This window comes from Alcanivorax sp. HI0007, assembly GCF_001635525.1.
Taxonomy (GTDB): domain Bacteria; phylum Pseudomonadota; class Gammaproteobacteria; order Pseudomonadales; family Alcanivoracaceae; genus Alcanivorax.
The window spans coordinates 1-55,532 of record NZ_LWEJ01000002.1 but is presented as its reverse complement, the minus strand read 5'-3'; the positions used below and the strand labels follow the sequence as shown (position 1 = coordinate 55,532).

Annotated in this window: 57 protein-coding genes; 21 read left to right on the top strand and 36 right to left on the bottom strand. The window is 59.7% G+C overall.

What is annotated here, in order from left to right; translation table 11 throughout:
* Positions 1-14 precede the first annotated feature (14 nt).
* A complete protein-coding gene (locus A3714_RS00415; protein WP_062815574.1) occupies positions 15-434 on the bottom strand; it encodes a secondary thiamine-phosphate synthase enzyme YjbQ in 420 nt (139 codons plus the stop codon).
* A gap of 89 nt (positions 435-523) precedes the next feature.
* On the opposite strand from A3714_RS00415, the gene A3714_RS00410 reads away from it, so the two are divergent.
* Positions 524-1,330, top strand: coding sequence for an SDR family NAD(P)-dependent oxidoreductase (locus tag A3714_RS00410; RefSeq protein ID WP_063509789.1), 807 nt, complete (start codon positions 524-526; stop codon positions 1,328-1,330).
* 147 nt (positions 1,331-1,477) lie between these two features.
* Here the strand turns inward: A3714_RS00410 and A3714_RS00405 are convergent, their stop codons facing one another.
* A complete protein-coding gene (locus A3714_RS00405; protein WP_063509790.1) occupies positions 1,478-2,440 on the bottom strand; it encodes a 2-hydroxyacid dehydrogenase in 963 nt (320 codons plus the stop codon).
* Between the two features lie 38 nt (positions 2,441-2,478).
* Between A3714_RS00405 and A3714_RS00400 the strand changes: the two genes are divergently transcribed.
* On the top strand, positions 2,479-3,147 hold the full coding sequence (locus tag A3714_RS00400; protein WP_063509791.1) for a DUF523 domain-containing protein: 669 nt from the start codon (positions 2,479-2,481) through the stop codon (positions 3,145-3,147).
* 120 nt (positions 3,148-3,267) lie between these two features.
* On the opposite strand, the gene A3714_RS00395 is transcribed toward A3714_RS00400, so the two are convergent.
* The 3 genes from A3714_RS00395 to speA form a co-directional block, all read right to left on the bottom strand.
* The gene (locus A3714_RS00395) at positions 3,268-3,723 is read right to left on the bottom strand and encodes a DUF4112 domain-containing protein (RefSeq protein WP_062815567.1); all 456 of its coding nucleotides are present in this window, start codon (positions 3,721-3,723) and stop codon (positions 3,268-3,270) included.
* Complete coding sequence (locus A3714_RS00390) at positions 3,723-4,067, bottom strand: Rieske 2Fe-2S domain-containing protein (protein ID WP_063509792.1); 345 nt, start codon at positions 4,065-4,067, stop codon at positions 3,723-3,725. Before A3714_RS00390 ends, A3714_RS00395 begins: the two co-directional genes overlap by 1 nt.
* Positions 4,068-4,304: 237 nt before the next feature.
* Positions 4,305-6,185, bottom strand: coding sequence for a biosynthetic arginine decarboxylase (gene speA, locus A3714_RS00385; protein ID WP_062815565.1), 1,881 nt, complete (start codon positions 6,183-6,185; stop codon positions 4,305-4,307).
* Between the two features lie 160 nt (positions 6,186-6,345).
* Here speA and speE point away from each other — a divergent pair, with 160 nt between their 5' ends.
* The gene (gene speE / locus A3714_RS00380) at positions 6,346-7,206 is read left to right on the top strand and encodes a polyamine aminopropyltransferase (RefSeq protein WP_062815564.1); all 861 of its coding nucleotides are present in this window, start codon (positions 6,346-6,348) and stop codon (positions 7,204-7,206) included.
* Between the two features lie 165 nt (positions 7,207-7,371).
* Here the strand turns inward: speE and A3714_RS00375 are convergent, their stop codons facing one another.
* The 6 genes from A3714_RS00375 to A3714_RS00345 form a co-directional block, all read right to left on the bottom strand.
* Entirely contained in the window at positions 7,372-7,731 is a 360-nt protein-coding gene (locus A3714_RS00375; protein ID WP_063509793.1) for a hypothetical protein, read from the bottom strand.
* A gap of 164 nt (positions 7,732-7,895) precedes the next feature.
* Positions 7,896-8,348, bottom strand: a complete 453-nt coding sequence (locus A3714_RS00370; protein WP_063509794.1) for a hypothetical protein — start codon at positions 8,346-8,348, stop codon at positions 7,896-7,898.
* A 79-nt stretch (positions 8,349-8,427) separates the two neighbouring features.
* On the bottom strand, positions 8,428-10,596 hold the full coding sequence (locus A3714_RS00365) for an AAA family ATPase (protein ID WP_063509821.1): 2,169 nt from the start codon (positions 10,594-10,596) through the stop codon (positions 8,428-8,430).
* A gap of 427 nt (positions 10,597-11,023) precedes the next feature.
* Positions 11,024-12,049 carry a hypothetical protein gene (locus tag A3714_RS00360; protein WP_063509795.1) on the bottom strand — a complete coding sequence of 342 codons (1,026 nt, stop codon included), beginning with the start codon at positions 12,047-12,049 and terminating at the stop codon, positions 11,024-11,026.
* Between the two features lie 265 nt (positions 12,050-12,314).
* Positions 12,315-12,905 carry a 2-hydroxychromene-2-carboxylate isomerase gene (locus A3714_RS00350; protein ID WP_063509797.1) on the bottom strand — a complete coding sequence of 197 codons (591 nt, stop codon included), beginning with the start codon at positions 12,903-12,905 and terminating at the stop codon, positions 12,315-12,317.
* Positions 12,906-13,134: 229 nt separating this feature from the next.
* On the bottom strand, positions 13,135-13,860 hold the full coding sequence (locus A3714_RS00345; protein ID WP_063509798.1) for an SDR family oxidoreductase: 726 nt from the start codon (positions 13,858-13,860) through the stop codon (positions 13,135-13,137).
* Between the two features lie 115 nt (positions 13,861-13,975).
* Here A3714_RS00345 and A3714_RS00340 point away from each other — a divergent pair, with 115 nt between their 5' ends.
* Positions 13,976-14,449: a helix-turn-helix domain-containing protein gene (locus tag A3714_RS00340; RefSeq protein ID WP_063509799.1), complete on the top strand. Its 474-nt coding sequence runs from the start codon at positions 13,976-13,978 to the stop codon at positions 14,447-14,449.
* Between the two features lie 123 nt (positions 14,450-14,572).
* On the opposite strand, the gene A3714_RS00335 is transcribed toward A3714_RS00340, so the two are convergent.
* Entirely contained in the window at positions 14,573-15,499 is a 927-nt protein-coding gene (locus tag A3714_RS00335) for a LysR family transcriptional regulator (protein ID WP_063509800.1), read from the bottom strand.
* 67 nt (positions 15,500-15,566) lie between these two features.
* Between A3714_RS00335 and A3714_RS00330 the strand changes: the two genes are divergently transcribed.
* The 3 genes from A3714_RS00330 to A3714_RS00320 all read left to right on the top strand — a co-directional run bounded on the left by A3714_RS00330 (position 15,567) and on the right by A3714_RS00320 (position 18,116).
* Positions 15,567-16,478 (top strand): SDR family oxidoreductase, encoded by a 912-nt coding sequence (locus tag A3714_RS00330; RefSeq protein ID WP_231866151.1) that lies wholly within the window; start codon positions 15,567-15,569, stop codon positions 16,476-16,478.
* Positions 16,478-17,155 carry a histidine phosphatase family protein gene (locus A3714_RS00325; protein WP_063509801.1) on the top strand — a complete coding sequence of 226 codons (678 nt, stop codon included), beginning with the start codon at positions 16,478-16,480 and terminating at the stop codon, positions 17,153-17,155. Before A3714_RS00330 ends, A3714_RS00325 begins: the two co-directional genes overlap by 1 nt.
* 208 nt (positions 17,156-17,363) lie before the next feature.
* Complete coding sequence (locus A3714_RS00320) at positions 17,364-18,116, top strand: SDR family oxidoreductase (RefSeq protein WP_063509802.1); 753 nt, start codon at positions 17,364-17,366, stop codon at positions 18,114-18,116.
* A gap of 186 nt (positions 18,117-18,302) precedes the next feature.
* Here A3714_RS00320 and A3714_RS00315 read toward each other — a convergent pair whose 3' ends face one another.
* The 6 genes from A3714_RS00315 to A3714_RS00290 form a co-directional block, all read right to left on the bottom strand.
* Positions 18,303-19,145: an intermembrane transport protein PqiB gene (locus A3714_RS00315; RefSeq protein ID WP_063509803.1), complete on the bottom strand. Its 843-nt coding sequence runs from the start codon at positions 19,143-19,145 to the stop codon at positions 18,303-18,305.
* The gene (locus A3714_RS00310; RefSeq protein WP_063509804.1) at positions 19,132-19,656 is read right to left on the bottom strand and encodes a paraquat-inducible protein A; all 525 of its coding nucleotides are present in this window, start codon (positions 19,654-19,656) and stop codon (positions 19,132-19,134) included. Before A3714_RS00310 ends, A3714_RS00315 begins: the two co-directional genes overlap by 14 nt.
* Positions 19,646-20,287 carry a paraquat-inducible protein A gene (locus tag A3714_RS00305; RefSeq protein ID WP_231866150.1) on the bottom strand — a complete coding sequence of 214 codons (642 nt, stop codon included), beginning with the start codon at positions 20,285-20,287 and terminating at the stop codon, positions 19,646-19,648. The genes A3714_RS00310 and A3714_RS00305 overlap by 11 nt, the downstream gene beginning before the upstream one ends.
* Before the next feature lie 176 nt (positions 20,288-20,463).
* Complete coding sequence (locus A3714_RS00300; RefSeq protein WP_063509805.1) at positions 20,464-21,813, bottom strand: DEAD/DEAH box helicase; 1,350 nt, start codon at positions 21,811-21,813, stop codon at positions 20,464-20,466.
* Between the two features lie 172 nt (positions 21,814-21,985).
* Entirely contained in the window at positions 21,986-22,201 is a 216-nt protein-coding gene (locus A3714_RS00295) for a DUF1653 domain-containing protein (protein WP_063509806.1), read from the bottom strand.
* Positions 22,194-23,003: a triacylglycerol lipase gene (locus A3714_RS00290; protein ID WP_082810751.1), complete on the bottom strand. Its 810-nt coding sequence runs from the start codon at positions 23,001-23,003 to the stop codon at positions 22,194-22,196. The genes A3714_RS00295 and A3714_RS00290 overlap by 8 nt, the downstream gene beginning before the upstream one ends.
* 101 nt (positions 23,004-23,104) lie before the next feature.
* Here A3714_RS00290 and A3714_RS00285 point away from each other — a divergent pair, with 101 nt between their 5' ends.
* Both A3714_RS00285 and A3714_RS00280 read left to right on the top strand, forming a co-directional pair.
* Complete coding sequence (locus tag A3714_RS00285) at positions 23,105-24,598, top strand: NAD(P)/FAD-dependent oxidoreductase (RefSeq protein ID WP_063509807.1); 1,494 nt, start codon at positions 23,105-23,107, stop codon at positions 24,596-24,598.
* A gap of 71 nt (positions 24,599-24,669) precedes the next feature.
* Positions 24,670-25,224, top strand: a complete 555-nt coding sequence (locus tag A3714_RS00280; RefSeq protein ID WP_063509808.1) for an ATP-dependent zinc protease — start codon at positions 24,670-24,672, stop codon at positions 25,222-25,224.
* A gap of 100 nt (positions 25,225-25,324) precedes the next feature.
* On the opposite strand, the gene A3714_RS00275 is transcribed toward A3714_RS00280, so the two are convergent.
* The gene (locus A3714_RS00275) at positions 25,325-26,230 is read right to left on the bottom strand and encodes a recombination-associated protein RdgC (protein WP_062815546.1); all 906 of its coding nucleotides are present in this window, start codon (positions 26,228-26,230) and stop codon (positions 25,325-25,327) included.
* Between the two features lie 235 nt (positions 26,231-26,465).
* Between A3714_RS00275 and A3714_RS00270 the strand changes: the two genes are divergently transcribed.
* On the top strand, positions 26,466-27,419 hold the full coding sequence (locus A3714_RS00270) for an aldo/keto reductase (protein ID WP_063509809.1): 954 nt from the start codon (positions 26,466-26,468) through the stop codon (positions 27,417-27,419).
* A 214-nt stretch (positions 27,420-27,633) separates the two neighbouring features.
* The gene (locus A3714_RS00265; protein ID WP_063509810.1) at positions 27,634-28,527 is read left to right on the top strand and encodes a haloalkane dehalogenase; all 894 of its coding nucleotides are present in this window, start codon (positions 27,634-27,636) and stop codon (positions 28,525-28,527) included.
* A 56-nt stretch (positions 28,528-28,583) separates the two neighbouring features.
* On the opposite strand, the gene A3714_RS00260 is transcribed toward A3714_RS00265, so the two are convergent.
* Positions 28,584-29,114, bottom strand: a complete 531-nt coding sequence (locus A3714_RS00260) for a GNAT family N-acetyltransferase (protein WP_063509811.1) — start codon at positions 29,112-29,114, stop codon at positions 28,584-28,586.
* 191 nt (positions 29,115-29,305) lie between these two features.
* Here A3714_RS00260 and A3714_RS00255 point away from each other — a divergent pair, with 191 nt between their 5' ends.
* Positions 29,306-30,127, top strand: coding sequence for an arylamine N-acetyltransferase (locus A3714_RS00255; RefSeq protein WP_063509823.1), 822 nt, complete (start codon positions 29,306-29,308; stop codon positions 30,125-30,127).
* A 99-nt stretch (positions 30,128-30,226) separates the two neighbouring features.
* Here A3714_RS00255 and A3714_RS00250 read toward each other — a convergent pair whose 3' ends face one another.
* Entirely contained in the window at positions 30,227-31,228 is a 1,002-nt protein-coding gene (locus A3714_RS00250; RefSeq protein ID WP_231866149.1) for a cytochrome d ubiquinol oxidase subunit II, read from the bottom strand.
* Positions 31,225-32,607 (bottom strand): cytochrome ubiquinol oxidase subunit I, encoded by a 1,383-nt coding sequence (locus A3714_RS00245; RefSeq protein WP_231866148.1) that lies wholly within the window; start codon positions 32,605-32,607, stop codon positions 31,225-31,227. Before A3714_RS00245 ends, A3714_RS00250 begins: the two co-directional genes overlap by 4 nt.
* A gap of 361 nt (positions 32,608-32,968) precedes the next feature.
* On the opposite strand from A3714_RS00245, the gene A3714_RS00240 reads away from it, so the two are divergent.
* From A3714_RS00240 to A3714_RS00230, 3 genes are all read left to right on the top strand, one after another.
* Positions 32,969-34,162 (top strand): integrase arm-type DNA-binding domain-containing protein, encoded by a 1,194-nt coding sequence (locus tag A3714_RS00240; protein WP_062815539.1) that lies wholly within the window; start codon positions 32,969-32,971, stop codon positions 34,160-34,162.
* A 35-nt stretch (positions 34,163-34,197) separates the two neighbouring features.
* On the top strand, positions 34,198-34,680 hold the full coding sequence (locus A3714_RS00235) for a nucleoside deaminase (RefSeq protein WP_063509812.1): 483 nt from the start codon (positions 34,198-34,200) through the stop codon (positions 34,678-34,680).
* Between the two features lie 73 nt (positions 34,681-34,753).
* Entirely contained in the window at positions 34,754-36,211 is a 1,458-nt protein-coding gene (locus A3714_RS00230; protein ID WP_063509813.1) for a YdiU family protein, read from the top strand.
* A 68-nt stretch (positions 36,212-36,279) separates the two neighbouring features.
* Here A3714_RS00230 and A3714_RS00225 read toward each other — a convergent pair whose 3' ends face one another.
* The 5 genes from A3714_RS00225 to A3714_RS00205 all read right to left on the bottom strand — a co-directional run bounded on the left by A3714_RS00225 (position 36,280) and on the right by A3714_RS00205 (position 42,374).
* Positions 36,280-36,951 carry a hypothetical protein gene (locus tag A3714_RS00225; RefSeq protein ID WP_063509814.1) on the bottom strand — a complete coding sequence of 224 codons (672 nt, stop codon included), beginning with the start codon at positions 36,949-36,951 and terminating at the stop codon, positions 36,280-36,282.
* A gap of 200 nt (positions 36,952-37,151) precedes the next feature.
* Positions 37,152-38,024, bottom strand: coding sequence for a glutathione-dependent disulfide-bond oxidoreductase (gene yghU / locus A3714_RS00220; protein WP_063509815.1), 873 nt, complete (start codon positions 38,022-38,024; stop codon positions 37,152-37,154).
* 104 nt (positions 38,025-38,128) lie between these two features.
* Entirely contained in the window at positions 38,129-39,928 is a 1,800-nt protein-coding gene (locus A3714_RS00215) for an ABC transporter ATP-binding protein/permease (RefSeq protein ID WP_063509816.1), read from the bottom strand.
* A gap of 238 nt (positions 39,929-40,166) precedes the next feature.
* A complete protein-coding gene (locus A3714_RS00210) occupies positions 40,167-41,126 on the bottom strand; it encodes an MBL fold metallo-hydrolase (RefSeq protein ID WP_063510123.1) in 960 nt (319 codons plus the stop codon).
* A gap of 129 nt (positions 41,127-41,255) precedes the next feature.
* The gene (locus tag A3714_RS00205) at positions 41,256-42,374 is read right to left on the bottom strand and encodes an oxygenase MpaB family protein (protein ID WP_062815533.1); all 1,119 of its coding nucleotides are present in this window, start codon (positions 42,372-42,374) and stop codon (positions 41,256-41,258) included.
* Between the two features lie 71 nt (positions 42,375-42,445).
* Between A3714_RS00205 and A3714_RS00200 the strand changes: the two genes are divergently transcribed.
* Complete coding sequence (locus A3714_RS00200) at positions 42,446-43,075, top strand: TetR/AcrR family transcriptional regulator (protein WP_062815532.1); 630 nt, start codon at positions 42,446-42,448, stop codon at positions 43,073-43,075.
* A gap of 74 nt (positions 43,076-43,149) precedes the next feature.
* Entirely contained in the window at positions 43,150-43,551 is a 402-nt protein-coding gene (locus tag A3714_RS00195; RefSeq protein ID WP_063510124.1) for an MAPEG family protein, read from the top strand.
* 91 nt (positions 43,552-43,642) lie between these two features.
* Here the strand turns inward: A3714_RS00195 and A3714_RS00190 are convergent, their stop codons facing one another.
* Positions 43,643-45,001, bottom strand: coding sequence for an amidohydrolase (locus tag A3714_RS00190; protein ID WP_063510125.1), 1,359 nt, complete (start codon positions 44,999-45,001; stop codon positions 43,643-43,645).
* Between the two features lie 259 nt (positions 45,002-45,260).
* Positions 45,261-46,337: an AraC family transcriptional regulator gene (locus A3714_RS00185; protein ID WP_231865966.1), complete on the bottom strand. Its 1,077-nt coding sequence runs from the start codon at positions 46,335-46,337 to the stop codon at positions 45,261-45,263.
* Between the two features lie 119 nt (positions 46,338-46,456).
* Here A3714_RS00185 and A3714_RS00180 point away from each other — a divergent pair, with 119 nt between their 5' ends.
* The gene (locus A3714_RS00180; RefSeq protein ID WP_063510126.1) at positions 46,457-47,356 is read left to right on the top strand and encodes a metal-dependent hydrolase; all 900 of its coding nucleotides are present in this window, start codon (positions 46,457-46,459) and stop codon (positions 47,354-47,356) included.
* Between the two features lie 71 nt (positions 47,357-47,427).
* Here the strand turns inward: A3714_RS00180 and A3714_RS00175 are convergent, their stop codons facing one another.
* The 3 genes from A3714_RS00175 to A3714_RS00165 all read right to left on the bottom strand — a co-directional run bounded on the left by A3714_RS00175 (position 47,428) and on the right by A3714_RS00165 (position 50,509).
* Positions 47,428-49,557, bottom strand: a complete 2,130-nt coding sequence (locus tag A3714_RS00175; protein ID WP_063510127.1) for a patatin-like phospholipase family protein — start codon at positions 49,555-49,557, stop codon at positions 47,428-47,430.
* Between the two features lie 79 nt (positions 49,558-49,636).
* A complete protein-coding gene (locus tag A3714_RS00170) occupies positions 49,637-49,900 on the bottom strand; it encodes a hypothetical protein (protein WP_063510128.1) in 264 nt (87 codons plus the stop codon).
* Positions 49,901-50,095: 195 nt separating this feature from the next.
* Positions 50,096-50,509, bottom strand: coding sequence for a helix-turn-helix domain-containing protein (locus tag A3714_RS00165; RefSeq protein WP_063510129.1), 414 nt, complete (start codon positions 50,507-50,509; stop codon positions 50,096-50,098).
* A 63-nt stretch (positions 50,510-50,572) separates the two neighbouring features.
* Between A3714_RS00165 and A3714_RS00160 the strand changes: the two genes are divergently transcribed.
* Both A3714_RS00160 and A3714_RS00155 read left to right on the top strand, forming a co-directional pair.
* Entirely contained in the window at positions 50,573-51,073 is a 501-nt protein-coding gene (locus A3714_RS00160) for a DUF2938 domain-containing protein (protein WP_063510130.1), read from the top strand.
* A 125-nt stretch (positions 51,074-51,198) separates the two neighbouring features.
* Entirely contained in the window at positions 51,199-51,561 is a 363-nt protein-coding gene (locus tag A3714_RS00155; protein WP_062815526.1) for a DUF6164 family protein, read from the top strand.
* 34 nt (positions 51,562-51,595) lie between these two features.
* Here the strand turns inward: A3714_RS00155 and A3714_RS00150 are convergent, their stop codons facing one another.
* From A3714_RS00150 to A3714_RS00140, 3 genes are all read right to left on the bottom strand, one after another.
* Positions 51,596-52,441 carry a lysophospholipid acyltransferase family protein gene (locus A3714_RS00150; RefSeq protein ID WP_231865965.1) on the bottom strand — a complete coding sequence of 282 codons (846 nt, stop codon included), beginning with the start codon at positions 52,439-52,441 and terminating at the stop codon, positions 51,596-51,598.
* A 162-nt stretch (positions 52,442-52,603) separates the two neighbouring features.
* A complete protein-coding gene (locus tag A3714_RS00145) occupies positions 52,604-52,876 on the bottom strand; it encodes a hypothetical protein (RefSeq protein ID WP_062815977.1) in 273 nt (90 codons plus the stop codon).
* A 71-nt stretch (positions 52,877-52,947) separates the two neighbouring features.
* The gene (locus A3714_RS00140; RefSeq protein WP_231865964.1) at positions 52,948-53,547 is read right to left on the bottom strand and encodes a TetR/AcrR family transcriptional regulator; all 600 of its coding nucleotides are present in this window, start codon (positions 53,545-53,547) and stop codon (positions 52,948-52,950) included.
* A 108-nt stretch (positions 53,548-53,655) separates the two neighbouring features.
* Between A3714_RS00140 and A3714_RS00135 the strand changes: the two genes are divergently transcribed.
* A complete protein-coding gene (locus A3714_RS00135) occupies positions 53,656-54,699 on the top strand; it encodes an SDR family NAD(P)-dependent oxidoreductase (RefSeq protein WP_231865963.1) in 1,044 nt (347 codons plus the stop codon).
* 4 nt (positions 54,700-54,703) lie between these two features.
* On the opposite strand, the gene A3714_RS00130 is transcribed toward A3714_RS00135, so the two are convergent.
* Positions 54,704-55,532, bottom strand: an 829-nt coding sequence (locus A3714_RS00130) for a DMT family transporter (RefSeq protein ID WP_063527138.1), incomplete at its 5' end; no start/stop codon positions are given.

Here is a 55,532-nt window from a genome sequence, read left to right as displayed (position 1 = left end):
CGAGGTGTAGAAATTCACTCCCCCTGAATCGTCGCTACCAGCCGTCTCGCCCCGCCATGGTCCCGGTGCTCGCACAGATAAATTCCCTGCCAGGTGCCCAGCGCCAATCGGCCATTACTGATTGGCAGGCTCAATGACGGGCCGATCAGTACGCTCTTGATATGGGCGGGCATATCGTCCGGCCCTTCCAGGGTATGTTCATAATAAGGCGCGTTTTCCGGCACCATCACATTCAGATGCCGCTCCAGATCGCCGCGCACATCCGGGTCGGCATTTTCGTTGATGGTCAGCGAGGCAGAGGTGTGCTGGATAAAAAGATGCAGCAAGCCCACCTTCACCTCTGCCAGCTCCGGCAAGCCTTGCAGCACCTCACGGGTCACCAGGTGACAACCACGGCGTTGTGCCGCCAGCGTCAACGTTTTCTGAAACCACATCTTCGTCCCCTTTGGACCTTGGCCCCGGCTGCGGGAAGCGGCAGACTCGAAGGTCTGCGTTTTCATCGCACAGCATTCAAGGGGCATGCATGAAACTGAATGGCCAGACCATTGTACTCACCGGCGCTTCCAGTGGCATCGGCGCCGAGGCGGCAAAAATCATGGCGCGCCGGGGCGCCACCCTGTGCCTGGTGGCACGCCGGGAAGAACAGCTGCGTGAGGTTCAGGAAGTCATCGAAACAGAGGGTGGCTGCGCCTTTATCTACCCCTGCGACTTGAGCGACAACACGGCCATCGAGGCCTGCGCCGCACGGATTCTCGCCGAGCAGCCGCGTATCGATGCGCTGGTGAACAATGCGGCCCATTCCATCCGCCGCCCCATCGAGCAGTCCCTGGATCGCCTGCACGATTACCAGCGCACCGTGCAGCTCAACTACATCGGCGCCGTGGCCATGACCCTGAAGCTGCTGCCGCGGTTTCTCGACCAGGGCCATGGTCATGTGGTGAATATTTCCAGCCTCTCCACCCAGGTGCCCATCCCTCTGTTTTCTGCCTACCTGGCCAGCAAGAGCGCCCTGGAATCCTTCACCCGCTCTCTGCAGGCGGAGATGGGCCATCAGGGCATCAGCACCACGGTGGTGTACTTCCCCATGGTGCGCACGCCCATGTCATCGCGTACCGCCATCTACAAGTACATGCCGATGATGCACGTGAAAAAGGCCGCCGGCTGGATCGTGGAAGCCTGCGAAAAGCGCCCGGCGCGAATCGCCCGCCCCATGGGGAAACTGGGCAGCGTACTGCTCGCCGCCCTCCCCGGCCCGGCCACCAAACTGCCGCAACCGTTGTTCCGGGGCATGGACAAACTGCTGGCCAGCCAGCTGAAGAAGAAGGGGTGACGCAACCCCGGCCGTAGGAGCGTCGCTCGCGGCGCGATTCCAAGCCAGGACAAAAACACGCTCATCACAGAGCCCCTTCTTGCCCTCTGTAGCCTTGTGGAAAATCGATTTTTCTGGGGTTGGGTTATCGCGCCGCGAGCGACGCTCCTACGGAGAGGCGTTAACCACATTGATCGCACTGCCCGCCTGCCACTGACGAATATTTTCCACCACACCATCCAGCAAGCGTTGTCGACACTCTCTCGTACCCCATGCGTTGTGCGGGGTGATAATCAGATTGGGAATATCCGCCGCCAGCAACGGATGATCCGCCGGCGGTGGTTCGCTGCTGAGTACGTCCAGGCCGGCGCCGCCCAGGTGGCCAGAGCGCAGGGCATCGGCCAGCGCCGGTTCATCAATCAGGCCACCCCGGGCGGTGTTGATCAGAAAGGCGCCGGGCTTCATTTGCGCGATAAAGGACGCATTCACCAGCTTGTCGGTCTGCGCCGTCAGCGGGCAATGCAGGCTGAGCACATCCGCCTGCGGCAGCAACTCCGCCAACGCCACCCGCCCGGACTGGCCGCCATGACGCTGGAAGGATTCCGCCACCAATACCTGCATGCCCAGCGCCTCGGCCAGCCGAGCCACTTCCCGGCCCAGATCCCCGTGGCCGATCAGCCCCAGGGTCTTGCCGGCCAGCTCCATGATCGGGTGATTCAGCAGACAGAACTGCGCCGCCCGGCTCCAGGCACCGGCTTTCACATCCCGGTCGTACTGATGCCAGCGGGTGGCCAGTGACAACATCAACGTCAGGGTGTGCTGGGCCACCGAGGCCCGTGCATAACCGCTCACATTGCACACGGTAATGCCCCGCTCCCGGGCAGCCTCCAGGTCCACATTATTGGTACCAGTGGCACAAATGCAGATAAGCTTGAGGGACGGGCAGGCTTTCAGGATCGCCGCATCCAGCACCACCTTGTTGGTGATGACCACCTGGGCATCCTGCAACCGCGCCACCCGCTCCTCCGGACGGGTCAGCGGATGGAAGGTCCAGGGCATCAACGCCTCCAGGGCGGCGAAGTCCATCTCGTCGGGGTTGAGGGTATCGGTGTCGAGAAAAACGCCCTGCATGTTCGGTCACCTTTATCGGGGAAGAAGGGAGGTGTTCAATGCTAACGGATTTGCTGGAAAAGATGGGCTTCACCCTGCCACAGCATGACTGGCAGAAACCGGTGGTGGGCGTCAGTGCCTGCCTGCTCGGCCAGAAGGTTCGCTACGACGGCGACCACAAGCACAACGCCATCCTGGTGCACCAGCTGGGCCCGCTTCTGCGCTTTCGCGATACCTGCCCGGAAGTGGCCATCGGCCTGCCGGTCCCGCGCCCACCCATTCAGGTGGTGCAGGAGGATGACACCCTGCGCGTGAAAGGCGTGGACAATCCGCAGCAGGATGTCACCGACGCCCTGGAAGACGTGGCCTCCCGGCTCGGGGAACCGCTCAGCGGATTTGTCCTGAAAGCCCGCTCCCCCAGTTGCGGCCACCTAAGCACCCCGGTGCACAACACCACGGGCCATCAGATCGGCATGGCTTCCGGCGCCTTCGCCCGCAAGCTCCACGAATTATTTCCGCGCATTCCCCTGGCCAACGACAGCGACCTGGAAAAGCCCGCGTTTCTGCAGAGTTTTCTGCTACAGGTATATTGCTACCACCAGTGGCACCACAACGATCACCAGGGCCAGTGGCTCAATGCCATGCAGGCGCAAAGCGAACAACTGGACGAACCCCTGCACAGTGGGCTGCGCCACTATCTCGATAAACTCGGGCAGGCGATGCATTGAGCGCTCTTCTCCCCTCCCCGCCACAACCGTTGGAGCCTTGCTCGCAAGGCGAAGGCCCGGTAACACCGACAACCTTTCGCCTTACGAGCAAGGCTCCAACAACAAGAGGGAGCTCACGCTTCAGAAAATCAGCGTCAGCCCACCGGTGACAACGGCAAACAGGATCGACAACCCGATCAGGGTCTTCCAGGGGAATGGTGGCGGGGGCGGCTCCACTTCGAGCTGCTTTTCCAGGTAATTCTTCAGCAGCTTGGTGTTGCGGGTATTGGCCTTGTAGATGGCATCGAAGGCATCGCCCACCACCGGCAACAGCCCGCCAAGAAAGTCGATGCCGATATTGCGCAGCATACGCAACTTCACACTCTTGCTGGCCCCGGCCCGCTGCGCTTCGATCAGCACATAGCTGGATAACACCAAGCCGGCCGCATCACCCACCAGCGGCACCAGGCCGATAATGGCCTCGGCACCGATCTGAAATTTGGTAAAGGGAATGCCGATGCTGCTGTCGGTAAAACGGCTGAACTTTTCCAGCCGCTCCAGGGTTGCCCGTTGCTGGGCTTCTGTCCTTGCTGCCATTACATCTCCACAAACAGGTGGCCGTCTTCTTCCGTGACCGGCCAGGTCTCCAGGGCTTTCTCGCCCCGCACCACATTCAACAACTGCACACCGGGGGGAAAGTTGGCCCACTCGGTGACTTCGCCGGTACGGATATCAAACCGCGCCCGGTGCAGCGGACACTGAACACACTTGTCCTCGACGATCTTGCCCTTGCCCAGGGACGCAAACATATGGGTACAACGGGCCTGGGTGGCATAAAAACCATCACTCAGGTGATACACCACCAGTTTTTTACCACCGGCTTCCATCGGACGGCTTTTCCCTTGCGGGAGGTCCTGGCTGGCACAGAGTTCATAACGCATATTGCTCTCCTTGCTGGCTTGGAAAAATCAGTTGTGAGCGACGAGCCCCTAGCTACGAAGCCGCTGTAGGAGCCCATGCTCGCATGGCGAACCGAGCGCAGCGAGGCGACAGAGACTCAAGGGCCTGACAATGCCATGAATAAAATCTGTCGAGGTCTGAAATATCTGATCGCCCTGCGGACGATTCCGCGTAAACGCGGTTCGCCATGCAAGCATAGCTCCTACAGCTCGGAGCCATCACTCCAGATAGGTATACCCGGCCAGGCCTTCGCGTACCAGCCCGATGAAGGTTTCCTGCTCGCCGTCGCTCAAATGCGCCTGGCGACAATGTTGCTCCAGGGCTCCCAGCAACTTGTCGGTATCGTAGTTCACGTAGCGGAGCACGGAGCTCACCGTGTCGCCCTGAATGGCGTGGCTCAGGGTGATGGCGCCATCGGCCTCCACGTCCACATCCACGGAATCCGTGTCGCCGAACAGGTTGTGCATGTCGCCGAGGATTTCCTGGTAGGCACCCACCATGAAAATCCCCAGGTGGCCATTGAGCTGCTCCGGCAGTGGCAAGGTGGCTTCCACGCCTTCGCCATCCACGAACTGGTCGATGCGGCCATCGGAATCGCAGGTAATATCCTGGATCACCGCCCGACGGGTGGCCGGCTTGTCCAGGCCGGACAAGGGCAGCACCGGGAACACCTGGTTGATCCCCCACACATCCGGCACCGACTGGAACACGGAAAAATTCACGAACAACTTGTCCGCCAGGGTTTCGTTGAGGCTGTCGAGCAACTCTCGCTGCTGCTTGCGCAGCGGGTTCAACCGACCGCGCAGGGCCAGCAGGCAGTTGATATACAGCTGCTCGCCGCGGGCGCGGGTGCCCAGGCCCAGGTCACCGGCGATATAACGCTGGTGAATGTCCTGCCAGGCGCCGGTCACTTCCGAGAAACGCTCGATCAGATTGCCCGGTTCGCCGGCCAGCAACCCTTGCAGCTCCCATAACTGGTGCAGCTCGGCCACGTCGTCGTCCGCCGGCGCCTCCACCGTCACCGGGGCCATCTGCTCCTGGTCGGTGATATTCACCAGCAGCACCGCGTGGTGAGCAGTCAGCGCCCGGCCGGATTCGGAGATGATGTTGGGCTCCGGCAGGCCATGCTGGGCGCACTGCTGCTGCAGGGTCTGCACGATATGGCGGGCATAGTCACCCACGCCGTAGTTCATGGAGCAATAGGAACGGGAGTGAGTGCCTTCATAATCCACCCCCAGGCCGCCGCCCACATCCACGGTTTCCACCGCCGCGCCCAGGGCGCGCATCTCGGTGTAGTAACGGGCCGCTTCGCGCATGCCCGCCTTGATGTCCTGAATATTCGCCACCTGGGAGCCCAGGTGGAAATGCAGCAGCTTCACGCAATCCAGCCGCCCGGCGGCACGGCAGTGCTCGATGGCCGCCATCAGCTGCGGCGCACTCAGGCCGAACTTGGACTTCTCGCCCCCGGTGTTCTGCCAGTTGCCCTTGCTGATGCTCATCAGCCGCACTCGCAGCCCGATACGCGGCGACACCCCCAGCTCATCCGCCAGCGACAGCAGCGCCGGCAGCTCGGACATCTTCTCCACCACGATATGCACGTGAAAGCCCAGCTTCTCGCCCATCAGCGCCAGACGCAGGTATTCCGCGTCCTTGTAGCCGTTACAGACGATGGTATCGCCCGGGTTGGACAGGGCCAGCACGGCCAGCAGCTCCGGCTTGGAACCTGCCTCCAGGCCGATGCGCTCGCCGTCTTCACGGGCGCGCAGAATCTCGTGCACCACCCGGCGCTGCTGGTTCACCTTGATCGGATACACCGGCGTATAGCCGCCCTGATAGTCGTTGCCCTCGATGGCCTCCCGGAAGGCCCCGGCCAGCAGCTTGACCCGCTGGCGAAGAATCCCGGAAAAACGCGCCAGCACCGGCGCCCGCAGCCCGGCCGCCCGGCAACTTTCCAGCACCGCTTCCAGCGTGGCCTGGCCGCCCTGCTCGCCATTGGGCCGCACACACAGCTGGCCCTGGTCGTCGATTCGGAAGTAGCTGTCGCCCCAGCGATCCACGTTGTAGATGTCGCTGGCGGGCAAGGAAGATCTGTCGGTCATTACCTGTCCTGAAATAAGGGGGTTGTCTGGGGGCATTATGCCTGCCGGGGCGCCGCACTCGCACCCCTTTTTCCTGCTTTACATGAGGGGCGCAGGCCTTACAATCGCGAGTATTGTCCACCCCGGGGAGCCACCTTGCTCCCACCCACTGGAAAGGCCCATGAGCAGCACCAAAGACAACTGGTTTTACGAGCACTTCGACACCGCCGGCACCGCTTTCGGCCTGCGCCTGAAACAAAAGCTGGAAGAAGTGCAGACCGAGTATCAGCACATCGAGATGTGGGAAACCGACACCTTCGGTTACCTGATGACCATCGATGGCGCCACCATGCTCACCACCCGCGACAACTTCCTCTACCACGAGATGATGTCGCACCCGGTGCTGTTCAGCCACGCCAACCCCAAGCGCGTCATCATCATCGGTGGCGGCGACTGCGGCACCCTGCGTGAAGTGCTGCGTCACTCCAGCGTGGAAAAAGCCACCCAGATCGACATCGACGAAATGGTCACCCGCTATTCCGAGAAATACTTCCCGGAACTGTGCGAGTCCAACGGCGACAGCCGCGCCGAACTGCTGTTCGAAGACGGCGTGCAATACATGCGCAACTGTGAAGACGGCAGCGTGGACGTGATCATCGTGGATTCCACCGACCCGGTGGGCCCGGCGGAAGGCCTTTTCAAGGCCGACTTCTTCCGCGATTGCCACCGCGTCCTGGCCGATGGCGGCATCATCGTGCAGCAATCCGAATCCCCGCTGCTGCACAGCGATACCATCATCAAGGACCTGCACGCCAACATGCGTGAAGCGGGCTTCACCACCACCCAGACCCTGCCCTTCCCGCAGCCGGTATACCCCAGCGGCTGGTGGAGCTGCACCATGGCCGGCAAGAACACCGACGTGAGCCAGTTCCGTGAAGCGGATGCGACCGGTAAAGGGTTTGAGACGAAGTACTACACTGCCGCCCAGCATAAAGGTGCGCTGGTGTTGCCGCCGTTTATGGAGAAGGCGATTAAGGGCTAGTTAATAGTTAATAGTTAATAGTTAATAGTTAATAGTTAATAAAGAATGCCCTTGTCTTCGTTGAAAGCAAGGGCATTTTCGTTTAGATATACCTACCAATAGGCATCAGAAGCGCGCACGGCAATACCTGAGAGCAGCGACATCTGATCCGCCTCCCACCGATTTTCAAATACCAAGCGACCTGGTTACATCGCTTGAGTTTTCGACAATAAATGCTGGGCTCAACGACTTATTTAGTTTGGCCATATACCCGGAAGAATAATAGATCCACCGCCCAGAAAACCTTTCTTTCTCAGCAACGATATCGATTCTGTAAAAACCCTTCTCCGAAGCAATGTTATCCGGCAACTTTTTTATACCCTTAAAGTTATACCAGTACGCCTCAAACTCTTCGATCTCAGATCGGGTCAGCACTTTTATTTCATTGAATTCAGAGTCCAACACAGTGACGCTTGAGAATTTTGCAGGCACAACACAGCCCTGCAATAGGGCAAGCATAAAAAAAAGCAGAACTCCCTTCTTCATAACGTATAAACCCTGATATCAGAAGCGGTTAAGGCAACATTTTTGCGCTATATATTTTGATCGACAGGGCATTCCACTGACCAAAATGGTCTACCGGATAGGATCTTCCGATTCTCACAACTCTATCTCACGAGATAGAAAATGGGAGATCTAACCCTCACGTTTCACGAGGTGATAATTTTCACACTGCCATCGACACCGGAAAGCAGGTGCTGATACAGAGCATTCATATCGTTGTACCAGTTCACCCCGATACGCTGCCCATTCTTCAATATAAGTGTCAGACCGGAAATTTCGCCATTCTTTGAATCGACCTTTACCTTTGACAGGTCAGAAAACAGCACATTGCTTCCCGTATGCTTGTAATGGAAGCGCAACCCTTCAGCAGTTCTCTCTATTTCCCAGTCGCGCCACTCATCCATATCATCAAGATAGGCGGTCAATGCTTCCCAGAATATTTTGGCCGCCAGGGGATAGAGGGGAATGACAGAGACCGCCCAGAAACTGCCTGTTATCAGGTAGAGAAGGACGGCGGCGGCAAAGAAAATGCAGGCCGAAGTGATTTCGACTCGCTTTTGGTATTTTTCCAGCACCACCTCGTCGATCTGATGCTTCATCAATTCCTCACAACAGTTCTCATTAATGAAACATCATCGTTTTCTGGAGCGACCGGTGCTAGACCTGATCCTCTCGACCCTAGCACTTAGACATGGCTTTATAGTGGTCTAGGTAGCCCGTTTTATCAAAAACCAACTTCAAACCCTCCTTGAAGACATCATAGTTAAATTCCTTCATATCTATGATGTTCTGACCAAGCGAATGCGACTCCCGATTGATGTACCGGCAAAAGGCTTGATACTTCGCATCCTGGAGTTCCGGCATCTGAAAAACCTTATTCAGGTCTTTCTTTCGAACAAAATTGAAAAAGTACTCAACTATATTACGCATACAGTTTGCGATAAGTGCTGGCGGTTGAGACTGGTCGTTAACAACGGACCAGTACGCTTGATAGTCATTCTGAATTTCCTCGTACTTCATCTCCTGGATGACACTTCCAGAAGAAGGCTTTGAAAGCCTAAACAATTTCTGTGTTTCTTTACGGCGCTCGTGATTCGGGTCTGTCATCTCGTAGAAGAAGTAGAGACTATGAGTCAGGACAATAACCTGACTGAACTGCTCCCCCTTGAAGAATATCGAACGAATGAGCTGCCCTACGTTGAAGATAAACACATGAGAAAGGCTCGAAATTGGATCATCTATCACCGCGATGCGCTGACCATGTGTGTCCTCCGCACTAGCCTTACCCTTACACAGCTCGCAGAAGTACAAGAAGCTGATCATCATCTTCTCTCCCTCGCTTAGAGAGTGAAATGCGTCTTTGGAATCACCAGCGCGGACCACGCGATACAGGTTGTCAGAGTGCTTCTGTACGCTGAAGTCATCTATGCCGAGGTCATTCAAGCCTGCATTGATAGCAGTAATCGCTTGGTCAATATTCACAGTCTCCTTTTGTGCTTCCGCAATTTCTCCTTTGAACTTAGCCAGCTCATTATGAATATTTCCGATCTCAACATCTAAGTCTTTCGATTTCTGATTAGCGGCCCGTCGGTCGGCATCAAACCTCGCTATTGTTTGGTCATACTGCCACCGCATCAATTGCCAAAATTCGTTGCGTAAGTTGTCGAGAGCAGATTCACGGTTCTTGAGCTTATCGTTGTACTCGTCGACTTCAGAGTTAATCTGACCGACTGCTGAGTTGAAATCAGCGACCAAGCCAGTCGTGTCGGACAACGCAACCGGAACCTTTGGGCTCTTTAACTTTACTTCAATCTTGCGGGCATTATCCTGCAACGCGTCTACAAGCAACTGATATTTGTTGGTTATGGAGTCCTTGCGCTCTTTTGCAAATGGATGGTCGGTAAAAGAACTCAGCCCTGGAAATGAGTCAAAAGCGGCTCGGTACGCCTTTAGAAGTTGTGCAAGCTCGTCTAACTGCCGGTCGTAGGTCACATCAAAGTACGACCTTATACTGTGGATAAATTTCTCCGAAATCGTTGCTTCTTGGCAAAAGGGGCATTGTGCATTTGAATCACCTGCGCTCTCTGGCAAGTATGAAAGGCCTTGATTTACCCAGTCCGAATTCCCCAATTTATCAATTAGAGCCGCAACCTCACTATCAGTATTCCCCAGTATGGATTTTCCGAAAACTGGGTCAGACTCAACACTGTGAGCAGCAAAAGAGAGAGTTGCGAGGCGCGGTTGAAGCTGAGCATCATCACCTTTGAGTGCTTCTACTTCCTGCCGGATCTTTTGAACGTCTTTTTTGGGTTCACTGGCTGGTTTCGGAATACCCTGGAGATAGGAAAAAAGCTTGTCTTTTTGTCCCTTTAGACCTTCGAGACAGTATTCAAGGACACGATCACCGCCAGCATAATTTTTCTTGATTCCCCAAACCTTTTCTATGGCTTGATTTTTTTGTTGCGAAAATGCCTGTGTTGCCAATTCCTTTTCATTTCTCTTCCCTTGTAAATCTTGCTCAAGCCTCTCATGCTTCTTTGTCGCTTCGGCTATTTTTTGCTCAGCTTCTTTGTTCTCTTTTGAAAGGCTGAATATGCCTTGCAAACTATCCGCAACATAGAAGTTATCTCGAATGAAATTTTGATTGTAAACGAGAACTGGAACCGATTCTGCGGGCACCTTTTTGCACAAGGTAAACGCAGGATTATTGGGATCATAAAGGAAATTGGAGATTGTTGATTTTCCAGTGCCGTTTAGGCCGTAGATAAGATTTATTTTCTTATCCGTAAGGAGCGACGTAGCTTGCTTAAAGCTCGCCACTGCATCCATGCGAATTTCGGTAATCACCTGTCCGCTACCTCCTGCTCCAAAACACATAACATTTCATTGAACTTCGAGGGGGGGGGCTGGGGTCTTGCCTCGTGCCTCGAGGCAGAGAAGGGAAACATTGCAGAAACCTGATCCAGGCCAGCAACAAGATAAACAGACAGGCATCCCTTCCCCCGATTCGCTTTCGCAGGCCATGCCACCCTGGCTGGCCGATTTTTATTTGTGATCCAGTTCCGAATCTACACAATCCTGGCGGACATGGAAATGCAGAGGGAAAGGCAATTGATAATTGATAGTTGAGAATTGATAACGGAAAGGCAGAAGCCCGCAGCCCCTGTTATTCCCCCTTTCGCTATGCCCCCGGTTAATTCTGATAAGCGTCGTCCCCCTTCGCTTTGCGAGCAAAGCTCCAACGGATGGTTGGGATTGGCGATGGGCGGGGCGACTAGGCTTCAGGGATCACCGCCGGCTTATCCAGAAACAGCGCAGTGCGGATCAGGTCCACGTAGATCTGTTCCTTGCCGCCGTGGCTGAGCAGGGACAGGGGTTCGCCGTTGCGCAGGTTTAGCTGGATCTGGCTGTTGACGAAGCTGCGTTCGCCGGTGGTGAGCACCTGGTTGAGTTGGACGGATTCCACTTCATTGAACGCCAGGGTGCGGTTGTCGCCGGGCAGGGTGATGGTTTGCTGGCGTCGGTCCAGGCGGGCTTTGCTGGTGGTGGAGAACAGCACGAACAGGCCGGCAAGGGTGAAGGAGATGGAGAGCATCAGCGCCTGCATGGTGCCGCCCCATGTCATTTGCGAGAAGGGAATATGGGACACGAACAGGGCGTCGGCAATGCAGTAGAGCTCCACCGCCAGGCCGCCCTGGGGGGCAATGAGAAATGCCAGCCCCATGCCGGTGAGCGCCCGGCTGCGGGTGATGCGTAACAGGTCGGCCTTGACCGGTTTGATGCGGGCGGTGACGAAGTTGCTGCCACCGCGGGCGGGCGCTGCTGTGTTGCGGTAGGCGCCGGGGTCGAGCAGCAGGCCGGGGATGTCGCGGGGGTTGCTTGCCAGCCACTGCTTCTCTTCGCGGGTAAGCGCCTTGCTGGGGCGCACCAGCAGGCAGAACGCCAGCACCACCATGGCGATACCCAGAAAGGCATACCCCACCCAGGTGCGCAGCAAGCCGCGATAGAGCTGGGTGGAGTGGGTTTGCTGACCGGCCACCACCTTGTCCAGGCCGGCGAGGGTTTTCTGCAGGTGGGCAATCAGCCAGCGGTCGTGGTCGCTAAGAGTGGGTTGGGCCTGGGTGCGAGCAATGCGGTCGCGGATTTCGTCGACCTTCTGCCGTTGTTGCTGCTGGATTTCCTGCATCATGGTGATGGCACGCTGCTGGGCCTGCCAGGCATCTTTGGCCTTGCTGACCGCGCCACCCACCACCATCGCGACAAAGGTGGCAATCAATACACCGTAAACCCATTTCAGCATCAGCCCGCATCCGGCAGCGACAAAAGATCGGCGACGATAGCAAATAGTTGCGCATCTTGCAGGCACGGCATCGCAATGGGTGCGCGCGACGTTGGCCGGGACTGGTGGAAGGTTAAGGGTCGGCCACAAACGGCGATGGAGGCATTGCTGTTTGCGGCCTTCTCAATCGGGTCGCCGGTTCTCCATGCAAGCATAGCTCCTACAGAGGCAAGCTACGTCCGCTCCGGACATTCGACTGCTGTTTTTTGATTTTCGCTATTAACTATTAACTGTCTTTCAATTCTTCTTCCACAAAATCCAGCCGATCCTGGCCGAAGAACATTTCATTACCCACGAACAGGGTCGGCGCACCAAAGACGCCCCGTTTTACCGCTGCTTCGGTGTTGGCCTTGAGCTGTTCTTTCACTTCGTCGCTGGCAGCTTTTTCCAGCCAGGCCTGCGCATCCAGGCCGGCGTCGGTGAGCACGCGGGTGATTTCTTCCGGCTCGGAGAGTTTGCAGGGCTCGCGCCACATGGCGTTGTAGAGGGCGGTGATCACGGCATCCTGTTCCGGTGTGCCGATGGCGGCGGTGATGATGCGCATGGGGGTGATGGTGTTCACCGGGAAGTGCGGGTTCATGGTGAGCGGCACCTGGTAGCGCTTCGAGTAGCGGGCCAGGTCGCGCATCATGTACATGCCCTTGGCGGGCACGGCGCCGGGCGGGTTGTTGCCGGTGGCCTTGAAGATGCCGCCCAGCAGGACGGGCACATACACGAGCTCGGCGCCGGTGCGTTCGCACAGGGCGGGCAGTTGGCTCCAGGCCAGGTAGGCAGTGGGGCTGCCCACGTCGAAGAGGAATTCGATTTTTTGGGTCATGGGTTTGGTCCTTTCAATGGGTTTTGTAGGAGCGGCACTCTCTGTGCCCTGCGGGTAGGCGGGGCGATGATTCAGTTGCGAGGTACGAGTTTCGAGTCGCGAAAACCTGAAAATACCGCTCTTTGAGGTTTTGCCTTTCGAAACTCGCTTCTCGCAACTCGCGACTGCTGTTATCGCGCCGCAAGCAACGTTGTTCGCTACGCTCCTACGGTGAAGGGTTGCCGGTTATCTAGAAGGTCTCCATCCACGGGCGCAGGTCGATTTCGTGGGTCCAGGCGTCGCGGGGTTGTTGGTGGAGCATCCAGTAGGTGTCGGCGATGTGTTCCGGGTTGAGGATGCCATCCTGATCTTTTTTGGCATACAGGGCCGGGAAGGTGTCGCGGATAAAGGCGGTGTCGATGGCGCCATCGATGATGGGGTGCACCACGTGGATACCTTCCGGTCCCAGTTCCCGGGCCATGCTTTGCGCCAACGCACGCAGGGCAAACTTGGCACCGGCGAAGGCAGAGAACCCCTTGCCGCCCCGCACGGAGGCGGTGGCGCCGGTGAAGATGATGGTGCCCTTGTGGCGCGGCACCATCACACGGGCAGCTTCGCGACCGGCCAGGAAGCCGGCGAAGGCCCCCATTTCCCAGACCTTGCGATAGACCCGGGCGGTGGTATCGCGGATGGGAAAGAACACGTTGGCGCCGATGTTGAACACCACCACTTCCACCGGCCCCACTTCATTTTCGATGGTGTCGAACAGCGCGATCATCTGGTCTTCATCGCGGGCGTCGCAGCCGAACGGACGGGCCTTGCCGCCGGCCTGTTCGATCTCCTGCACCAGGGGCGCCAGGGCTTCTTCAGTACGGCGGGTGACGCAGACGGTGTAGCCTTCGCGGGCAAAACGTTTGGCGATGGCACCGCCGGTGGCATCACCGGCACCGATCACGACCACGGCGGATTCAGGCATATTGCCTCCTGATATTGACAGGGCGCATAGTTAGTTCCTATTTGGAACTTATAGTCGGTTCTTTTTGGGAACGGGTCAAGCCGGTATGATCAAAGCACGTTCCCGGAGGTTCATCATGCGCTGGCAAGACATCGATCAACAGCCCTGTTCCCTGGCCCGCACCCTAGCCATTATCGGCGACAACTGGACGCTGCTGGTGCTGCGCGACTGCTTTATGGGCGTGCGCCGCTTCGATGATTTCCAGCAACGGCTAGGCGTCACCCGTCATGTGCTGAGCGACCGCCTGCGCAAGCTCACCGAGGGCGGCGTGCTGGACAAGGTGGCCTACCAGGAGCGTCCCCTGCGTCATGAATACCGGCTCACCGCCATGGGCAAAGAACTGTACCCGGTGATCGTGCACCTGGCCCAATGGGGCGACAAACACCTGGCCGGCGAGCACGGCGCCCCCCTCATTCGCTACCACCGCCAGTGCGGCGAACCCCTGGAAGCGCAACTGCAATGCAGCCACTGCGGCGACACGGTGAAGCCCAGTGATATTCGGGTGGAAGAAAACCCGTATTGGGCGGGGCAAATTTTAGTTAACAGTTAATAGTTAACAGTGAACAGCTCGCGGGGAAGGTTTTCTTTGCCTGCAACCATAGAGGCCGCGCCCATCGCTGGGACGCGGCCTCTATGCTTTGGGCAACACTGGCGCGATACCGCGCGCTGTTAACTATTCACTGTTAACTGTTAACTGCTCCTGCTGTTCTTTTAATAGCGACAACACCTTCTGCCGCAACCAGCTGTGGGCCGGGTCGGCGCTTTGGTCGCGGTGCCAGTAAAGGTGCATTTCCAGGCCGGGCAGGTCGGCGGGGAAGGCTTTGATCACCATGCCCTTGCGGGACAGGCGCCCGGCCAGGGTGGCCGGCAGGGTGAGCAGCAGGTCGGTGTTCTGCACGGTGCTGATGGCCGCCTGGTAGTGCTGGCAGCGCAGGCGGATATGGCGCCGGTAGCCCTGCCGGGCCAGGCCGAAATCTTCCAGCCCCGGGCCTTCGCGGCGGGACGACACCAGCACATGCTGGGCGGCCAGATAACCGGGCAGGTCCATGTCATCGGCCAGCTCATGACCCTCGCGCATCATCACCACCAGCGGGCCGCTGAGGACCGGCACATGCTCGATGGATTCCGGCAGGGCCAGCATCACGTCGCAGGCCAGATCCAGCCGGCCACTGGCCAGCTCAGTGGCCATCTGCTTTCGGCTGATAGTGAGTGATTGCAAACGCACCCCGGGGGCGTCTTCCATGAGCTGTGCCATCAGCGACGGCAGCAGGCAACCTTCCAGGCCATCGCGCAGGCCCAGCACGAAGGTACGCTCCGCCTCGCTGGCATCAAAGCCCCCCTCATCACTCAGGCAGCGCTGGAAGCCACCCAGGGCATGGCGCACCGGGCTGACCATGGCCCGGGCCCGGGCGGTGGGCACCATGCGGCTGCCCTGGCGCACGAACAGGGGGTCGTCCAGGCGGTCGCGCAGGCGCCCCAGGGCGTGGCTCACCGCCGGCTGGGTCAGGTTGAGCACCTTGGCGGCGCGGGTCAGGGAGCCCTCGGTGTAGATGGCATCGAAGACCACGAACAGATTGAGATCGAAGCGCGACACATGCATGGCGTTTATCTTTAATCATTGCGAGGATTCATTGGATTAATTGAAACGCCGTCACTAGCATCGGTCAATGGATAAGACCCCCGATGCCGACGGGTCGACGCCTGACGCACAATCCACGACCGAAACCACCATGACAACGGGACACACCATGAGCCAGACCCCACAACGCATCCTGATCACCGGCGGCGCCTCCGGACTCGGCCGCGCCATGGCCGAAGCCTGGCTGCGCGATGGCGCCCGGGTGCTGATCGGCGATGTGAACCAGGAGCGCGCTGCGGAAACCCTGGCGGCCCTGAAGGATCTGCCCGGCGAGCTGCAATTCCAGTATCTGGATGTGCGCGACGCGGCCAGTTTCAACAACGCCCGCGAGTGGCTGGAGCAGAACTGGGGCGGCCTGGATGTGCTGGTGAACAATGCCGGGGTGGCCGGTGCTGCCCGGATTGATCGCGGCGACATGGCCGACTGGGACTGGATTTTCGATATCAACGTGAAAGGCGTGGTGCGCGGCTGCAAGGTGTTCGTGCCGATGATGAAGCGCCAGGGCCATGGCCATATCGTCAATATCGCCTCCCTGGCCGGACTGCTGCACGCGCCGGTGATGGGCAGCTATAACGTGACCAAGGCCGGGGTGATTTCCCTGTCGGAAACCCTGCGCTTCGAGCTGGCGCCTTACGGCATTCATACCACGGTGGTGTGCCCGGGTTTCTTCCGCACCAATCTGCACGAGTCCATGCGTACCCCGGAACCGGGCATGATCGAAACCGTGGACAAGCTGCTTTCCAGTGACGAGCTCACCGCCGACCAGATCGCCGAGATGATCAAGAAAGCGGTGGCCAAACAGCAGTTCTTCCTGCTGCCCCACAAGAGCGGTCGTCGGGCTTACTGGATGAAGCGGTTCCTGCCGTTTGTGTTCAACCGGGTGATGCTCAAGGGCGCCGAACGACTGCAGGGCAAGCTGGAAAAAGCGGAGAAAGCCTGATGCCGGTGATCTACCTGATCCGCCACGGCCAGGCCAGTTTCGGCAAGGAAGATTACGATCAGTTGTCCGAGATGGGCTGGGAACAGAGCCGGATTCTTGGCCGCGCCCTGCAGAATCAGGATCTGGGGGTGCCCCGCTCGATCTGCGGCACCATGCGTCGCCATGTGGAAACCGCCGAAGCGACCCTGGGGGAACTGGGCCTGGCAAAGGAATGGCACACGGATACCGGCTTCAACGAATACAACCACAGCGAGCTGCTGGCCGTGGACTGGCCCCTGGCCTCTGATCGCGCGGCGCTGACCCAGTGGCTGGCGCAACAGGATCACCCGCGCAAGGTCTTCCAGGCCCGCTTCGAGCAGGCCCTGCGCCGCTGGCAGACCGGCGACGGCGATTACAGTGAAAGCTGGCCCGCCTTCCGCGAGCGGGTGCTGGCCAGCACCTACAGCCTGGGCAACAGCCTGAGCAGCGGCGACAGCGCCCTGGTGTTCACCTCCGGCGGCGCCATCAGCGTGATTATCCAACGATTGATGGGCCTCACTGACGAGGCCCTGATCACCTGGAACCGCACCCTGATCAACACCAGTGTGACCCGGGTGCTTGTGAATGCCGGCAAGCCAAGGCTAGTCTCGGTGAACGAACATCTGCATCTGCCGAGCGAGCAGGTGACGTATCGATAGGTGCGACCTGATAACCTCAACATTTCTACGAAGCTGCTGTAGGAGCGCCTCTCGAGGCGCGAACCGCGCGCCAGCGCGGAAATCGTCCGCAGGACGATCAGGAATTCCAGCGCTCGACAGGTTTCAGAAAGGATAGCCAGGCGACACAAACGTTGTCGTTCGCGCCTCGAGAGGCGCTCCTACAGCAGCCATTAGCAAGGGGATAACCATGCCAACACGCAAGAATATTCTAATCACCGGTGCCAGCTCCGGGCTGGGCGAAGGGATGGCGCGATTGTTTGCGGCCATGGGACGCAACCTGGCGTTGTGTGCCCGGCGCATGGACCGGCTGGAAACTCTGAAGGCCGAGCTGGAAGAAAAGCATCCGGGCATCACCGTGCTGATCAAACCGCTGGATGTGAACGATTACGATCAGGTGTTTGCGGTGTTCGATGCCTTCCGCACCGAACTGGCGGGCATTGATCGCATCATCATTAACGCGGGCATGGGCAAGGGCCAGCCCCTGGGCACCGGCTACTTCTATGCCAACCGGCAGACCGCAGAAACCAACTTCGTGGCGGCGCTGGCCCAGACCGAAGCGGCCATGGAAATTTTCCGCGCCCAGAACTGCGGCCATCTGGTGATGATTTCTTCCATCAGCGCCATGCGCGGCATGAAGAAAAACCTGACCACCTATGCAGCCACCAAGGCCGGCGTGGCCATGCTGGCCGAAGGCCTGCAGGTGGAATTGCAGAATTCCCCGATCAAGGTGACCACCATTTTCCCGGGCTTTATCCGTTCCGAAATCAACGAGAAGGTAAAGAACACACCCTTCCTGGTGGACACGGAAACCGGCTGCAAGGCTCTGGTAAAAGCCATCGAAAAAGAACCGAAGAACGCATCGGTACCAGGCTGGCCCTGGGGGCCGCTGGGGTTTGCTATGCGGAATTTGCCGTTAAAGATGGTTGGGAAAATGATGTAGGGCCGCAGCTCAAACCAGCGTCATCTATTAGGTCCCCTCTCCCTTGAGGGGAGAGGGGACTCTCCAGAGAGGTGGAGAAAAAGACGACTAGCCTTGCCGCATTTTCTGCCACCTCGACAAAGGGGTAGCGATAATTGCTAAAGGAGAGAATTCATAACTTAGCCTTCCTGCACCTCATACCTTCCCCTACTGCCACTTCATAATCGGCGCCCACTCCAGCCAATCTTCTTCCGGCTGTTTGTACAGATCGAATCGCTCCCCCGCTTGCGCCAGGGGGCCCGGTTCCGGTGGGGTGGCAAAGCTGATGCCGCCGCGCAGTAAATTTTCCAGGGAGCTGGCCTGCACTTCCGCCCCTTTGAACAGACCAATATCCACGGTAAGGCCGGAGCTGTTCCAGAAGCGGGTATTGCTGCGCACCAGTTTGGCGTATTTCGGTTCGATGATGACCTGGATTTCCACAAAGCGGCCGTCCTGGCTGAGTTCGCTGTCGCCGATGGTGCCCACCTGCAGGTCACGGTAGTAAATGTGGCGGCCCTTTTTCAGGGACCCCAGATGATCGGCCACCAGGGTCACTTTCAGGCCCAGGTTGGGCTGCTGTTCCGGCGGCGTTTCCAGTCCTTCGAAGGTTTTTTCCGGTTCCCCGTCGCCGGGCTCCACCGCGATGTATTTGCCCGACACCAGGGTATCCAGGTTACGGGCACCGGCGATGCCCAGCTCCGGTTCCACAATCCAGAAACGGCTTTTTTCGCGGGCCAGTTTTTCCGCATCCCGGTTCAGGTTGGCGTGAACAGTCACGTGTTTCAGATCATCGCTGAGCACGATTTCATCCACGCTTCCCACCGGCACACCCCGGTAACGCAGGTCCACCCCGGGCTTGATGCCAGAACCATTCTCAAAGGTGATTTCGATTTGCACGTCACGCTGCAACAGCTGGTCGTACAGCAGCCAGCCGGCCACCAGCAGGCTAACCAGGGGCACCAGCCAGATGGGCGAAGGCCAGCGGGAATGTTTCACTTCAGGTGTATCCATGATCCGCTCCGTCAGTGTCTTGCAACCAGAGTTGTTGGGGAGAAAAGGCATGGGCGGACAGCATGGTCAGTACCACCGCCAGGGCGAAGGCAAGCACACCGGGCCCCGGCTCCACCCGGGCCAGGCTTCCGAATTCCACCACCGCCGCCAGTAGCGCCACCACAAAGACATCCAGCATGGACCAGCGCCCAATCCAGTACACCAGTCGGTACGCCCGGGTGCTGAGCAAGGGATTGTTCTCGCGAGCCGCACGCCAGTAGATCACCGCCAGCACCAACACCTTGAACAACGGCACCAGCAAGCTGGCCACAAGCACGATGATGGCAATGCCCGGCATGCCCGCTTCAAACAGCTGCCAGATGCCGTCGGCAATGGTAGTGGGCTTGCCGCGACCGGCTTCCGTGACCGCCATGATCGGCAGCAGATTGGCGGGCACCAGCCACACGGTGGCGGCCACCAGTAGTGACCAGGCCAGGGTTCGCTGCTGAGCCGCAGGGGCGTTAGGTTTCATGGCGAGCCTCCAGCAACCGTTGCAGCTGATCCGGCTGCGCCAGGGTTTCCACGATCAGGCGTAACAGCACCGCCACCACCAGACAAAACAGGCCGGGGCCGGGGGTGACACTGGCCATGTCGCCGAGCTTGGTCATGGCGATGAGAATGCCGAGCAGGAAAATATCCGTCATCGCCCACTCGCGACTGTGCCGGTACATTCTCATCCACAAGGGATCCGGCATTCCTCCCGGGCTCCAGGCTCGGGCCGCCCAAAGCAGCCGCCCTGCCGATAACAAATTCACCGCCGGCATGATCACCAGGGTCAGCAGAAGCAGAAGACCGACGGGCAGGTAGACGCCCTCCATAAGCCGCACCACACAGTCGAGCAGGCTCGCTTCACGATCCAGGCCAAGGTTTTCCAGACGCATCAGTGGCAGGATCAATGCTGGCAGCCACAGCACCGCCGTGGACACAGTCAAAGCCAGCAGGGAATCGGGACGCAACGACCAGGCCCCGCTTAACTGGCAGTCGCAGCGGGGGCAACGCCAGGCTCCACGCGCCTGCCGGGAGGGCTCGGCAAGGTGAGTGCCGCAATCCGGACACTGCAGCGCAGGTGCTGTCATGGTCTCCACGGCTTGGTTGTTCGGCACGGCCACCTCCTTGCGATTACCGTAACAGCATGACGACACGGGCACCGGAAGACTGTGAAGGGGCACAGGAATTTTACCGGGTTTTATAAAGCCCGCTAAACGCAAAGAGGCCGCACCCATTGCCGGGCGCGGCCTCGTTATTTATCCCGTCTCCCGTAACACCGGGATGCCATGGCTCAATCCAGCGGCCCGGGATTCTTGCGTTTTTTCACGGTGGCGAAACCGCTGTTGGTATCCGGCACCGGTTTGTTGGTCCGTGAGTTTTTCTTTGCCACGGCTTTTTTCCTGGCCGGTTTCTTGCCCTTTTTGGCATCGGCTTTTTTCTTCATCTTTTTCTTTTTGCTGCCGGCGGCCTTGCCGTTGGACTTGAGATTTTTCGGCCCCAGGAAGTTGCCTTTCAGGGCCTCGATCAGCCGGTATTCGAAGTTCTGCCGCAGGTAGCGCTGAATGCTCGCCATCAGGTTCCATTCGTGGGCGGCGATCAGGGAGATGGCGGTGCCTTCGCCGCCTACCCGGCCGGTGCGGCCGATGCGGTGGACATATTCATCGCCACTGCGCGGCATGTCGAAGTTGATCACCAGGTCCAGGCCGTCCACATGGATACCGCGGGCGGCCACGTCGGTGGCCACCAGCACTTTCACGCCGCCCGCCTTGAGGCGATCCATGGCCAGCTTGCGGTCCTTCTGGTCTTTCTCGCCGTGCAGGACAAAGACTTTCAGGTTGGAGGCCACCAGCACACCACCCAGGCGATCGGCCTGCTCGCGGGTGTTGGTGAAGACCACCGCCTTGTCGTAGGTCTCGTTGGCCAGCAGCCACTGCACCAGACGTTCCTTGTGTTTCACGTCGTCGGCGGTGATCACCTGCTGGACCACGGATTCGTTCAGGTCGCGCACGGAATCCAGCATCAGGGACTTGGGCGCGCGCAGGGTGGAGGCGACCATTTTCTCCATGGCGTTGCCGCCGCTGGTGGCGGAGAACAGCAGGGTCTGACGCTCGGCGCGGCATTCTGCGGCCAGGCGCAGTACGTCATCGCTGAAGCCCATGTCCAGCATGCGGTCGGATTCGTCCAGCACCAGCATTTCCAGATCCTGCAGGCGCAGGTTGCCGGCTTCCAGGTGCTCGATCAGGCGCCCGGGAGTGCCGATGAGGATTTCCGGGTTCTTGCGCATCTTGGCGGCCTGCACTTTGAAGTCTTCGCCACCGGTGATCAGCTCGGCCTTGATAAAGGTATAACGGCCCAGGGCCTCCACTTGCTTGAGGGTCTGCTGGGCCAGCTCACGGGTGGGCAGCAGGATCAGGGCACGGGTATCGGTACGCGGCCGGGAGTGCTGCAGCAGCTGGTGCAGCAGGGGCAGCATGAAGGCGGCGGTCTTGCCGCTACCGGTGCGGGCCACCACACGCAGGTCGTGGCCGGCCAGTGCCTCGGGGATGGCTGAGGCCTGCACCGGCGTGGGGGTGGTGATTTCCAGTTCGCCAAGGGCCTTGATCAGGCGCTCGTGCAAATTGAGGTCGGCAAAAGTGGTCATGCAATGGGCTCCGCTATCGAGGGGCCATTGTAACGACTATCTCGGCGAATGACTGCCTTATTGCGGTAGGAGCTATGCTTGCATGGCGAATAAGGTTTTGTTTCCTGCGAACCCATTGCGAAACCTGACAGCCATTCGCCATGCAAGCATGGCTCCAACGGGGCCGGGGACGCTAATCACCGATGCGGGCGAAGCGTGGCTGGACCTTGCCGTCCCGCTCCACGGTTTCGGTGAACATGGCCAGGGGGCGTACCCACAGGGCCTGGTCGCCGTAGAGCGGGCGATAGACCACCAGGGTGTCGCCGGTTTCGGAATGGGTGGCGGTGCCGATGACCTGGTATTCGTTGCCCTTGAAGTGCCGGTAACGGCCCGGCTGCAGGTCACTCATTGCCTTTCTCCGGGTTGCGAGCCAGACGCTCGGCGATGGCCGCCAGCACCTGGGGATTCCAGGGCAGGCCCACGTGGGTACCCTGCACTTCCACATTGTCGGTGAGCGGGCCGTCTTCTTCCTGGCTGCATTGCCAGGAAACAATGCCATCCTGCCTGGTGAAAATGGCGGTACAGGGCACCGGCGGCGCCGGAATCCGCGCTTCGAAGGCTTCCCGATCCGGTGGTGGCCGCTTGGGATTAAAGAGGTTGAACAGGGTGGTCACATTGTTGGCTTCCGGGTCGCCGTTGATGGGGCTGCCCAGGGTGAACACCTGGCTGACCCGGTCCGGGTAGGCCCGCGCCAGTTCCCGGGCAAACACCCCGCCCAGGCTCCAGCCAATCAGCGCCACGGGCTGGCCATGGCGAGTCTGGATGGCCTGCAGCTGGCTCACCAGCATGGCCTTGCGCTTGCTGTTCATTCCCAGGTTGGTGCCCTGGGCCCAGCCGTAAACGCTGTAGCCCAGCCGGGTCAGCGCCCGGCGCAGGGGGCGGGTGCTGGCATCGCTGGCGCCGAAGCCGGGCAGCACCAGCACCGGCTGGCCATTGCCAGCGGGCAGTTGGCGATGGCCCAGGCCACGCAGCAGGTAGCGTCCGTAGGCCAGCATGGCCCGGCTTTCTCCCAGTAACAGCCCCAGGGAGGGCGCGGATGGCTTCTCTGTCATCGCAAATTCCTCGTTGTTTTCTGCCCCCATCGTAACCGGCGTGGCGGAGACCACCTTGGTCATGACGCGGGCCGGGGCCGCGCCCGGGTCATGGCGCATCCGCTTTGTTTATCGTCGGTAACGGTGTGCTGGCAATGCGCAACAGCGGTGGCCCGTCTCGACGCCTTGGGCCATGATGAAATGAACCAAGGAGGTGCACAATGAGCAAAAATAATAATGCTGCCCAGGCCGATCATCAGGTGATTGTGGTGGGCGCCGGGTTCTCCGGACTGTGTATGGCGATTCAGCTCAAGGAGGCGGGCTACGACGATTTCGTGGTGCTGGAAAAGGCCGGGGATATCGGCGGCACCTGGCGGGACAATATCTACCCGGGCTGCGCCTGCGATGTGCCCTCCCACCTGTATTCCTATTCCTTTGCCCCCAACCCGCGCTGGTCGCGGATGTTTGCTCCCCAGCAGGAAATCTGGGATTACCTGAAGCGCTGCGCCGACAAGTTCGGCGTCACCCCACATATGCGCTTCAACTGCGAGGTGGAGAAGGCCGAATACGACGAGCAGAAGCAGATCTGGCATGTGACCACCCATGACGGCACCGAGCTGACCACGCGCATTTTCGTGTCCGGCATCGGCGCGCTGAGCATCCCCGCCTATCCGAAACTGCCAGGGGTGGAGAACTTTCAGGGCGAGGCATTTCACTCCGCCCGCTGGAACCATGATTACGATCTCACCGGCAAGCGCGTGGCTGCCGTCGGCACCGGTGCCAGTGCCATCCAGTTTGTGCCGCGCATTGCCCCGCAGGTCGAGCAGCTGGATCTGTATCAGCGCACCCCGCCCTGGGTGCTGAGCAAACCGGACCGGCGCATGACCAAAATTGAAAAGCTGCTGTTCAAGACCCTGCCGATGACGCAGAAGTTGTTCCGGGGCGGCATCTACTGGTGGATGGAAAGCCGGGTGCTGGGCCTGGCGGTGGACCCGCGCGCCATGAAACTGGCGGAGCTGTATGGCCGCCACTTTATCCGCCGCAATATCAAGGACCCGGAACTGCGCAAGAAAGTCACCCCGGACTACACCATCGGCTGCAAACGCATTCTCATGTCCGATGAATATTATCCGTCGCTGAATCGGGACAATGTGGCGGTACTGACCGACGGTATCCAGGAAGTGAAGGCCCACAGCATTGTCGATGGCAAAGGCGTGGAGCGGGAGGTGGACTGTATTATCTACGGCACCGGCTTCAAGGTCTCCGACCCCATCGGCCCCATGCAGATCATCGGCAAAGGCGGCGAGGAAATTCGCGACACCTGGAACGAGACCGGCATGGAAGCCTACCTGGGCATCTCGGTGAGCGGCTTCCCCAATTTCTTCATGCTGCTGGGCCCCAATACCGGGCTCGGCCATACCTCCATCGTGTTCATGATCGAGGCCCAGGTGAACTATGTGATGCAGGCGGTGAACAAACTGCTCCGTGAAGATGCCGGCTCCCTGGACGTGAAGCCGGAGGTGCAGGCGGGCTTCAACCGGCGTCTGCAGGCGCAACTGGACGAGGCAGTATGGTCCTCCGGGGGCTGTGAGAGCTGGTATCTGGACGAATTCGGGAAAAACCGTACCCTGTGGCCCAGCTTCACGTTCCAGTACTGGATGCGCACCCGCAAGTTCGAACCGGACAAGTACCAGTTCGACCCCGGCCCGGTCTGATCGGGACAGCCGGGGAACCGGACCGTCCATTACCGGTCGTACTGTTCGACCTGAATCATCAAGGAGATGCCATGCCTCGCCTGACACTTGCCCTGTTCCCCGCCCTGTTGCTGCTGGCCGGACAAGCCCTGGCTGCCGACCGCCCGGTTTTTGGCTGGGTGGAAAAGACCACCATCGAACCCTGGGGTGTGGAGCTGAAAGCGAAGCTGGACAGTGGCGCACTGACCTCGTCACTGCATGCCACCCATGTGGAAATTTTTGAAAAAGACGGCGACGACTGGGTCCGCTTTACCGTGGATGTGCACGATGAGGCCAGCGGTAAAAAGGTGGAAAAGACCTTCGAAAAGCCCCGCTACCGCAAGGTGATCATTCGGGGGGCCGGTGGCGAAGAACGCCGTCCGGTAGTGCTGATGAATCTGTGCATGGGCAATACGATCTACGAAGAGCAGTTCACCCTGAACGACCGCTCGGACATGATCTATCCGGTACTGCTGGGTCGCCGCACCCTGTCCCATCTGGGTTACCTGGACGTGACACAGACCTTCACCCATTCCCCGGACTGTGATGAAGGCTCCATCGTCAAACTGGACAAGGACCAGAAAGACGACGAGGACATTGAGGACTGAACCGCACACCCTCTCGTAGGAGCGTCGCTCGCGGCGCGATTAAAGGCGTTTGCTATCGCGCCGCAAGCGACGCTCCTACGGCGGGGATTTCGGCTTCAGATCAGGCCGGGTTCACCTCGAAATACCCGAACAACCCATCCAGCGCCTCGCGCAGCACATTGCCCTGCAGGCTGATCCGCGCCTGCAGCTCTGCCACCGCATCGTCCGCGTCCATGGCGTCGATATTTTCCTGCAGCAGATCCAGCGCCTTGATGCGTTTGATTTCCAGCTTGTCGTTGATATCCAGCTCCAGGGAATCCTGCCAGGCCAGATTGATACGGGTGGCCACCATGCCGGTTTCCAGGTGGGCGAGGATTTCTTCCTGGCCCAGATCCACGGCGGTGAACTTCACCGCAGCGCCTTCGTCCTTGGTGCCTTTCAGCTCGCAACGATCCCCCAGGGTGAAGCCTTCCGGCAGCAGCTTGGTGTCTTTCAGCCAGTTGCTGAAGCTGGTGTAGGGGGCGGAGTTGGGCGCCGGGTAGGCCACCGGCAGAGTACCGATGGCCTTGCGCAGGCAGGCCACCACTTCCTCCGCGCGGCTGGCGGACGAGGCATCCACCATCACCCGCTTACGCTCGGTGTCGATCAGCAGGGAGGTGCGGCGGGAGCGGGTGAAGGCGCGGGGCATCAGTTCGAAGGTGATCTGCTCTTTCAGATCCGCCTTTTCCTTGCGCCCCACCTTGCGGCCTTCCTCGTCCTGGATGTGCTCCACTTTCTCGTCGAGCAGCTCCTTGATCACCGGCCCGGGCAGCAAGCGTGAGGTTTCCTGGTAGGTGCAGTAGATAAAGCCGTCCACCGCATAGACCATCGGGTCCTGCCCTTTCAGGGGCGGCACAAAGCCTTCCGTGCGCAGGGTCTGCGAGCCACAGGGCTGGCAGCGGTTCTGGTCCAGGGTTTCATCGAGCTCGGCCACGGAGAAAGGAAAGGCCTCTTCGCCCACAAACACAACCAGATTCTTGATCCACATAAAACAGGTTCCAAGCAAGGGGCGACGAGAAAAGGCGCCGCCGTACAGAAAAGAAAGGCTGGCCACAGTAGCGAAATGGCTCAAGCGGCTCAAGCGCTCATTCCGGAGAATCGGACAAGGATCCGGCAGGAACTGCGGTGCCTGTTGGGGGTCACTGTCATTAGGCTATTTGTTTTGCCCTTTCCGGCTGCCAAAAGCGGCCGGGACGATCACACAGCATCTACAGGAGCAGGTGATGAAAACACTGACATTTGCCAACGGCGATACCATGCCGCAACTGGGACTGGGTACCTGGAAATCCCGGCCCGGCGAGGTCTACGAGGCCGTGAAGGCCGCCATCGAGATGGGTTACCGGCACATCGACTGTGCCCATATTTACGGCAACGAGGATGAAATCGGCCAGGCGTTGCAGGAGGTGTTCACCGCCGGCACCGTACAGCGCGAGGACCTGTGGATCACCTCCAAGCTGTGGAACAGCGACCATGCCCCGGAGGATGTGCAGCCGGCCCTGGAAACCACCCTGAACAACCTGAAGCTGGATTATCTGGACCTGTACCTGATGCATTGGCCGGTGGCCCTGAAGAAGGGCGTGCCCTTTCCCGAGTCCGGCGATGACATGGTGTCTTTGGATGATCTGCCCGTGGCAACGACCTGGGCCGCCATGGAAGCACTGGTGGATAACAACCTGACCCGACAGATCGGCGTCTCCAACTTCAGCGTGAAAAAGCTGCAAGACCTGATCGGCAAGGCACGGTTGAAACCGGCCATGAACCAGATCGAATTGCATCCTTATCTGCAGCAGAAAGAGATGCTGCGCTTCTGCCAGCAACAGGGCGTTCACCTGACCGCCTATTCCCCGCTGGGCTCCTCCGACCGCCCGGACGGCCTCAAGGCCGAGGATGAACCGGTACTGCTGGAAGACCCGATCCTCCATGACATCGCCGACAACCACAACGCCAGCCCGGCACAGGTGCTGATTGCCTGGGCCCTGCAGCGGGGTACGGCGGTGATCCCGAAATCGGTGAACCCGCAACGGCTGCAACAGAACCTGGCCGCCGCCGACCTGCGGCTCAGCGAGGACGACATGCAGGCCATCGCCGAGCTGGACCGTCACCGCCGCTACGTGGACGGCGGCTTCTGGGCCCAGCCGGGTAGCGATTACACCCTGGAAGGTCTCTGGGACGAATAACCGGCCAACGCCAATCCAAACCGTAGGGTGCCACTGAGCCTAAGGCGAACTGCACCGCAACCGCCGTGGTCATGGTGCAGTTCGCCTTAGGCTCAGTGGCACCCTACGTCACCCTTCCCCTCCTCATTTTTTCACGCCCTTTGGCCCGGGAAGACATGGTCACCAGCGGCCGGGAACGGCCATCCTTGGGTTTTCCTTTTTATCAGGATGACCCATGGATTTTCTGCGCACTCCGGATTCCCGTTTCGAACGACTGCTGGACTACCCCTTCGAGCCCCACTATGCGGACGTGGGCGGCCTGCGCATGCATTATCTGGACGAAGGCCAGGCGGATGCCAAGCCGGTGCTGATGATGCATGGCGAGCCGTCCTGGTCGTACCTGTACCGGCACATGATTCCGATCTGCGCCGCCGCCGGCCATCGGGTGCTGGCTCCGGATCTGATCGGCTTCGGCAAGTCCGACAAGCCCACCGACATCGACGCCTACAGCTACCAGAGCCATATGGACTGGATGCAGTCCTGGCTGGAGCAACTGGACCTGACCGATATCACCCTGGTGTGCCAGGACTGGGGCTCGCTGCTGGGCCTGCGCCTGGCGGCGGAGAATCCGGAGCGCTTTCGGGCCATTGTGGTCGGCAACGGCATGCTGCCCACCGGCGACCAGAAGGTGCCGAAAGCCTTTCAACTGTGGAAGAACTTCGCGCTCTACAGCCCGGTGTTTCCCATCGCCCGGATCATCGACAGCGGCACCTTCAAAAAGCTGGGGCCGGATGAGCGCCGCGCCTACGATGCGCCCTTCCCGAGCAAGAAGTACAAGGCCGGCGCCCGGGCCTTTCCGAAGCTGGTGCCGGTCACCCCGGACGACCCGGCCAGCGACGCCAACCGTAACGCCTGGAAAGTATTGGAACAGTGGCACAAGCCCTTCCTGACCACCTTCAGCAATGGCGACCCGATCACCCGGGGTGGCGACACGTTCATGCAAGAGCGCATTCCCGGCGCCAAGGGTCAGCCCCACCAGACCCTGGTGGGCGGTCATTTTCTGCAGGAAGATTCGCCGGTGCAGTTTGCCCAGGCGGTGAATGCGTTGATTGCCGGGCTTGAGTCGTAGCCGGCTGGCACCTTGCGCACCAGGGCATAGGTGTCCAGCGTATTGCCCGGAGCTGGCTATTCGGGCCGGGGGAGAGTCATTAACAGGGCCGGCCCGTCCGGGGTCTTCACTACCTGTCGGGCAATAAAGCCGGCGTTGCGAAAAGAGTGAACCGCCCGCAGGTTATCCGGAGCCGGGTCGGCAATGATCTCGGTGACCTGGGGGTCTTCGAATAACCTGTCCACAAAGGCGGCCACCGCCGTGCTGCCAAGCCCGTGGTCCAGGTGGCTTTCGCTGGCAAGAAACACATCCACCCCGCGTACGCCCGGATCATCAATCTCCAGCCACCAGCCTTCATGGTGGTGCTCGATGGGCGCGTAGCGCTGGATAAAGCCCAGTGGCTCTGCATCCAGACGAATCAGGAAAAACATGACGCCGCCGAAACAGCGCTGGGCCGGATGGTAGTCTCTCACCACCTCGTCCAGACTGCGCTGCGGCCCCCACCAGCGGCTCACATGCTCCCGCCCCAGCCAGTCGTGCAGGACCGGCAAGTCCGCATCGGTGAGCGGGGTAAAGGTGAGCCTGTCCGTCGCCACTGAGACTTTCATCGCCTTGCGTCCACGCCGTCCCTGTTCTGCAAAAGCCTACCCTGAAGGCGTCTTGTCGACTGCTACCGGTTTATCGTTTTGTCCTGATTTTTTCAGAAAACACTGTTATTTAAATAACGGATAGAAAGCTTTACATCAACCTGAGTTCAGGTTTTATGCTGGGCTCACCTTTTTCCAACCGGATCCACACCATGACGCTGGATATTAATGCCTATCTGCAGCGGATCGGCTTTCAGGGGGACAGAGCCCCCACCCTGAACACCCTCAAGGCTTTGCAGCAGTTGCACCTGCAGACCATCACCTTCGAGAACCTGAATCCATTACTGGGCCGTGCGGTGCCGCTGGATAGCCCGGCACTGATGGACAAGCTGATTCACCAGCGTCGAGGTGGATACTGTTTCGAGAATAACCTGCTGTTTCTCGAGGTGCTTACCACGCTGGGCTTCCAGGCCCGAGGCATCACCGGGCGGGTGTACTGGAACCAGCCGGAGGATGCCTGGCCACCGCGCTCCCATATGCTGCTATTGGTAACGATTGACGGTGAGGACTATCTCAGCGATGTGGGATTCGGCGGCATGACACCCACCGCACCGTTGCAGCTCCACTGCCGTGATTCGCAACGCACTCCCCTGGAACCGTTCCGGGTGGACGTGGATCAGCAGGGTTACAGCTTGTGGGTGAAGGTCGGTGGGCTCTGGCGCCTGCTCTATCGCTTCGATCTGATGCAACAGGGCGCCGTGGATTTCGAGATGGCCAACTGGTACGTGGCCTGCCATCCCCAGTCCAAATTCGTGAATAACCTGATTGCCGTGCGCACCGGCGAAGATCGCCGCCATACCTTGCTCAATGATCTTTATACGGTGCGGTTCCCGGATGGCCGCAGTGAAAAGCACACGATCGCGTCGGTGGCAGAATTATGGGACTTACTGCAGGGCGTGTTTGCCATTGATATGGCGGGGATTGAGAGACAGAACCTGGAGAAAGTCCTTAAAGAGAAATCCCTGTTCCGGTAATGGAAATGGTTTGAAAAACTTCGCCTTGCGAGCAAGGCTTCAACGGTTGGGGAGCGGTACGGCACCCCTCCGTTGGAGCCTTGTTCACAAGGCGAATCGCTACTCGTAACTCAGGTGCGTGGCCTTGCCGCGGAACACCCGGTAAATAAAGATCGTATAGGCCAGGATCATGGGCAAGGCGATGATCGCCCCCCAGAAGGTGAACAGCAGGGACTCCGTGGCCGAGGCCGCTTCCCAGATGGAGATCCGCCCCAGCACAATATCCGGGAACAGGCTGTAGGCCAGACCGATGCTGGCCAGCACGCACATCACCATCAACGCCACAAACGCCAGCCAGCCATAGCCGTTGTGCAGGATCTGTTTGCTGTTGAATACCCAGATCAGTCCCGCATAGGCCAGGGCAGTAGCGATGGGGATGGGCATCAACCCGATGGCATTGGGCAGGGTGAACCATTTGTCGGCAATGGCGCTGCTCACCAGCGGAGTGGCGATGGAGATCAGCAGCAGGAAGCCGCCCATGGGCAACACCGCCATACGGCCCCAGCGCACTGCTTTATTGAACAGCTCGCCTTCAGTCTTGATCAGTAACCAGGCGGCGCCGAGCATGATGTACAGGGCCGGCAGGGCCAGTGCGATCAGCGCGGCAAAGAGCGTACTGGTGGCATCGCCGGTAAGCCCGGTGACAAAGGCACCGAGCATCCAGCCCTGACACAGGGACGCGACCAGCGAGCCGAAGGCAAACAGACGGTTCCACTTTGCCTTGTGCTTGTCGCCGGCCTTGACCCGGAAATCAAACGCCACCCCGCGCAGGATCAGCCCCATCAGCATCAACGTCACCGGCAGGTACAGGGAGGTGAGCACAATGGAGTGCGCCTGGGGAAAGGCAATCAGCAGGATCCCCACCCCCAGCACGATCCAGGTTTCGTTGGCATCCCAGAACGGGCCAATGGCCGCCACCATCACATCCTTTTCGTCATCGCTGGCGAAAGGCAGCAACATGCCGATGCCCAGATCGTAGCCATCGAGAATCACATAGATCAGCAGCGCCAGGCCCATAGCGCCGGCGAAGAACAACGGAAGCCAGTATCCCAGATCCATCATGCGCCTCCTTCGGCAGTTTCCGCATCGTTCATGGCCCGTTGCTGAGGAGTCAGCGTCAGGGAACGCGCCGGCTTGGTGGCCATGTATCGCAAGGTGGCTATGTAGGACACCAGCAGGAACAGGTACAGCAATACATAGCCGAACAGGGTGCCGGCAACGGTGGCACTGCTGTGATCCGCCACTACCTCGGAGGTGCGCAGCAGACCATCCACAATCCAGGGCTGGCGACCGATTTCGGTCACGTACCAGCCCGCCAGCACCGCGACCCAGCCGGAGAAGGTCATCACCGACAGGGCCCGCAGCAGCCAGGTTTGGGTGTCGCGGTTTTCATCCCGGTTGCGGAACAGCCGCCAGGCCGACCACCAGCCCACCAGCACCATCAACATGCCGATGCCCACCATCACCCGGAACGCCCAGAACACCGGCGCCACCGGCGGGGCTTCTCCCTCGAACTCATTGAGCCCGAGCACTTCACCGTCCCACTCATGGGTCAGAATGAAGCTGGCCAGTTTGGGCACCTTGATGGCCATGTGGGTGGTCTTCTCTTCCTCATCGGGAAAACCGAACAGGGTTAATGGAGCACCCTTTTCCGTCTCCCAGATGCCCTCCATGGCAGCGATCTTGGCCGGTTGATGCTCCAGGGTGTTGAGGCCGTGCAAGTCACCGATAACCACCTGCAGTGGCGCCAGCACGGCGGCCATCAGCGCACCGGTGCGCATCACTTTCCAGGTGGCCGGGCCATCCACGCCGCGCATGGCCCGCCAGGCGCTGATTCCCATGATCAGGAAGGCCGCGGTCAGCAGGGACGCGGTGAACATATGGGCGAAGCGATAGGGGAAGGAGGGGTTGAAGATCACCTCCCACCAGCTTTCCACGAAGAACACGCCATCCTCGATCCGGTAGCCCGTCGGGGTCTGCATCCAGGAGTTGAGGCTGAGAATCCAGAAGGCGGAAAACGAGGTGCCCACGGCGACCAGGGCAGTGGCGATCAGGTGAGTACGGTTGGACACCCGGTCCTTGCCGAACAGCATGATGCCCAGGAAAGACGCTTCCAGGAAAAACGCGGTCAGCACTTCATACCCCAGCAGGGGGCCGGCAATATTCCCGGCGCGCTCCATAAAGCCCGGCCAGTTGGTACCGAACTGAAAGCTCATGGTGATGCCGGACACCACCCCCAGGGCGAAACTCAGGGCAAAGATCTTTACCCAGAAAAAGTAGGCGTATTCCCAGGCCTTGTCACCGGAAAAGGTGTATCGCAACCGGAAATAGAACAGCACCCAGCACAGGCCGATGGTGATGGTGGGAAACAGGATATGAAAACTGATATTGGCGGCAAACTGCAGCCGGGCCAGCAGGAACGGATCGAACTCCACGGGCATACCCTCCCTAATCAGGGGCTGTTGATGCTTTTCAGGCTAGCACATCCTTGCACAACGGCCAGATGACAAATTGCCCCAGGTCAACGCTCTGACAAATGGCGCGGGTGAATGCGCGCCTCTCCTTACAATAAATCAACACAGGCACCTCCAGGCTTCTTCTGCAGAACCGCTACCCCATGTAAACCGGCGTTTGCGCAGGTAACCGTGGCCGGCAGGACGCCTTATTTACATACCGCAACGCCGCCGCAGCAACGCTTACCCCACAGCAATTGAACGCATCGGCAAAGCTGGGTAGCTTATTGTCTGTAACCTTGCATCGCTTTTTGCCGCGATGACGACAATAACCTGACTGCAGCGAGCCATGGCCCTGACTTCCGCGGATGTCCGCAACGCCGAACCCCTGAAAAAAGACTACAAGCTCCGGGACGACAAGGGGCTTTACCTGCTGGTAGAGGCCAACGGTAACCGTACCTGGAAATTCAGCTACCGGTTCGACGGCCGCAGCAAGGTCATCACCCTGGGCCCCTGCCCGGAGGTGACCCTGGCCTTCGCCCGCCAGCTTCGCGACGAGGCCCGGGAGCTGATCGCCGACGGCACCGACCCGCTCACCCGCTGCGAGAAACGGGAGGTCTTCAGCCCCTCGGTGGAAACCTTCGAGGCGGTGGCAAGGGACTGGCTGGAACGGGTCTACCGGTTTGAAGTGTCCGAAGAACAGTTCCGCCGCACCAAGCGGCAGATGGAAAACTATCTGATCTCCAGTATCGGCAAGCGAGTTGTCAGTGAAGTGACACCGGAAGATCTGAAATCTCTGGCGGCAGCCCTGGGTGCCGAAGGCCATCTCGACAAGGGTAAGCGGGTACTGGGCATCGCCAAACGGGTCTATACCCATGCCCGCGACACCGGCGTGGCCGGCTACCAGCAGACCAGCGCCCTGCGCCGGCGGCTTACCGGCTCCGGCACCGAACCGGAATTCCTGGTCAGTACCCGCGAGCAGCTGTTCAATCTGGCCAGCGGCGTACTGGGGCAATGGAGCCGTACCACCACCACGGCGGCGCTGAAACTCACCGTCTGGTTACTGGCCCGACCCAGCGAAATCGTCAACGCCCGCTGGTCCGACATGGACCTGGATGCCGGCGAATGGCGCATCCGCCGTAAAAGCACCGACAGCCCTGACGGCAGCAAAATCATCACCGTTCCCCTGCCCCGTCAGGCGGTGGAATTGCTGCGCGAAATGGAACCGCTCACCGGCCGCCAGGAATACATCTTCCCCGGAACCCGTGACCGCAAGAAGCACCTGGGCGCCAGCACCCTCACCGGCGCCCTGAAGAAAGTGACCCGCACCACCCCGGTGTCCACCGACAACCTGCGTACCCTGGCGGCCACCGCGCTGGGCGAACTGGGCTACCAGGCCGAACAGATCCAGTCACAACTGCTCAACCAGACCGGCGACGAACAGAATGACCGCCAGGCCTACCTGGAAAAACGCCGGGAGATGCTACAGGCCTGGGCGGACTATCTGGACAACACGGTGATTGGCAAGGTCACTCGCCGGTAACGACAGCCTGGCAACAAGACCCCGGAGCTCCCGCCATGGAACCGCGCCTGAGTCACCAGACCCTGATACAGACGGTGCTCTTCCTGTCGGAGGACAATGTTCGCCGGGGCCTGGGCGGGCCCTTTGCGGCACTGGTGGTCAAGGATGGCGTCATCATCGGCCAGGGCTGCAATCGGGTAACCGGCAAGCATGACCCGACGGCCCATGCGGAAATGGAGGCGATCCGCGCGGCCTGTCATCGGCTGGGCAGCCACCAGCTTGATGGCTGTGTGATCTACAGCAGTTGCGAACCCTGCCCCATGTGCCTGGGCGCCATCTACTGGGCACGGCCTGACAAGCTGTTTTATCTGAACCGTCAGACCGACGCGGCCCATATCGGTTTTGATGATCAGTTTATCTACCAGGAGCTGGCTCTCCCTGCCGCACAGCGACAACTGGCCACTGAGCAGGTTGAACATCCGCAACGGTTAACGGCGTTCCAGTTATGGCAGGCCAGTGAGGACCGGGAGGATTACTGACCCCTCACACCCAATGACCCCGCCCAGCCCGGCCTGTTAATCTGTAGCCCTCATGGTTAGCAGAGCGCCCACAATGACCCGCCCCTACGGTTTCCAGTTCGACAACAGTTACACCCATCTACCGGAAGACCTGTTTTCCCGCTGCCCCCTGCAGTCGGTGAAGACGCCGCAGATGGTGTTGTTCAACCGGGCCCTGGCCGGGGAGCTGGGACTGGACGGCGAGGCACTGGACAGCCCGGCCGGGGCAGCGATTCTCGCCGGGAATGAACAGATCGACGGCAGCGACCCGATCGCCCAGGCCTACGCGGGCCACCAGTTCGGCAACCTGACCATGCTTGGCGATGGTCGCGCCATTCTGCTGGGCGAGCAGATGACACCGGACGGAGCCCGCCGGGACATCCAGCTCAAGGGCAGCGGCCGCACGGTCTTTTCCCGGGGCGGTGATGGCCGCGCGGCACTGGGTCCCATGCTGCGCGAATACATCATTAGCGAGGCCATGCATGGGCTGGGCATTCCTTCCACTCGCAGTCTGGCGGTGGTCCGCACCGGCGAATCCGTATTGCGGGAAACCGCCCTGCCCGGCGCCATTCTCACCCGGGTGGCGGCATCCCACCTGCGGGTAGGCACTTTCCAGTATGCCGCGGGCAGACAGAACCCGGCCCTGCTGGAAACCTTGGTGGATTACACCCTGAACCGCCACTACCCGGACCAACAGGCCAGCGACAACAAGGCCCTGGCGTTGCTGGATGCGGTGATGGAGCGCCAGTTGGATCTGATCGTTCACTGGATGCGGGTGGGCTTTATCCACGGGGTGCTTAATACCGACAACGTGACACTCAGCGGCGAAGGCATCGACTTCGGCCCCTGCGCCTTTATGGACAGCTTCGATCCAGACACGGTGTTCAGTTCCATCGACCACCAGGGCCGCTACGCCTATGGCAATCAGCCCACCATCACCCAATGGAACCTGAGCCGTTTCGCCGAGACCCTGCTGCCACTGATTGACGAGGATGTGGACAGCGCTATCGAAAAAGCCACCGCGGTGATCAAATCCTTCAACCAACGTTACAGTGAAAAATGGCTGGCGATGATGAAGAAGAAGCTGGGCCTGTTCGGTGATGACCCGGTGGATGAAAAGCTGATTACCGATCTGCTGGAATGGATGAAAACCCAGCGGGCGGATTACACCAATACCTTCCGCGATATCACCCGCGAGACCTTCCCGGAACACCGCGACTACCAGGATGATGCCTTCATCAACTGGCACCAGCGCTGGCAGGTTCGCCTGGGTCGCAACCGCAAACCGCTCAAATCGTCCCTGTGCCTGATGCACAATCACAACCCGGCGGTGATTCCCCGCAACCATCGTGTGGAAGACGCCTTGATCGCCGCTGAACAGGGTGACCTGGCTGTCACCACATCATTGTTGAACGCGCTGGCCGACCCCTATGGGGACCGCGACCCGGACGACCACTATCGACAGCCGCCCGCACCGGAAGAGCGTGTTTGTCAGACCTTTTGCGGCACCTGATAACCGGTTGGCCCGACCCTGACTTTGCCCGGCCCACAAAAGACGCCGTAGTCTGGATCGCGATCAGGTCAGGGGTTCGATGAAAACGTGACGGAGAAGCCGCCGCGCTGCCATAGCCATGCCACCCACAAGGTATGCAGGTTGATCAGCACGGCCAGCACCCACTCGAACCCATCGTCCATGCTGTCGTAGTGTTCCGGCCAGATCATCCCCAGAATCAATGACGCGATCCCCACCAGCAGGGTAAACCCGCTCAGGGCAAACAGCCTGCGGCCCGCCCGGGATAGCGCCGTGGTACGCAAGGAGGCGCTCAATCCCAGTTGCGCCAGGTAGGTGAGCCCGAAGAACCCCACGACACCGATCCGACGCAGCAGGTAGGGCGTATCCCCCGCGTGGCCAAGCACCACCGTATAGAGAGCCAGAGGCAGGGCCGCCAGCATCCCCAACCCCCACCAGAGCCGGGGCTCCACCCCCAGCTGTCGCAGCCACTGGCGATTGGACCACCAGAACAACACCATGCAGACACAGGCAGGCAACATGCCCGCCTTGAAAACGAAGTAGGCCGTGCCGGAACGGGACGCGCGGGAAATGCTGGTACAACCCTCGAACCAGGGCAGACACCAGGGGACCAGCTGCTCACTGGCAGAGAGCAGATAGCAGACATGCATGGTCACCAGCGGCAACAGGGCAGTGGCCCAGGCCAGTGGTGCCAGGCGGGCAGCGGTTGGCGACGTGGTCATGGAGTGAGATTAACGCAAGACAACGCGCCATCACACCAGTGGAATCACGGCCAGCGCGCCAACGGGTTACCGGAAAACAAACCGCAACGCCTTGCGCAGGGTGCACTGAGCCTAAAGCGAACTGCACCATTCAAACGCCGGATCGGTGCAGTTCGCCTTAGGCTCAGTGCACCCTACGTTTTAGCAAGCCCTGGAGTTTGCTATTGCTCACCTTGCAGTTTGTCCAGGGTGCGCAGCTCGAAGTCGCTGGCGTCATGCCGCTCCCACAATTGACTGGAGGGTTCCCCCCAGGCCCGGTTTACCTTACGGCCACGCTCCACCGCCGGACGTTGGCGGATTTGCTCCGTCCAGCGCAACACATTCTTGTAGGTGTGCGCTTCGATAAACTCCGCCGCCTCATAGACCTTGTTGGTCACCAGCGCTCCATACCAGGGCCAGATCGCCATGTCGGCAATGGTGTATTCATCGCCGGCAATGTAATCGTTTTCCGCCAGCTGGCGATCAAGCACATCCAGTTGGCGCTTGATCTCCATGGTGTAACGATTGATCGGGTATTCGTATTTTTCCGGGGCATAGGCATAAAAATGGCCGAAGCCGCCCCCCAGCAAGGGCGCACTGCCCATTTGCCAGAACAGCCAGCTCAACGTTTCGGTACGCTTGCCCGGATCCTCGGGCAGAAACTCGCCGAATTTTTCTGCCAGATACAGCAGGATATTGCCGGATTCGAACACCCGACGCGGCGGGGTAACACTGTGATCCACCATGGCGGGAATCTTGGAGTTGGGATTCACTTCCACAAAGCCACTGCCAAACTGATCGCCATTCTGGATATTGATCAACCAGGCATCGTACTCCGCGTCCTTGTGACCTTTTTCCAGCAGCTCTTCGAGCATCACGGTGACCTTTACGCCATTGGGGGTCGCCAGGGAGTATAGCTGCAGGGGATGCTTGCCCACTTGCAGTGCCTTGTCATGGGTGGGCCCGGCGATGGGCCGGTTGATATTGGCAAAGGCACCGCCGTTAGCCTGGTCCCATTTCCAGACGCGAGGTGGGGTGTAGGTGGGGTCAGACATAGTTGCTCCCGATCGATAACAGGCATGGCCTGTGCACGTTGAATGTTGTCTCATCATGGCCAGCCCGGGCGCCCGGAACAAGCTGAAAAAAATGGACAAACGCTTCAAATTAATCGATCGGTCGACTCACTCTCATGCTGTTGCACTTCCCAAAGGTGCGCATACAAACCGCCCCGGGCCAGCAACTCAACATGGCTGCCCTGCTCCGCCACCTGGCCGTTATCCAGCACAATGATGCGATCCGCATCCATGATGGTGGACAGGCGATGGGCGATCACCAGGGTGGTCTGCTGATGCGAAATCTCACCGATAGCCTTGAGAATGATCTTTTCGGAGTGACTGTCCAGCGACGACGTGGCTTCATCGAAAACCATGATGGGCGGATGCTTGAGCAGAGCACGGGCGATGGACACCCGCTGCTTTTCGCCGCCGGACAGTTTCAGGCCCCGCTCACCCACCATGGTGTTCTCGCCCTTCGGCAGGGAGGCGATGAAGTCGGACAGGTAGGCCAGACGAATGGCCTCTCGCACCTCATCATCACTGGCGTCAATGCGACCATAACGGACGTTCTCGAAAATGCTGGTATTGAATAGCACCGTATCCTGGGGCACCACGCCGATCTGTCGACGCAAGGAACGCTGGCTGACCTGGCGAACGGACTGGCCATCGATAGTGATGTCTCCGCTGCTCACGTCATAAAAGCGAAACAGGAGTTTGAAGAGGGTGGATTTGCCCGCCCCGCTGCTGCCCACAATCGCCACCTTCTGTTTGGACGGCACGGTAAAACTGACGCCACGAATAATGTCCCGCGTATCGCCATAACCGAAGTGCACATCATGGAAACGGATCTCGCCGTCAGCCACGGTCAGTTCTGTGGCGTCATCGCGATCCACCACGCCCGGCTTCACGTCCAGCACCGCAAACATGTTTTCAATATTGGTCATGGCCCCTTTCATTTCCCGGTACACGAAACCGAGAAAATTCAGCGGCATGAACACCTGCATCATGAAGGCATTGATCAGCACGAAGTCACCCAGGGTCATCACCTTGTCGGTGACCTGCACTGCCGCCAGCACCATGGCGGCGGTCACCGCCACGGCAATAATCAGGGACTGCCCTGCATTGAGCGCAAACAGTGACAGGCGGTTCTTGCCCCGGGCAAGCTCCCAGCGCTCCAGGTTTTCGTCGTAGTGGCGCGCCTCAAAATCCTCGTTGGTGAAGTATTTCACCGTTTCATAGTTGAGCAGGCTGTCGATGGCCCGGGTGCTGCTGGAGGACTCCGCCTGGTTAGCCTCACGGATAAAGGCCAGCCGCCATTCCGTGGCGAACACGGAAAAGCCCACGTAGGCGGCCACCGACACCGCCACAATCAGGGCAAACCAGACATCGTAATTCCACAGCAGCAGCCCGATGACCATGCCGATTTCCAGCAGGGTGGGCAGGATATTGAACACCATGAAGCGCAGCAGAAAACTGATGCCATTGGTGCCCCGCTCGATATCCCGGGACAAGCCGCCGGTGCGACGATTGAGATGAAAATCCAGATCCAGGGTGTGCAGGTGCCGAAACACCTGCAGGCCAATCCGGCGCATGGCGCGCTCGGTGACGCGGCCGAATAAGGTATCGCGCAGCTCACCAAACAACACATTGGAAAACCGCACCACGCCGTAGGCCAGCAACAGCCCCAGCGGCAGGGTAATCAGTTCACTGACATCCTTGGCGTCCAGCCCGTCGACGATATGCTTGAGAATAAACGGCAGCCCCACACTGGCCAGCTTGGCCAGCACCAGGCACAGCACCGCCAGGCCAATGCGGGCGCGAAATTCCAGCAGGTAGGGAAACAGGGTTTTCAGCACGGACCAGTCGATGGGCTTGGGGGTCACATCCTGGCTCATACCGCGCATAACAAGGCCTGCTTTGGAGAAAAGAGTCCGCAGTATAACAACATGGCGGGCAACAATCGGATGACGGAGCGCCCGGGAACCCTATTACCGTTAATGAAACATTTTCCGGCTTTCCGTAGGAGCGTCGCTCGCGGCGCGATTGCTAACGTCGGGTTATGCACTTCGTTCCGGTTCGCGCCGCCAGCGACGCTCCTACAAATAATGTCATTGCTAGGGCATGCCGGTTTTCATCGTCGGGCTAACGGGAACGGGACTGCAGCCACACCGCCAGGCCCTGGCTGTTGAGCTGGATATCCAGCCCCAGCACCGCGTCCAGCTGCTCGTCGGACATCTCGCAGCCATGTTCCCGGGCGCAGCGAAACAGATACTCCCTCATGGCCGTCATCAGCGCTTGTTCCTGCGCATCACCGTCGGACGTTGCCACCACGGCTTCCGCCAGCGCCACATAGTCATCCACCATGGTCAGCAGCCGCTCGCCCAGGGGCTGCGGGTTTTCCACCATGCCGTAATGGGTGAGATAGATTCGCTCGGGTTTCAGGGCCAGCAAGGTGCGAATGGAGGCTTTCAGGGCCGGTGGATCGAATTGCACCGGGGTGGTGGTCGGGCAGATAAAGGGGCCGTTGACGGTGGTCAGGGGCGGATAGGACAGGCCAAAGGTGTCACCGGTGAAAATCCCGCGGGACGCGGGGTCATACACACAGAAATGATGACGGGCATGCCCGGGGGTATCGATGAAGACCAGCTTGCGATCCCCCACGGAGGCTTCATCACCGTCATCCATGGTGCGCACCCGGCGCTCATCCACGGGAATGATATCGCCATAGATTTCGGCAAACTGTTCCTCACCGTATACCGCTGTGGCACCGGCCTTGAGTTTTGCCGGATCAATCATATGGCGAGCGCCGCGCGGATGTACCAGCAGGGTGGCTTCAGGTAACGCTGCCATCAAACCACCAACACCCCCGGCATGGTCCAGATGCACATGGGTGGGGATCACATACTTCACCTGTGAAAGCTCGATACCACGCGCCTCCAACAACGCCAGAATGACTGGCACTGTATTGTGGGTACCGGTTTCAATGATGGCGCATGCCTGATCCGCCTGAAGCAGATAACAGGCCGCCAGCCCTTCGTGCACCATGGCTGTATCGATGCGGGTGATGTGATGACCGATATCCAGGTAGGTGGGGACCGTCATGGAAACTCCTGAGATTGCAGCGTCCCCCGACTATAGGTGACGCCACCGCCATCAGCCACTCGACATTGGTGTGACGCCTGACAGGACCGGCCTACAGACTTCCTGCGCAACGCCAGCCCGCGTAGCGGATCAGGAAATATGCCGAAACGCCCGCTTCTGCGGATCCGCAGGCAGATTCTTGTGCAACGCCCCCCGCAGCATGCGGAGATTCATTTTTTCGCTTAATCGGGCCACCCCGGGCACCTGATAGTGCGCCAGGGTGGAGAGCCGGTTGGCTGCCTTGTAGGCCAGCACCGCCCGATGCCAAAACGCACTGCGCGGCAACGCATACACATCTGCCAGTTCATCGCCCAGACAGATGCGGCTCAATTCAAACAACAACCCTTCCGACAGCCGGAAGGGCGGCTGGCCGGCCAGGGCGGTGATCACCGTCTGGGCCAACAGGCGGCCCTCTTCGTTGGGGTTGTACTGGCGTTCGCGGATACGCTGGTACTGGTAGATCTCCTCATCCAGGGAGTCCGTGAGCATCTCGTCACAGACCCCGTTCTGACGCGCCATGAAACGCCACAGGTGATGACTTGCCGCCCTGTCATCATCACTGAGCGCTGCCCCCATACGTTCCATGCCGCGCAGGGCCAGGTAGTTGAACTCGATAATGGTGAAGGCCATGTCTTCCTGGTTGATTGGCGCGTCGTACTTTTCCGTTTCCCAGCCCCGCTCACGCAAGTACTTGCGCACCATGGCATGCAGCAATCGCACTTCCATCACCGTGCGATGCCCTTCTGCCCCGGGACGCAGTCCGCCGGGCACGTTCATATTGTGGGTCATCTGCGATGTCTCGTAGACCCGGCGCAATACGTCCTGGTGCAACCGCCCGGTGGCAATCAGCACATGGGTCGCCTTGCTCAGGGAATAACCCTCCACCAGGCTGCTCACCAACAGGGCAATGGAGCGCACATTGGCAAAGCCCAGGTTCACCCGGGCGGCATGCTCCACCTGCTGCCAGTCCACCCAGGACGGTATGGTGTGACAGTGGTCCAGATAATCGGAGAAAACCCCACCCTCATGCTTTGCCCGGGCGAAGACCTCATCCAGCATCTGTGCCGGGCGGGCCCGCTGGATACGAGCTGCCACGGCATCCGCCAGGGGGTCACAGGTGCCACGCATGCGATCCATCACCCTGTCCGCGTATTTGGCCTCCCAGTGGCGATTGGCCTGGGGGGAAACCATGGCTGCCGGTACCGTCATGACGATTCCCTCTTGCAGTTTGCTGTCCCCGGACCATAATCCAAGCAACTACTTGGTTAATACTTGGTTTTATGGACCGACAGAATCTCCCTCTCAGCGCCCTGAAAAAACAACCCTCCCAGCCCCGTGCCCTGCGCACGGTGGAGCGCATCATTGCAGCCACCGATGAACTGGTGCTGACACAGGGACTGGACGCCCTGACCACCAACAAGGTGGCCGAGCAGGCCAACGTCAACATCGCCACCCTTTACCAGTATTTCCCCAACAAACAGGCCCTGCTCAGCGCGGTGGTACAACGCTATCTGAACGACCTGACCCGAGGCCTCAACGATATGCTGGATGGGCTGGGGGACACGTCGGTGGAGGAATCCACCCGACTGTGGGCCAGCCTGGGGATTCAGCATTTCCGGCAGCGCGGCGGCATTCTCCCGGAGTTACTGAAAAGCCAGCACATGATTACCAACCTGCCGGAAGGACGGGATGTTGAGCGGCGGCTGATGGAAGCCATGCACCGCTTTCTGATCAAGCAACGCCAACGGCTCCAGGTAAAAGACCTGGACCGGGCCATCTACATTGCATTCAACGCCTGCAGCGCCATTCTCACCAAACACTTGCTGGAGCCGGTACCGTTCTACACGGACGCGGAAATCGTGGAGGAAGTCACCCTCCTGATGACCCGCTATTTCTATGGGTCGGCGTAATAGCCCAGGGCATTCACGCTCTCTTGCCCTCCCCGTCACCACGATGCTTTTTTGTCTGCGAAAAGGGCCACCCCATGACCGGAATGACTGCACTGCTGATTTATATCGTCTGGACGCTGATTCTGGCGCTCAGCTACGCCACCTACCGACTGCCGCTGGTACTCACCGGCAAGAAAGCCGCCAATCACTGGGAGCGGGGCAACCCGGTTGATGACCCGGCCATCCTGATTCGCGCCAAGGCTGCCCACCTGAATTGCCTGGAAAACCTGCCCCTGTTTGCCGCCCTGGTACTGGTTGCCGCGGCCACGGGTCAGAGCGAGACCGTCAACGCGGTGGCAGGCTTCATTGTGGCGGCACGCATCGGGCAAAGCCTGGTGCACCTGATCGGCACCAGCTTTCCGCTTGTATTTGTCCGCGCCAGCCTCTTCCTCGCCCAGGTGGCCCTGATGCTGTATCTGGCTGTGGCTCTGATATAACCAGCTTCGCCGTTTGATCAGGGACACGGAACCGCCCTGAAAAAAACAGCGGCCTTGGCCGCTGTTTTTGTTATCAAGGAGAAAGCCGAACTTACTCGCCGTCACCGGCAAGAAAGGCATCCAGCAACAAGGCGCTGTTGGCCTGTACGGCGGTGGTGATCGCCAGGCCGGGATTTTCGATGCGGAATTTCGGATTGTGGTTGAGCGGCGGCAGTTCGCCGGTGCTCATGTACGTCTTCATCACATCCGGGGCGCCACCGCCCACTTCCACGAACAGGGTCTCGGCATCGTCGATACCCGCCACCAGCATGGGGAAATCTTCGGACCCCATCACCGGGGGAATGCCGGGCATGATCCGTTTTTTCCCAAGAGCCCCTACCAGAGTGGCATTAGCTTTCTCCGCCAGGGCCGGCTCGTTAATCACCGGTTCCGCATACCCCAGCATGGTGATGGTGGGCTCGCGCTCCTTCGGCACTCCGGCGGCGACGGCAATACCCCGGGTTTCCCGATCGATGGCATCCAGCATGGTCTGGCGCACGCCCTTGTCGAACCAGCGCAGGTTCAATTTCAGGGTGCCGGTTTCCGGAATCACGTTATGGGTTTCGCCCACCTGCATGGCGCCCACCGTCAGCACTGCCGGATCCTGGGCGGGGATGTTGCGGCTGACGATGGTCTGGTAGGCCATCACCGCCCGCGCGCCCATGACTACCGGATCAATGGTGCCTTCCGGGCGGGAACCATGGCCGCCGATGCCTGTGAGATGCACATCCAGCTGATCACTGCCAGCCATGCGGCGGCCGGCTTTCACCGCCACCGTGCCCGCCGGCCACACCGGATACACATGGGCGGAAATCAGCAGGGAGGGCTTGGGTACCTTGTCATAGAGGCCGTCGTCCACCATGGCCTGGGCACCGGCAATCAGCTCTTCCGCCGGCTGGCCCACCAGCACCAGGGTGCCGGACCAGGCATCGCGGGTTTCCATCATCACTTTCGCGATGCCCAGCAACCAGGCGGTATGGGAATCGTGGCCACAGGCATGGGATACATAGCTGGTGCTGCCATCATCCAGCTCCACCTGTTTTTTGCTGGCATAGGGCAGACCACTTTCCTCTTTTACCGGCAGGGCATCCATGTCGCTGCGGAACATGATCACCGGGCCGTCGCCGTTTTTCAGTACTGCCGCCAGGCCGGTTTTGGCAATACCGGTATGCACCTGGTAACCCAGTTTCTTCAGCCGCTTGGCCACGAGCGCGGAGGTATCATGCAGGTCGAAGGCCAGCTCCGGGTTGGCGTGCAACTGGCGAAACACCTTCTCCAGCTCCGGCTGCTGGTCTACCGCCAGTTGATTAACCTTTTCGCTAAGAGGCGTCGGAATGGCGGCCTGTGCCGGGCCGCAGGCCATCACTGCGCCAGCCAGAAGGCTGTTACGCAGCCCATTGATGAATGACATGTGCTCTCCCTTTATTTTTTTGGAATGTAATTTCAATAATTGACCACAGGAGGGGCGAGCGGGTCAAGGAGAGGCTTTTCAATCGGGGACACATGAATGGGCGCCGGAAAACGCCGGGATAACACCCGCTTTACGCGACGTGTTCGGCTCAAGCACTGCGTCGTTGGAGCCTTGCTGGCAAGGCGAAGACGTTCAATCCGGCGCCGGGACGGCAAATGGCGCTTCGCTTTGCCAGCAAAGCGCCAACGGGGAGCCTGAATCAGCCATCATCCTGGCGCTTGCGCCATTCGCGGGGAGACAGGCCGGTCCAGGTCTTGAAGGCACGGGTGAAGTTGGCCGGGTCACCATAACCAAGGGCCTCCCCGATGCGGCGAATTTCCAGGTCCGGGTCCGCCAGCATCTGGCAGCTGTCCCGCCGGCGGGCGGCTTCCAGCAGCTGCTGGTAACTGTAGCCCTGTTCCTGCAGGCGCCGCCGCAGGGTGCGGGGCGTCAGGTGCAGACTATCGGCCAGGGCTTCTGGAGACGGGTACCCGTCGGCACCCGGGATCAGGGCAGCACGGGCACGGCGCAGAATGTCATCGTCGTCATCCACCAGCGCGCTTTCCCGTTCGCACTGGGCCAGTGCCAGTGACAGGGCTTCCGGATTGGCAGTGGGTAGCGGTTGATCCAGCAGGGTGATATCCCCCGTCAGGGAAATGCCAGCCTGGGGCATGCCGAAACGAACCGTCGGCAGCAACGACTGCCAGCGATCAAACCCCGCCGGCGCCTGCCCATACACCCAGATCTCCCGCTGCTCGGGCAGGTGTGGTATCAGAAATTCCATGCCCCGATACATGCTGGTCAGCATGGAGCTCATCAGCATGTCGCGCAGGGCGTCCGGCGCGCGCAGCTCCATCACCAGCTCCATCAACAGGCGATTCTCGCTTTCGCTTACCATCAACCGCGCCCCGCGCCCGCGCAGATGCCAGAAGCGTTCCAGAATGGTGATGGCCTCACGGGGGCTCCCGGCGCACATCAGGGCATAGCCCAGGTTGCCGTGGGCGGTGAGGGGCATGCGGTCGCCAGAGGCAAACCCCAGGCTGCCATTGCCCGTGAGTGACAGTGCCGCCGCCCCCATCATCCAGGTTTCGTGCAAGGACAACCGCCCGGCAGGATCGTCAATCTGCTCGGAGGCAACACCGGCAATCTGCAATAGCTGCTCCCGGGAGGCGCCACTCTCCACTGCCGCTTCCATGAAGGCACGCGGGTAGGTGGCAGACTGATTGCGCTGACGCACCCAGGCCGGGAGCGATGCCAGTTGTTCAGTCGTGGCTGTCAGGATTTCGCGTTGCGGCATTTGGCCACCAATGACAAGTACAATGTCCGTGCAGAATCTCACGCCCCCTGCCCCGAAACCAGTACCGTATGAGCCATATTAAGACAGAAGGGCCGCAAACGGCCGCAAGGAGCACGACCATGAATGCCACTGTTCCCATCAATCAGGACAAGAAACGCAAAGGCCTCATCGGTACCGTACGCACCGTCGCCAGCAAGACCCCCAAGAACATGATTCCCAAGGTGCGTCGCCCCCAGTTCGCCTTCAGCGAGGCGAACGATATGCCACGCTACTGGTGGGACAACGACCCGGCGAAAACCCTGCTGCTGGCCGCCCTGTCCGCCAGCTTCCCGCCCGGTGAGCGTTTTTTCATTGATTCGGTGCGCCATTACCAGGATCAGATCACCGACCCGGAACTGAAGAAAGCCATCAAGGGCTTCATCGGCCAGGAAGCCCACCACTCCCGTGAGCACGAACTCATGAATGGTTTTCTGCAGGAACGCGGGGTGGATCTGGCCCGGCTGGAGCGGGAAATCCTGGGTTTCATGAATCTCATGCGCAAGTATCTGAGCCCGGAACGCCAGCTCGCCCACACCGTGGCCGTGGAGCATTTCACCGCACTGATGGCCGAGGAGTTCCTGCTCAAATACGACGCCCTGGAACAGATGGACCCGCGCATCGCGCCGATCTGGGCCTGGCATGCCATCGAGGAATCCGAGCACAAGGCGGTGGCGTTTGATGTCTACAAGGCCATCGGCGGCAGCGAGTTCACCCGCGTCACGGAAATGATGGTCGTCAGCGTGCTGTTCCCGGTGTTCTCTGCCGTACATCTGGTGCAATTGATGAAAGAAGACGGCCAGCTGGGCAACATGAAGTCATGGCTCAGCGGCTTGAACTACATGTGGGGCCGCCCCGGCGTATTCCGCAAGCTGCTGCCCTCCTACTTCAAGTTCTACAGCCCCAGGTTCCACCCGTGGGATCACGACGCCCGGGATCTGGTGGAGAAAGCGAAGAAGAAATGGCTGGGTGACTGGGGCTGATTCCAGCGAGCCTTGCCTGCCAACGAATCGTCACCGGGAACATCGCTTGCAAACAAGGCCTTAAGCGACGATCAGCGGGCGGGGGAGACCCGGTACCTATCCACTAGGTCTCTCGCCCGTTCCCGCTCCTCCTGGATCTGGCTTTTCCAGTCTTTTAGTTTCGGGTTGAGTCGGGTTACAGCCATGAAATAGGCCAGATCCCGGTACGCTTCATACTGCTCCTCGCTGTACCAGATGTCCGCCGTGGTGTTCTGCGGGAAGGCATTGTGCTGCCCGCTTTCACTGTCGTAATAGCGGGCCACATTGCAGGAGTAATGCGCCGCATCTTCGCCAAGATCCGCCAGCGAGGTCAGGCAGGCCTGGTCGGGCTGGGCGGCCAGATTGTCGGCCACCATCCTTTCGTCCAGCGATAACTTCACATAAAGAATCCGGCTGGGCACCTGCCAGGGAAAGCCGGTCGCTATCAGCTCAAACACCCCCGCGCCCTGGCGCTGAATATAATCACCGGCCAGCGGGCAGTGGCTGGACTTTTCGTCTTCGGCACACGCCAGCGTAATTCCCAGGTTGGTTTCCAGGTTTCCCCGGATGCGTTTGAGCGATTCGAATTCGTAGTCGGGGTCATGCTCGGCATCCACCACCACGATTCGTTTTGTGCCCCGCTCGATCAGAGAGTACAGCCCCAGGTTCTCGGCATGGCCACCATCGCTGATACGTAGTGTCGCGTGATACTGCTCCGGCACGACGAACTTCAGGGGGAACCCGCCCAGCAGCTTGTAGGTCCAGAACCAGACACTGCCCATAGGCCCTTCCTGGGTGGCGGGATTGCGCATCTTGTAGCCGAGATTCACATTGGCGGCGGAGACAAAGAAATCCCCCACTCCCCGCAACTGTCTGGCGCCTTCATCCACCGCCGCACCGGATGTGGCAACCGCTTTGGAAAAAGAAATCGGGGCCAACAACTGCTGTTCCGGCTGGTAACTGGTATGGGCCGATCCCCACTGAACCGGAGAGAAGCTAAAGACACTTTTCTCCAGCGAGGCCATGTCGTAATTATCGTCGTCATCGAAAAAGCTGTATGGCCGAATCAACTTGGTGTTGATGATCGGCAGGGACAATGGTGGCACATAGTCTCCCGCCTCGGTGAGCGCGTCCGCACAGGCGTTATAGGCCAATGCAAACTCGCGCAGGTGACGAAAGTGCAGTTCCTCAGTTTGGGAAGCCCGGCGCCATATCAGCACGCTGCCATTACGGGCGTTCATAAACTGGTCGGGTTCATGTTCGAAGTAATCCACATAGGCATCATGGTTGGCGTTAGGTGCCAAACCATAGGCCCGCTCCAGCCCTTTCCGGTAGGCATTGGTAAACACCGAACCATTGATCAGTCGCAGATTCAGAAAACCATCCGTCACCCAGTAGAAAGGCAGCGACACCACATGGGAGGTGATTAGCCCACCGCTCTCAAGGGCCTGCATGGCCTCGTTGCTGGAATAGTTGATAATGTCTGACTGGTCCGCGATATGACGCTGATAGGCATCGTCCGCCAGGATGTCGCCGTCCGTCCGCGACAGGAAAAACGGCGCCAGATTTTCCACACCCTGATCATCGCCATGTTTTTCTGCCACCTGCCGGCAAAAGGGCGTGGACACCACATCAGCAGTGCCGGCCATATCACTCAGCACGCTGGCGTAGAATTCCCGATTTCTGTCGGGCAAGCCTCTCGTCTTTTCATCATCCCGCTTCTGCGCGGACATGGTCCCGTAGAAACGCTGCGACATCAGCCAGTAAGAGGTGTAACCACCGCCGGACACCGACGAGATGGCATCCGCCTCTTCCAGCAAGCCGGCCTGGTTGAGCGCCTTCAACACTCCCATGGAAAACGAGGCGGAACGGGCCCCGCCCCCTGACAATGCGATCGAAAATGCATCTCTGGGATAAGGGGTGCCGGAAGCCGTATCATCCAGGCAGCGCTGCAAGGCAGCGGTAGGCTCACCTCCCTCGTAGCCTTTCACACCAAATCGCAGTAGCAGTTCCTGACAGAAACGGCTGCGCAGATAGCCTTGCTGATCTTCAGCACTGACGACCTTGTCGCCGGATGCTCCGGTGATCTGTGATAAACGATCTGGTGTGTCATGCGTAGCACAGCCGGACAGGGCGGCAGACAGCACCATGCCCAGCAGGCAGGCCGTGAAGTTCCTTTTCATGTTGTTGTTCCCCGTTTTTTTATATTTTTCTTACAGCAGTATGTCGTTGCTCAGGATAACGGGTAAAGATAGATTGCGCTTAACCTTTCTTCGACAAGGCCAGCAAATCGCCGGCGTAGGCATTCACATCAAAGGGAGCCGTCTTATCGGCACTGGCAGCAATATGGCGAGCCAGCAACTGGGCCATCTGGCTCAAGGCGTCATCATGATCCAGCCCTTGAGATGTCAGTGCCATCATCACCAGACCGGCTTCCCGCGGGTGCCCTTCGGCAATCTGGTTTTCGATGGCCTCGACCAAGGCCTCGTGGGCGAAATCGTCTTCTGACTGTTCCATATCGTTCATGCTCACTCCTGAAATGGGTCTCTCTGGCAGCGAGCCCATGCACAGTCGGCACTCGCCGTCAGGTGGCGCGGACCGCCTCGGTGACTGGAAAACCGTAGATGACCCGGCTTGCGGTCACCGTCATCCTGTTCGTCCATGTTTACGCCCTGTTCCATTCTGACCCCATTCTACACCGCTGGCCGATGGACTGTGCCGCTACCGGGCACCGGTTTTTTCCTGTCTCATCCGCGCCGAGGCGATATTCATCAAGCGCCGAAACTGGCCGCATTCAAGGTGACTGGGGGCCGGGCATTTTGCTGCATGGCGCAGGCCATCACGCATAGCTGACAGTTTGCGGATAGTGTCATCCAGCTCATCGGCCTTTGCCGACAGGGCATCCCGGTCAATGCTGGGCTCGCCCCCGGCATCGAACATTTCGCCGATTTCATCCAGTGAAAACCCTGCGGCCCGCCCCAGGGCAATCAGCGCCAATTGATCCAGTATGCCGGGAGCAAAGATTCGCTTTAGTCCCCGGCGCCCGGTGGAAAGGATCAGCCCTTTCTCTTCGTAATAGCGCAGCGTCGACGCCGGCACGCCGGACCGGCGCACCACTTCGGTAATATCCAACACGACCTTGACCTCAAGCCAGCTTCAAGTTGCAGAGTATCAGCAAAGTCATCTTGAGGAAGCCCCATGGATAACGTTATCGCGTTTTTACCCAGCCTGATCGTCATCGGTTTCTGCGCCACCCTGGTCATGGATGCCTGGAGCTGGCTACGCCAGCCCTTGCTGGGAGTCGCCCCACCCAACTACGCCATGGTGGGCCGCTGGTTGCTGCATATGCGCCACGGGCAATTCCGCCACACCGCCATTGCCGCATCGCCCGCCATGCCTGGTGAAAAGACCGTCGGCTGGCTGGCCCATTATCTGACCGGCCTGGCCTTCGCGGGAATTCTGCTGGGTATAGCAGGACAAAGCTGGATCGAGAAGCCCTCCCTGGGGCCGGCCTTGCTGGTGGGTATTGGCACCGTTGCCGCGCCGTTTCTGTTGATGCAGCCGGGCATGGGAGCCGGCATGGCGGCCTCCCGCACGCCGGCCCCCAACGCCGCACGCCTGCAGAGCCTGCTGACCCATGCCGTATTCGGTCTGGGCCTGTATCTGGGTGGCTGGGTGTCACACGGTTTGCTGAACTGATAGTGAGACCCGGGAGCAACGCTTCGCGATGGTAACCATTGGGGCCTGCGGCCATGTATCCTGTAGACATCTCTGCGCCATGCCGCTTCCGCCCGGGCAGGCCAGGACACATAACCAGGAGCACCATGACCACCTTACTGCTGAATCTGCGCCGGGTTCCCGATGACGAGGCCGATGAAGTGCGCGCCTTGCTGGAACAAAACCAGATCCTGTTCTATGAGACGGCCCCGAGCATGTGGGGGATTTCCTCCGGGGGCATCTGGCTGACCCAGCCTGAAGATCGCGAGCGCGCCAAGGCTTTGCTGGCCGACTATCAGCAGGACCGCGCCCGCCGCCAGCGAGAAGCCTATGAACAAGCACAACGGGAAGGCACAGCGCCGACGCTGGGTGGGCGTTTGCGTGAACAGCCACTGCGCGTGGTTGGGTTGTTGGTGGCCGTGCTGGCGCTATTGCTGGTAACGCTGCTGCCGTTCCTCACTCTGGGTTAGGGCGTTGCTTTTCGCCCTTTCTCGCCGTCGTTGTTCAGTGCTTGCGCGCACCCAACACTTTTCGCCACAGCGGACGCGGCTGGGCTTTGCGCGCTTCATCCATGCTCGACAGCATGCCGGTGATGGCATCCGAGACCTGTTCACGCAATTGCCAGAGCACGGCGGGATCGTTTTCCTGGCCTTGCAGGTGCGCCGTGGGAATGGGTTTGCCGATGGAAAAATGGAAAGGCTCCGCCTTGGGCAGCAGGGTGGGACCAATCCCTTTCACCAAGGGCATAAACAAGTCGCCGCCACGCATCAGCGAGTTGACCTTGTCGTTGCCCAGCAACCGTTTGCCGAGCCAGCCGTTGGCAAAATCGTCACCGTCATAAACGATGTCGTAGGCCTCGTCACAGCCCAGTGACGCAAAGGGGATGATGTCGAACCCCTGCTCGATGGCCATATAGACGAACCCGGTACGCTTCTTCCATACCAGCTTGTTGATCTCGTCCCGACGCTTGGCCACCTCCCGGGCGCCGCCCGGAAACACCAGCACATGCTGGCCACTTTCCATCAGCCGGCGGCAATTTTCACGGGTACCGGGCACGGCGCCGAAACGGGTCACCAGCTTGCCCCATACCGGCGTCGGAAAATGGAAATGATCGCCCAGGGAACGGGGGAACACGCCCGTCTGCCGATACAACTCGTAGACAAACAGCGGGGAGTCCAGCACGCCCATCAGCGCGTGATTTCCCACAAACAATCCCGGTCGTTGCGGATCCACATTTTCCGCCCCTTCCAGCGTTGCTGCGAAATAGCGGCGCTGCAGGGCGGTCACCCGGGCCATGGTTCGCAGGGACGGGGGACGGAAATCTTCAATGGGGATCTCAATATCGGACACGATTACCTCAGTGTGTGTTCGCTGGCCGCATCGCCAGGGTGCGCAAGCCTAGCATTATAACGGCGGGTTACCATGGCAGATCCGCCCTTTCCGGCCAGTCAGAACGGGCAATCGCGGCAGAACAGGGGAATCGGGGAGGAAGCCCCGCAGGGGGACCGGCAATTACTCGGGGGTAGCCGCTGACGCCAGCTGCAGCAGATCGCGGGCGTAGGCGTTCACGTCAAAGGGGCGGTCTTCCTGCATGGAATGCGCAATCTGCGCCGCCAGCACATCGGCCATCTTCACCAGGGCATCGTCACGGTCGACGCCCTGACCAATCAGGTCCATGATCACCAGACCTGCCTCGCGGGGATGACCATCGGCGATCTGGTTTTCCACCGCTTCCACCAGCGCCTGCTGGGCGAAATCGTCTTCTGCCTGCTCAAGTTCTTTCATGGGTTGTCCCAAAAATCCGCCATCATCATTTAGCTTGGCGCCCATGATAACAGAGCCGGCCCGGGAGAGATTCAACCTGCTATCAGCCACTCCGACAATTTCGTGGCCAGGGTATCCAGGATCGCCTCATGATCCAGCCCGGCCGGCGCCATCAATACCAGATGCAACAGACTGCCTGCCGTGGAGGTTGCCATCAGATACAGGGTATGGGGGTGAACGGTCATCTGATAATGCTGGCGGGTTTTCTGCAAGCCGCTCTCCAGTACCTGCTGCAAGTCTTTCTGCAATTGCCGGGTGGCCGGTAACTGGTGCAGATAGGGCACCTGAAACACCAACACCCGTAACAGCTTGCGCTGCCGGCGCATCAGCGAATACAGCGCGCCCAGAAAATGGCGCATGGCCACAGGCAGGTCATTGCGGCTACTGGTCAGGTCCAGGCGGTCATGCAGCAGGGACGTGGTTTCCGCCAGCAGCGCCTCAGACAGGCGCGCCACCACGGCTTCCTTGCCCGGGAAATACTCATACACCGATCCAATGCTGACTCCGGCCACCTGGGCGATGGCATTGGTGCTCAGCCCCGCATACCCATGGCGCTCCAGAATCCGAGCGCAGGCCTCCACCATGGCGGCGACGGAGGCTTTTGACCGCGCCTGCTTTGGCTCTTTTTTCATCGAAAAATCAGTGGCTTGCCAATTTCCTGTGCGCATATCCCCGCCCCCCGCTCCGGTCAGGAAATCCGAGTTTTTCCGAGTATATGCTCAGATTAGAATGGCTGCACGATGACCGTCACCACAAACCGCGAGTCCCCCATGGCCAACGATATCCAGTTCAGACGCCCCAAAATCGGCCCCTACTTCAGCCGTCTCCGCCACCACTGGGCCTGGAACGCCAGGAGCCTGCTGACACCCGGACAGGCCCTTCGCGATCGGGTGCAGGGGAAAGTGGTACTGCTCACCGGTGCCAGTTCCGGCATTGGCGAAGGCGTGGCCGACAAACTGGCTGATGCCGGCGCCACCCTGTTACTGGTGGCCCGTAATGCGGACAAGCTGGAGGCCATTGCCACCGGGATCCGCAAACGGGGCGGCCGGGCGTTTATCTATCCGGGCGATCTCACCGACCTGGATGATTGCGATCGCATCTGCCAGCAGGCCCTGGCCGACCACGGTCATGTGGATATCCTGATCAATAACGCGGGCCGCTCCATCCGTCGCTCGATCAAATTTACCGTGAACCGTTTCCACGATTACGAGCGCACCATGCAGCTCAATTATTTTGCCGCCTTGCGTCTGGCCATGAACCTGCTGCCCGTCATGGAAGCCCGTGATGAGGGCCATATCATCAATGTGTCCACCGTGGGCGTGCAGGCCAACCCGGCCCGCTTTTCCGCCTATCTGGGTTCCAAGTGGGCACTGGAAGGCTGGACCTGGGTGGCCGCCAATGAATATGCCCATACCAACCTGCGGTTTTCTTCCATCAACTATCCCCTGGTGCGCACGCCCATGATTGCGCCCACCAAAATCTATGATTACCTGCCGGTCATGTCACCGGAGACGGCGGTGAACTGGCTGCTGGATGTGGTCATCACCCAGAACAAACGCAAACTGGGCATCTTCGGCAAGGGCGCCCTGGCCATGTATTACCTGTTACCGAAAACCTCCGAGTCCATCGTCAACCTGAGCTACCAGAGCCTGTTTGAAACACCGCCGGCGGATTATGTGTCACGCAAGGCGCGCGGCGAAAACCGCGTCATGGACACCGCAGAGGGTCACAACGACAGCAAGGTGGCACCGTTTCGTGCCAGAGACAGCCAGCACCGGGCCTAGGAATTCACTGACAGGCCCGGCCTGATCCGTGGACACCCCAGCGGGACGGCAGACGGCCTGAGCGCGAATAAAAGCTCAAGGCAGTTACCGCCACCAGAATCAGTGCCATACCGACCCCCTGTGGCGCGGCCAGGCTTTCCTGCAAGATCACCACGCCAAACAACGACGCAGTCACCGGCTCCACCATGGCCACGATGGACGCCACCGCCGGCGGCACATCCCGGAGGCCGATCACATAAATGACAAACGACAATCCGGCCCCCAGCACACCGAGCCCGGCAAACAGCGGCCAATCGGGAGAACGGATCGCTGCCACAATCTGCCCGGCATTGGCCGGCGCCATCAGCAGCATCACCAACACCGCAAAAGCAATGGAGAGAATCGCCTGGGGACTGCCATGGGGCGCGGCATACTTGAATCCGAAAATGAAGACTGCATAGCTGAGCCCGGCCAGTAAACCGGCAACCACACCCATCATGGTCAGCCCCTCTCCGCCCATGTCGTAGACCCGGGTCAACAGCACGATACCCAGCATCACCACGGCCATGGCAGCCAGCTTCAACCGTGAAGGCTGCTCCAGGCGAAAAACAAACGACACCAGATACACAAACACCGGGGCGCAATACATCAAGGTCGCGGCCACGGCCACGCTGCCCCGGGAAATACTGAGAAAATAGAACGCGAAATTACCCGCCACCCCCAGGCCGGCAACGCTGGACCAGAGCCATAATCGGCGGCTCCTCAGGCCATGGCCGGCGGGCTGCAGAACCAGCCAGACCAGCACAAACAAACAGCAGTCCGATGGCGCCCCGGTAGAAAGACACCAGCAAGGC

What these genes read in the sequence shown, in the direction of transcription:
- A3714_RS00415 (WP_062815574.1), bottom strand. Translation starts at nt 434, where the DNA reads ATGTGGTTTCAGAAAACGTTGACGCTGGCGGCACAACGCCGTGGTTGT.
- A3714_RS00410 (WP_063509789.1), top strand. Translation starts at nt 524, where the DNA reads ATGAAACTGAATGGCCAGACCATTGTACTCACCGGCGCTTCCAGTGGC.
- A3714_RS00405 (WP_063509790.1), bottom strand. Translation starts at nt 2,440, where the DNA reads ATGCAGGGCGTTTTTCTCGACACCGATACCCTCAACCCCGACGAGATG.
- A3714_RS00400 (WP_063509791.1), top strand. Translation starts at nt 2,479, where the DNA reads ATGCTAACGGATTTGCTGGAAAAGATGGGCTTCACCCTGCCACAGCAT.
- A3714_RS00395 (WP_062815567.1), bottom strand. Translation starts at nt 3,723, where the DNA reads ATGGCAGCAAGGACAGAAGCCCAGCAACGGGCAACCCTGGAGCGGCTG.
- A3714_RS00390 (WP_063509792.1), bottom strand. Translation starts at nt 4,067, where the DNA reads ATGCGTTATGAACTCTGTGCCAGCCAGGACCTCCCGCAAGGGAAAAGC.
- speA (WP_062815565.1), bottom strand. Translation starts at nt 6,185, where the DNA reads ATGACCGACAGATCTTCCTTGCCCGCCAGCGACATCTACAACGTGGAT.
- speE (WP_062815564.1), top strand. Translation starts at nt 6,346, where the DNA reads ATGAGCAGCACCAAAGACAACTGGTTTTACGAGCACTTCGACACCGCC.
- A3714_RS00375 (WP_063509793.1), bottom strand. Translation starts at nt 7,731, where the DNA reads ATGAAGAAGGGAGTTCTGCTTTTTTTTATGCTTGCCCTATTGCAGGGC.
- A3714_RS00370 (WP_063509794.1), bottom strand. Translation starts at nt 8,348, where the DNA reads ATGAAGCATCAGATCGACGAGGTGGTGCTGGAAAAATACCAAAAGCGA.
- A3714_RS00360 (WP_063509795.1), bottom strand. Translation starts at nt 12,049, where the DNA reads ATGCTGAAATGGGTTTACGGTGTATTGATTGCCACCTTTGTCGCGATG.
- A3714_RS00350 (WP_063509797.1), bottom strand. Translation starts at nt 12,905, where the DNA reads ATGACCCAAAAAATCGAATTCCTCTTCGACGTGGGCAGCCCCACTGCC.
- A3714_RS00345 (WP_063509798.1), bottom strand. Translation starts at nt 13,860, where the DNA reads ATGCCTGAATCCGCCGTGGTCGTGATCGGTGCCGGTGATGCCACCGGC.
- A3714_RS00340 (WP_063509799.1), top strand. Translation starts at nt 13,976, where the DNA reads ATGCGCTGGCAAGACATCGATCAACAGCCCTGTTCCCTGGCCCGCACC.
- A3714_RS00335 (WP_063509800.1), bottom strand. Translation starts at nt 15,499, where the DNA reads ATGCATGTGTCGCGCTTCGATCTCAATCTGTTCGTGGTCTTCGATGCC.
- A3714_RS00330 (WP_231866151.1), top strand. Translation starts at nt 15,567, where the DNA reads ATGGATAAGACCCCCGATGCCGACGGGTCGACGCCTGACGCACAATCC.
- A3714_RS00325 (WP_063509801.1), top strand. Translation starts at nt 16,478, where the DNA reads ATGCCGGTGATCTACCTGATCCGCCACGGCCAGGCCAGTTTCGGCAAG.
- A3714_RS00320 (WP_063509802.1), top strand. Translation starts at nt 17,364, where the DNA reads ATGCCAACACGCAAGAATATTCTAATCACCGGTGCCAGCTCCGGGCTG.
- A3714_RS00315 (WP_063509803.1), bottom strand. Translation starts at nt 19,145, where the DNA reads ATGGATACACCTGAAGTGAAACATTCCCGCTGGCCTTCGCCCATCTGG.
- A3714_RS00310 (WP_063509804.1), bottom strand. Translation starts at nt 19,656, where the DNA reads ATGAAACCTAACGCCCCTGCGGCTCAGCAGCGAACCCTGGCCTGGTCA.
- A3714_RS00300 (WP_063509805.1), bottom strand. Translation starts at nt 21,813, where the DNA reads ATGACCACTTTTGCCGACCTCAATTTGCACGAGCGCCTGATCAAGGCC.
- A3714_RS00295 (WP_063509806.1), bottom strand. Translation starts at nt 22,201, where the DNA reads ATGAGTGACCTGCAGCCGGGCCGTTACCGGCACTTCAAGGGCAACGAA.
- A3714_RS00290 (WP_082810751.1), bottom strand. Translation starts at nt 23,003, where the DNA reads ATGCGCCATGACCCGGGCGCGGCCCCGGCCCGCGTCATGACCAAGGTG.
- A3714_RS00285 (WP_063509807.1), top strand. Translation starts at nt 23,105, where the DNA reads ATGAGCAAAAATAATAATGCTGCCCAGGCCGATCATCAGGTGATTGTG.
- A3714_RS00280 (WP_063509808.1), top strand. Translation starts at nt 24,670, where the DNA reads ATGCCTCGCCTGACACTTGCCCTGTTCCCCGCCCTGTTGCTGCTGGCC.
- A3714_RS00275 (WP_062815546.1), bottom strand. Translation starts at nt 26,230, where the DNA reads ATGTGGATCAAGAATCTGGTTGTGTTTGTGGGCGAAGAGGCCTTTCCT.
- A3714_RS00270 (WP_063509809.1), top strand. Translation starts at nt 26,466, where the DNA reads ATGAAAACACTGACATTTGCCAACGGCGATACCATGCCGCAACTGGGA.
- A3714_RS00265 (WP_063509810.1), top strand. Translation starts at nt 27,634, where the DNA reads ATGGATTTTCTGCGCACTCCGGATTCCCGTTTCGAACGACTGCTGGAC.
- A3714_RS00260 (WP_063509811.1), bottom strand. Translation starts at nt 29,114, where the DNA reads ATGAAAGTCTCAGTGGCGACGGACAGGCTCACCTTTACCCCGCTCACC.
- A3714_RS00255 (WP_063509823.1), top strand. Translation starts at nt 29,306, where the DNA reads ATGACGCTGGATATTAATGCCTATCTGCAGCGGATCGGCTTTCAGGGG.
- A3714_RS00250 (WP_231866149.1), bottom strand. Translation starts at nt 31,228, where the DNA reads ATGATGGATCTGGGATACTGGCTTCCGTTGTTCTTCGCCGGCGCTATG.
- A3714_RS00245 (WP_231866148.1), bottom strand. Translation starts at nt 32,607, where the DNA reads ATGCCCGTGGAGTTCGATCCGTTCCTGCTGGCCCGGCTGCAGTTTGCC.
- A3714_RS00240 (WP_062815539.1), top strand. Translation starts at nt 32,969, where the DNA reads ATGGCCCTGACTTCCGCGGATGTCCGCAACGCCGAACCCCTGAAAAAA.
- A3714_RS00235 (WP_063509812.1), top strand. Translation starts at nt 34,198, where the DNA reads ATGGAACCGCGCCTGAGTCACCAGACCCTGATACAGACGGTGCTCTTC.
- A3714_RS00230 (WP_063509813.1), top strand. Translation starts at nt 34,754, where the DNA reads ATGACCCGCCCCTACGGTTTCCAGTTCGACAACAGTTACACCCATCTA.
- A3714_RS00225 (WP_063509814.1), bottom strand. Translation starts at nt 36,951, where the DNA reads ATGACCACGTCGCCAACCGCTGCCCGCCTGGCACCACTGGCCTGGGCC.
- yghU (WP_063509815.1), bottom strand. Translation starts at nt 38,024, where the DNA reads ATGTCTGACCCCACCTACACCCCACCTCGCGTCTGGAAATGGGACCAG.
- A3714_RS00215 (WP_063509816.1), bottom strand. Translation starts at nt 39,928, where the DNA reads ATGCGCGGTATGAGCCAGGATGTGACCCCCAAGCCCATCGACTGGTCC.
- A3714_RS00210 (WP_063510123.1), bottom strand. Translation starts at nt 41,126, where the DNA reads ATGACGGTCCCCACCTACCTGGATATCGGTCATCACATCACCCGCATC.
- A3714_RS00205 (WP_062815533.1), bottom strand. Translation starts at nt 42,374, where the DNA reads ATGACGGTACCGGCAGCCATGGTTTCCCCCCAGGCCAATCGCCACTGG.
- A3714_RS00200 (WP_062815532.1), top strand. Translation starts at nt 42,446, where the DNA reads ATGGACCGACAGAATCTCCCTCTCAGCGCCCTGAAAAAACAACCCTCC.
- A3714_RS00195 (WP_063510124.1), top strand. Translation starts at nt 43,150, where the DNA reads ATGACCGGAATGACTGCACTGCTGATTTATATCGTCTGGACGCTGATT.
- A3714_RS00190 (WP_063510125.1), bottom strand. Translation starts at nt 45,001, where the DNA reads ATGTCATTCATCAATGGGCTGCGTAACAGCCTTCTGGCTGGCGCAGTG.
- A3714_RS00185 (WP_231865966.1), bottom strand. Translation starts at nt 46,337, where the DNA reads ATGCCGCAACGCGAAATCCTGACAGCCACGACTGAACAACTGGCATCG.
- A3714_RS00180 (WP_063510126.1), top strand. Translation starts at nt 46,457, where the DNA reads ATGAATGCCACTGTTCCCATCAATCAGGACAAGAAACGCAAAGGCCTC.
- A3714_RS00175 (WP_063510127.1), bottom strand. Translation starts at nt 49,557, where the DNA reads ATGAAAAGGAACTTCACGGCCTGCCTGCTGGGCATGGTGCTGTCTGCC.
- A3714_RS00170 (WP_063510128.1), bottom strand. Translation starts at nt 49,900, where the DNA reads ATGAACGATATGGAACAGTCAGAAGACGATTTCGCCCACGAGGCCTTG.
- A3714_RS00160 (WP_063510130.1), top strand. Translation starts at nt 50,573, where the DNA reads ATGGATAACGTTATCGCGTTTTTACCCAGCCTGATCGTCATCGGTTTC.
- A3714_RS00155 (WP_062815526.1), top strand. Translation starts at nt 51,199, where the DNA reads ATGACCACCTTACTGCTGAATCTGCGCCGGGTTCCCGATGACGAGGCC.
- A3714_RS00145 (WP_062815977.1), bottom strand. Translation starts at nt 52,876, where the DNA reads ATGAAAGAACTTGAGCAGGCAGAAGACGATTTCGCCCAGCAGGCGCTG.
- A3714_RS00140 (WP_231865964.1), bottom strand. Translation starts at nt 53,547, where the DNA reads ATGAAAAAAGAGCCAAAGCAGGCGCGGTCAAAAGCCTCCGTCGCCGCC.
- A3714_RS00135 (WP_231865963.1), top strand. Translation starts at nt 53,656, where the DNA reads ATGACCGTCACCACAAACCGCGAGTCCCCCATGGCCAACGATATCCAG.